Below are 52,848 nucleotides of genomic sequence, written 5' to 3'. Positions count from 1 at the left end.
CGGTGACGGCGTCGATGACGTCCTGGGAGTTGCCGGGGAACACGTTGAGGCTGGTGTCGGGGTGGGTTCGCCGCAGCCGGCTGGCCCACACCGGCAACAGTGCTTCGGAGATGGTGTTGCTGGCTGCCACGCTGACCGTGCGACCCGGTGCGCGCAGGACCAGGACCCCTTCCTCGAGCTCGCGAGCCGCGTCGAGGACGGTGTGGGCCCAGGCCAGGACCAGCTGCCCCTGCCCGGTCGGGGTGACCCCGGTGGTCGAGCGCTGCAGGACCGCGAACCCGAAGAGCGCCTCAGCCGCGGTGATCCGAGCGCTGATGGCCTGCTGGCTCACTCCCAGCTGTCGGGCCGCCGCGCCCATGCTGCCGGTGCCGGCCGCAGCGACCACGGCCGTCAGCTGCTCGAGGGACGGGACATGGGTCAGGTGCGACACGACGCGAGACTACCTCGCCACAACCGCAGTTTGTGACCCCACAGTGGTGAGTGGGGTACCGCGAGGGCGATCTGCCGCTGATGCTGAAGGCATGACGATCTCATCTTTCGCTCCCGCCACAACCGGGCCCGGGCCGTACCGGGCCTGCCGGGCCTACCGGGCCTACCGGGCCGACCGCGCTGCTCGTCCTGCGGTCGCGGCTCTCGCTCCGGCCGGCCCGGTCTGGTTCTCGTCCGTCATGGGCACAGGGATCCTGGCGACGCTGCTGGGCCGCGAGAGCGCCCAGGTGCCGGTGCTGCTGGTGCCGGCGACTCTCCTGCTGGGGGTGGGGTGCCTGCTCCTGCTCGGCCTGACCGCAGGATTCGCCGCGCGGGTGATCCAGGACTGTGACGTCTTCACCGCCACGATCCGCGACTCGGCGGTGGTCCCCACCTGGGGCACGGTCTCGATGGGTGTGCTGGCCGTGGGGGCCGCCGTCCTGACCGTGGTGCCCCAGCTGGGTGCCCGCACGTCGTCGGGGGACCCCGCGGGATGGGTGGTGGTCATCGACGCGGGGTGCTGGGCCCTCGGGACCGCACTGGGGGTCGTGACCGCCTTCGGCTTCGCTGCCGTGCTGGTCAAGCGCGATGTGGGTCACCCCGTTCCGGCGTGGGGGCTGCCCATCGTCCCACCCATGGTCTCGGCGACCACGGGAGCGGCTCTGGTGCCTCACCTCGCCACGTCGGGAGCCCGGCTGGTCCTGCTCGTGGGCGTCGTGGCCTGCTTCTTCCTCTCGCTGTTCCTCGGGGGGCTGGTCTTCGCGATCGCCTACCACCACCACTGGCGCACGCTGGCCCTGCCGGTGCCGGCGTCCTTCTCCTCGTGGATCCCCCTCGGCGTGGTGGGCCAGTCCATGGCCGCGGCGCAGGTCATGGTCGCCCAGAGCGCTCCCCTGCTCACCCCGGCGGCGGCGGCGGCGGCCCGTCAGCTCGCCGACGCCTACGGCTACGTGATGCTCGCGGCGAGCGTCCCCGTCATCGGGTACGCCGTCCGCATGAGCGTGCGGGGGGCTCGCGCCCGGATCGCGTTCGTCCCCGGCTGGTGGGCCCTCACCTTCCCCATCGGGACCCTGGCCCTGGGCACACGCCTACTCGGGGCCTCCACCGCCAACCCGGTCATCAGCGGTCTGGGCGACGCCGCCATCGCCGTCCTGTGCGGTACCTGGCTGCTCTGCGCCGGGGCAACCGTCCGCGCGGTGATCACGAGGGAAGCGGCGGTAGCGGGCTAGAGACCGCCGAGCTCGCCCGCCCGCCGAAGGGCGTTGACGATGCGCTCTCGCTGCTCACGCCGGTGTCTGCCGTTCGCCGGCGAGGGGTGCAGGGCCGCGAGGACCGGGCGAAGGACCGGGCGCGGGTGGAGGGTGAAGTAGCGCATCAGCGCCTCGAGCGGCACGGACCCCAAGGCGACGACTGCGCGCAGCTCGACCATGGCCGTCAACAGCTCGTGGAGCCCCTCACGTGCGTCGTCGAGCTCAGCCCTGCCCGGCGGCCTCCGGGCGGAGGGAGGCGCCGCCTCGTCAGGGGCGTGGGCTCGGGCCCACGGGATGACGTTCCAGCGCAGGTAGTCGGTCCGGGACAGCCCGGACTGCTCACGACAGGACACGAAGAACCGAACCGAGCTGCTGGGCCCGTCTTCGCCACAGACCGCCTCGGCTCCCATCGCTGCCGTGACCGGCGCCGGCTGCTCCATCAGCACGAGCAACCGTGCGCCCAAACCACCGCCGGCAGGGTCAACCGAGGGAACAACCCCCCGCTCCGGGTGCTGCGCGGCCACCATTCGCCAACGGGCCAGTAGCACCTCCACCCCCCGCTCGAGGTCGTCTACGTCACCCATCCGCCCATTCTCACCCCGGGATGCGCCTGAAGCCGCCGCTCTCGACGAGGGCCTTGCGATGTCGTTGGTGCGGTTGCGGATCTACTGCGGCGCCACGTCACCCGGGCTGGAGAGGGGCGGGGCGTCACCCGGTCAGGCACCCTCGCGAGGCGGTCAGGCGGTCAGAGTGGCAAGGGCCGCGGTCAGCCGCTGCGCCGCATCGGTGGCCACGTCGGCGAGGGCGGCGTTACCGGTGAGCTCCACCATGATGCCGGGGTCCATGGCCTCGACGAGCGTGGTGTTGTCGTCCAGGGCCCGGACGGCGACGTTGCAAGGCAGGAGCAGCCCGATGGACGGCTCGGCCTGCACCGCGGCGTACGCGAGCGGGGGGCGGCAGGCGCCGAGGATGACCTGGGCGGGGATGTCGGCGTCGATCTTTGCCTTGAGGGTGGCGGCGAGGTCGATCTCGGTCAGGACGCCGAAGCCCTGCTCGGCCAGGGCGACTCGGGTCGCCTCCAGGGTCGCGGCGAACGGGTGGTGGATGGTGGTGCTCAGGGCGTAGCCCATGGCGTACTCCTTCGGTGGTGGGTGGGGCGGACGGGTCGAGGTGGTGCCGGGACGGCTGAACAGGTCTGGGGCGGGTGGCGGGCCGGCGAGCGCGCGAGTGACCCCCATCCCGCGGGCCTTCACACCGCCAATCCCGCTCGGATGGCGACGTACCCGGCGACGGCAACCAGCAGGGCGGCGAAGGCGCGGGTGAGGCTGGTGCCCGAGATGCGGTCGGCCACCCGCTTGCCCGCGAGGGACCCTGCGATGGCGGCGAGGGTGAAGGGGACCACGACGGCCCACGGTACCGCGCCGCTGCCGAGCCGCTCGATGAAGGCGCCGAGGCTGGTGATGGAGATGACGACCAGTGACGTGCCCACGGCGACGGGCATGGTGAAGCCCATCGCCAGCACCAGGGCCGGGACGATGAGGAAGCCGCCGCCGACGCCGAGGAAGCCGGTGAGGAAGCCGACGACGAGCGCGGTGATGACAATACGAGAGGCAGCCCGCAGCCCCCGGGGGCGTCTGCCGTCCTCGTGCTCGCCGGGTGCGGCGGAGGAGTCGGAGCGGGTGCGCGCGAACATCGCGAGGGCGGCGACGATCATCAGGGCGGCGAAGGCCAGGAGCAGCACCTGGGGGTTGACCAGGCGGTTGACCGCCGAGCCGCCGACGGAGGCGGCGACGCCGAGGACTCCGAAGATCCCCGCGGCCCGCCACTGCACCCGGCCGGCCCGGGCGTGCCCGACCGTGGCGGTGATCGCGGTGATGCCGACGATGATCAACGAGGCGGTCGTGGCCTCCTGCGGTGGCTGACCGAGGGCGTAGACCAGCACGGGCACGGTGAGGATGGAGCCGCCGCCGCCCAGCGCACCGAGGGAGAGACCGATGACGACCCCCCCGAGGATGGCGAGGGCAAGCATCACATCACCCTTCCGGGGCTCTCGCCGTCGGAGACGACGGGCAGTCCGGCGGCCTGCCACGCCTGCCTACCGCCGGTGAGGCTCGTCGCGCGCACCCCGGCTGCCGTCAGCGTGGCGACGGCCCGGGACGACCGCGCGCCGGAGCGGCAGACGGCGATGACCGCGCGTCCGGAGGAGAGGGCAGCGGGGTCGAGGAGGAGAGCCCCGCCGTCGCGAACACGCTGTGCGGCCGTCGTCGGGTCGATCTCGGGCTGGTGGGTGGGGGTCATCGTGGTCTCCGTCGGTTGGGGGTGGTTGGTGGGGCCGGGAGTGCACGGGCAGGCGCCATCCGGTAGCCGGTGGTGCGCGAGAACTCGGCGCTCACGGCGAAGCGGTCACCACGGACGAGGGTGCGGCGCAGCTCGGTCGGGATGCCGCCCAGGCAGCCGATCCGCTCGATGGACAGGGCAGCGGTGTGCGTGTCCACGCCCAGCAGCCGGCGCTCGGCGGCGGTGGGGATGACGGCGCGGACCTGCTCGCGGCCCCCGGTGAGGTGGATGCCGCAGCGGGCGGCAAGCTCGGTGTACAGCGCCGTGTGCGTGAAGTCGGCCTCGAGCAGGGGTCGGGTGAGCGCTGCGGGGAGCCAGGCGTGGTCGTGGGCGAGGGGCTCGTCGCCGGCCATCCGACGCCGCTCGAGGTGGAGCAGGGCAGCCTGGGGCGGCAGGGCGAGCAGGCCGGCGACCTCGGGGTCGGTGACGATCTCGAGAGCGAGCACCTCGCTGCGCTGCGCCAGCCCGGCGGCCTCGACCGAGGCGTAGAGCGAGTAGAGGGCGCCGAGCGGCTGCTGGATCAGTGCCGGGTCGGCGACCGTCGGTGGGCGGCCCCGTGACCCCACCAGCACCCCGTCGGTGCGCAGGCCACTCAGGGCCTGACGGACGGTCTGTCGGCTGACGCCGTACTCGTCGCGCAACGCCATCTCGCCGGGGAAGGCGCGGGGACCGCTGAACTCGCCGGCCTCGACCCGCAGGACGAGGTCGTCCCTGACCTGAGCCCACAGCGGAAGGGGGCTCGTGCGATCGAGTGGCCGCGTGGGCTGAGGGGATACTCCTGGGGGCATAACCCGAGTATAGTCACTTGTACGTACATCCGTATACCAGCCGTCTCCGACCGCTTCTCGCGAAGGAGTGGGCATGTCGCCATGCACGAGTCACCGGGTCGTCGTCATCGGCGGAGGCAACGCCGGCATCGCCGCCACCGCCCAGCTCCAGCGCGCAGGCGTGGAGGACATCGCCGTCATCGAGCCCTCGAACACGCACCACCACCAGCCGCTGTGGACTGTCGTCGACGGCGGTTGCGCGCCGGCTGCGGTTGCGCGCCGTCCCAGGCCGACGTGATGCCGAAGGCCGCCCGCTGGATCCGTGACCGCGCCGAGCAGGTCGACCCCGACCCGCAGGTCGTGACCCCGGGCTCGGGCCAGGAGGTGGGCTAAGACCACCTCGTCGTCGCCCCGGGCATCCAGCTCGACTGGCAACGAATCCCCGGCGTGGCCGCCGCCCTCGAGACTCCGTCCGTCTTCAGCAACTACCGCTTCGACCTCACCGCCCGGACCTGGGAGCGGGTCCGCGATCTGCGGTCCGGGACGGCGGTGTTCACCATGCCGAGCGGCCCGATCAAGTGCGCCGGCGCCCCGCAGAAGATCGCCTACCTCGCGGCCGACTACTGGCGCCAGCAGGGCGTGCTCGACCAGATCCGCGTCGTCCTCGTGCTGCCCACGCGCGGAACGCGTGGTGGGCACCGTGAAGTCGACGCGGCTGGTCGTGTCGGTGGTCGCCTTCGCCGCTCTCGTGGCGTGGCTGGTCGCCAAGTCGACCTGGGAGGGGGCACACCTGCGGGAGCGTTTCCCGGGCTACGACGACTACGCCTCGAGGACAGCGCGATCTTCCCGCGGTCGGTCCGCCGACCTGGGCGGTGAACAGGGACGCGGTGCCGCGGGACGATCGTGGTGCGGGTCAGGCCAGCGTGAGGAAGAGCTTCTCCATCGTGGCCTGGTCCTCGGCGTTGATGCCCTCGGGCGAGGTGAGGCATGTGCGCATCCCCGAGGAGACGATGGCGAACCCGGCGCGATCGAGGGCGCGGTTGACCGCGGCGAGCTGCATGACGACGTCCTTGCAGTCGCGACCCTCCTCGATGAGGCGGATCACGCCACCGAGCTGTCCCTGTGCGCGGCGCAGGCGGTTGATGACCGGGGTCATGTCGTCGTCGTTGAGTGTGACCATGAGGTCTCCTTCAGGTGGTGGGGTTGGGGCTCGAGCGGTGTCCGAGCGTGCCGGGGGTGGGGAGTCAGGCGGTGACAGGCGATCCTTGCGTTGCTTTGGCCACCCGTGCGCGGACGTCCTCCATGTCGAGCGCCCGGACCCCGGCGATGACCTCGTCGAGTCCGGCGGCCGGAAGGGCTCCGGGCTGGCTGAAGACCATGATCTTGTCACGGAAGGCCATCAGGGTGGGGATCGACGTGATGCCCGCGGCCCCGGCGAGGGCCTGCTCCGCCTCGGTGTCGACCTTGCCGAAGACGATGTCGGGGTGCTTCAGCGACGCCGCCTCGTAGACAGGGGCGAACATCCGGCAGGGCCCGCACCAGGAGGCCCAGAAGTCGACGAGGACGATCCCGCCGGCGTTGACCGTCGTCTCGATGGTGGCTGCGGTCAGGTTCTGGGTGCTCACGGAGTGCTCCTTCTGAAGCAGGGACGAGGTGGAGGTGATACCTCCAGGGGCATCAAGGCCACGGCGGAGCCGACTATTCCACCAGACGTCGAGACGCCCACAGCGTCTACCCCATGGGGTACATCCGAGCCTAGTTGCTCGACTTGGTTTATGCCCCCGGGGGTACTACTATCGAAATGTCGCAAGTACCCCCGAGGGTATACGCCACCCACGAGCAGGAGTCCCTACATGACGAACGAGATCACCCCCCAGCCCACCATCGTCCAGATCGAGACGGCGTCGCTCGGTGACCGGTCGTACCTCGTCCACGACGGCGAGGTCGCGGTCGTCGTCGACCCACAGCGCGACATCGACCGCGTGCTCGACCTCGCGGCCGAGCACGGAGTGCGGATCACTAACGTCTTCGAGACGCACATCCACAACGACTACGTCACCGGCGGCCTGGCGCTCGCGCAGGCCACCGGGGCGACGTACCACGTGAATGCCGACGACCCGGTGACCTACGAGCGGCACCCGGTGCGTGGCGGCGACGTCGTCGAGGTCTCGCTGCGGATGCGGATGCGGGTCATCGCGACCCCGGGCCACACCTACACCCACCTGTCCTACGCCCTCGAGACCAGCGACGGTGCGAGCGGCGAGAACGACACCGTGGCCGTCTTTACGGGCGGCTCGCTGCTCTTCGGCGCGACCGGGCGCCCCGACCTGCTCGGACCGGACCACACGGACTCGCTGGTCCGCCATCAGTACGCCTCGGCCCGGCGCCTGGCCCACGAGCTGCCGGCGCACACCCACGTCATGCCCACGCACGGCTTCGGCTCCTTCTGCTCCTCTGGCTCGACCGGCGACGCCACCGAATCGACCATCGGCGACGAGCAGACCCGCAACCCCGTGCTCACCGAGCCGGAGCAGCAATGGATCGACGAGACCCTCGCCGGCCTCGACGAGTACCCCGCCTACTACGCGCACATGGGCCCCGCCAACACCGCCGGCCCGGCACCGGCCGACCTCGGCGCCCCGCACCCGGCCGACAAGGAGACCCTGGCGGACCGCCTCGCCGCCGGTGAGTGGGTCGTCGACCTCCGCACCCGCACCACCTTCGCGGCAGGTCACGTCACGGGCACCCTCAACTTCGGCCTCGACGGGCAGTTCGCCACCTACCTCGGGTGGCTCATCCCCTGGGGCACCCCGCTGACCCTGCTCGGAGACACCCCCGGACAGGTCGCGGAAGCCCAGCGGGAGCTCGTCCGCATCGGCATCGACCACCTCAAGGGAGCCGCTACCGGCACCCCGACCGACTGGACCGACGCGTCACCAGCCTCCTTCCCTCGGGCCGACTTCGCCGACCTCGCGCAGGTGCGCCACCACCGGCCCGTCACCGTCCTCGACGTGCGACGGGCCAGCGAGTACGACGAGTCCCACATCGAGGGAGCCGTCAACCTCCCCTTGCACGAGCTCCTCACCCGGCTGTCCGAGGTCCCCGAAGGGGAGGTCTGGGTGCACTGCGCCAGCGGCTACCGCGCCTCGATCGGCGCCTCGCTGCTCGCCGCCCGCGCCAACGCCACCCACGTCGTCGCCATCGACGACAGCTACGGCGAGCACGCCGCCACCGCCGGCCCGCTCGTCACCACGGCCGACGACGTCGCCGGCTGACCCTCCGACCCCGCACGACCCCACCTTCAGGAGAGAACCACCATGTGTCGTCCCGTCACCTGTAAGACCTGCGGCAAAACCACCTGGGCCGGCTGCGGCCAGCACGTCGACCAGGTCATGGCCGCCGTTCCCCAGAGCAACCGCTGCGCCGGCCACCAGCGCGAGGCCGGCACCAGCGGCGGCTCCAGCAGCTCGTTCTTCAGCCGCATCTTCGGCCGCGGCTGACCGCCCGCACCAGCCCTCGACCCCCGTACCGGCCACTCAACCGGTGGCCGGTGAGACAAGGAACCATGTCCCTCCCGACACCCTCCCCCTCTTTCCCGACATCCACCTCGTTCACTACCCGCGTCGCCCGAGCGACCAGCCTCGACGCAGCCACGGTGCGCGAGTGGATGGAGGCGCCCGACGGACCCCGCATCATCGACGTGCGCACGTCCGCGGAGTTCACCACGGCCCACATCCCCGGGGCCTACAACGTGCCCCTCGACCTGCTCAAGGAACACGCCGACGAGCTGCGCCACCACCTCGACGACGACGTCGTGCTCGTCTGCCGGTCCGGAGCCCGCGCGAGCCAGGCCGAGGACCTGCTCCAGGCCGGGGGTCACTCGAACCTCCACATCCTCCACGGCGGCATGACTGCCTGGGAGGCAGCCAACGGCCCGGTGACCCTCGGAGCCGCCCGGTGGGACCTCGAGCGGCAGGTGCGGTTTGTCGCCGGGGGCATCGTCCTCGCCGGCGTGCTCGTCAGCACCGTCATCCCGAAAGCCAAGTGGGTCTCCGGCAGTATCGGCGCCGGCCTCACCGCCGCCGCCGTCAGCAACAGCTGCCTCATGGGCGCGATGCTCTCCAGACTGCCGTACAACCGGGACGGAGCCCCCGACCTCGACGACGTTGTGCGCGAGCTTGCTGCTGTCTGAGCGTCTGCCTCGCAGGAGCGGCCGGCCCTCAGTGGTCCTGCCGGGGTGAGGGCATAGCCCTGGCACCAGCAGGCGGAACCTCTGACGGAGCTCGGGTAGCCCTGGTCCGTCCGGAACCTCCGGACCGACCAGGGCGGCCCACCACCTCTCCCGGTCACTCACCAACCCGACCGCCCCTCCGGCCACTTTCTCGTCTACGACGGCCAGCAACAGATGACGCCCCACCGCCGCCGGCAGCGTCCCGACCCGCCACAGCGATCCCCGGCGGACGTGGGTCCCATCATCGACCTTCGTACCCCGAAAAGCGCCAAGCCCGAGTTCCCCACACTTTTTTCATCCAGGCCAGTAGAGGGTGTCCCCCCGGGCGCCGGATGCGGCATTCGGTGGTGTGACGATGACGCTGCACAAGCTGTCGGCCGGGTCGGGGTACGAGTACCTGACCCGGCAGGTCGCTGCCCAGGACACGACCGTGACCCGGACCGGGCCCTCGACGCGGGCGGGCCCGGACGCGCTCACAACTACTATTCAGCTCAGGGCGAGGCCCTGGGCCGGTGGGTCGGCTCCGGCCTGGTGGGGATCCGCCGCCTCGCCGTAGGTGACCCGCTCACGGCAGAGCAGATGCGGCACCTGTTCGGCGCGGGGCAGGACCCGCTCACCGGAGAGGCGTTGGGGGCGGCCTACCGCGTCCATGGGGAAAGCGCGGGTGAGCGGGCCGGCTTCGAGGCCGAGGTCACCCGCCGTCCACCTCCTGTGACCCCTGATGCCCGCCTGAGGGCCCCAGGTGGTCACGAGACCGCGACCATCCGCAGCGCCGAGCAAGAGGCCGATCTCACAGGGACCCGTATGGGGCGGAATCGCCCTAGGAAGCCATGTGGCCCCGCCGGGCTCCCACCCGCCGATCCGCCGTCCCACGCGTGGAGTTTGCCCTCGTCAAGTGACACGTATCTAACACGAATCGACGCAGCCGGGTTGCCGAAAAGGCAAAGCTGCAGGTCAGGAGCATGAAGAGAGGGTGGACGTGAAGGGACTCGAACCCCTGACCTCTCGCGTGTGAAGCGAGCGCTCTAACCAGCTGAGCTACACGTCCGGGCGCCCACACTCGGTGGGCGACGGAGCGTCAGAATAGCCGCCCGGTGGGCGCTCGCCCAAATCGCCTCAACCGAGCCCGGGCAGCCCGCGCAGCAGGTCTTCGACAGCATCCGGGAGCAGGCCCGGCACACCGGTGATCGCGAAGAGCCCCCAGAAGATCAGGAGCACCAGGACGAGCGTCGCCAGCCCGATGAGCCCGCGCAACCAGACGGGCTGGCGCCCCATCCAGTGCGTCCACTCGGCCAGGACGCCCTTGCCCCAGCGCAGCAGCCGCTGGGCCCACTCGAACTCGGTGGCCCAGATGCCGACCCCGGCGAACACGATGAGCCAGCCCGGGCCGGGCGCGGGCACAGCGACGAGACCGCCGGCCACGACGACGCCGCCGACCACGGCGACCGCGATGCGGTAGATGCGCGCCGTCACGGGGTTGGCCCGCAGCCGGCGCCGCCACGCCCAGTCGTCGTCCTGCGCGTCGAGGGTGACGTTGTGGTCGCTGGCCTCGGACGCGCGGCGACGGGCGGCAGCCTCGCGCTCGGTCTGCTCGGGCACGGTCCGCTCGTCGGTGGGGTGCTCGGTCACGGGTCGACCTCCAGGGCGGATCGGGTCGCGAAGACCTCGACGAGCCGGGCCGTGACCGGTCCGGGGGCGGGCAGCACGCGGTCGTCGACGGCGTCGATGGGGAAGACGTCCTTGATCGAGCTGGTGAGGAAGACCTCGTCGGCGGTCGTGAGCACCTCGAGCGGCAGAGGCTCCTCCCGCAGGTCGAGACCAGCGTCCCCACCCCACTGCAGCACGAGGGCTCGGGTCACCCCGGCGAGGGGGCCGCACGAGAGAGGTGGCGTGATGACGACACCGGAGGCGCTGTCGGGCACGACGAACACGTTGGAGCCGGTGCCCTCGCAGAGCTCGCCCCGGGTGTTCGCGAGGATGGCCTCCACGGCTCCGAACTGCTTGGCGCGGGCCAGCGCGATGACGTTGTCTGCGTAGGACGTCGTCTTGAGCCCCGCCGTGGCCGCCCGCTCGTTGCGCGTCCACGGCACGACGGCGACCTTGCCGGAGCCCGTGGGCTGCACCTGCTCGACGGTTGTGACGATGTAGGTCAGGCCGCTGTCGTCCCGGTCGGACCCGAGGGGCCCCACTCCCCCCGTGACCGTGAAGCGCAGCCGCCCGAAGGCGATCGGCTCGCGCGCCCCGAGGACGGCCGCGATGCCCTCCAGCACCAGGTCCCGATCCACCGGCGGGAGCCCGAGGCCGGCGACCGACCGGTCGAGCCGCTCCAGGTGGCGAGTGAGGGCGAAGGGTCGCCCCTCGACGAGCTTGGTCGTCTCGAAGACCCCGTCGCCGACCGTGACCCCGTGGTCGACGACGCTCAGCGCCGCCACCCCCGGATCGACCAGCTGGCCATTGACCCACGCCGTCACACCCATGACACCAGCCTGTCAGACCACGTGGCCCACCGCTGGCGGCGACCCGCGCGACCCCGGTGACCCATGACTCCCCCAACGTGCGTCACCGGCGCCCCGTTCCCCGCGACACACCCTGCGTACGACGTGCCGTCGGCGCCGCCTCGCGGGGATGGCTCTCGTGCGCACGACCCGGGGGATCGTCGCGGCGACGGTCCTCACCGCCGCCGCCCTCGCTGCGTGCTCGACCGGCACCGGGACAGCGACCGGCCCCAACCACGGCGGTTGGCCCGCGGACAGCGGGTGGCACGGGCTCCCCGCCGACCATCGCGACACCACCCGTCGAGGTCGACGACGAGCAGCCCGTCCCCGCTTACGGACGACGGGTTGGATGCGCTGCGACCGCTGCTCGGTGCCGCCGACCTGTCGGTCGTCAACCTCGAGACCGCCATCACCGACCGGGGCACACCCCAGCCGAAGCTCTACCACTTCCGCACGTCCCCGCAGACTCTGGTGACGCTGCAGCACGCGGGAGTCGACGTGCTCAGCATGGCCAACAACCATGCTGCTGACGGGTGGCGGTCCTCGCCTCGACGATGAGACGACGACGACGTCGACGTCGGTGGCCACGCCCACCGGGTGCCGGGCCACGGCTGGAGTGGTTCCACCTTCGTGGGCTACGGCCTCGGCAACTTCGTCTGGCGCACCAGTCGGGGCCCGGTCGACGCCTGGAGGGGGGTGCTCACGGTGCGGGTCGACGCCGTCGCCGCGCAGGCGGGCCTAGAGCGGGCGCAGCTCGACGCCGCACAGCCGTGCTCGCGCCTCAGCCCGTCACCGGGCTGAGGCCAGACGCCAGCCCGACCAGCGTGTCGGCCTTGAGCTGGGTCTCGGCCCACTCGCCCTGCGGGTCGGAGCCCCACGTGAGGCCGGCCCCGGTGCCGAAGCAGAGGTCGCGGCCACGCTCGTCGTCCTCCACCCAGAAGGTGCGGATGCCGACCGCCAGCTCGGCCTCGCCTCGGTCGGCGTCGACCCACCCGATCGCGCCGCAGTAGGGGCCCCTGGGCACGGGCTCGAGGTCACGGATCACCCTGAGGGCACTCGACTTCGGCGTCCCCGACACCGAGGCGGGGGGGAACGTGGCGGCCAGGATCTGCGCCCACCCCACCTCGGCGCTCAACCGGCCCGAGACCGTCGACACCAGGTGCACGAGCCCCGGGTGCTCCTGCGGGCGACAGAGGGCCTCGACGTCGACCGAGCCGGGCTCGCACACCCGCGAGAAGTCGTTGCGCACGAGGTCGACGATCATCACGTTCTCGGCGTGGTCCTTGCTCAGCATCGCCTCCGCCACCGTCGCGGTCCCCTTGATGGGCGACGACACCAGACGGCGACCAGCCCGCCGCAGGAAGAGCTCGGGCGAGGCGGAGACGACGTCGAGACCCGCCGACACGACCCGGATGCGCGAGGCGTAGGGGGCGCGGTGGCGGGCGCGCAGGAGGTGGGCGAGGTCGTCGAGGTCGGCCTCCTGCGCCAACGGGTGCCGCAGCACCCGGCAGATGTTGGCCTGGTAAACCTCACCGGCGGCGATCCGCTCGCGCGTCTGCTCGACGGCCCGCACGTAGGCCGCGTGGTCGAGCGACGTCGTCCACTCCCCGTCGAGCGGGGCCCAGGCGGCCCCGCCAGGAGAGGTCGCCTCGGGGACCACCTCCGGTGATGCCTCGTCCACCCGCTCGAAGCGTACCGCGGTGACCTCGCCCTCGAAGGTCGCCACCACGACCCAGAAGCCGGCCTGGTCGAGGCCGCTGACGGCATCGCGTCCGTGCCGGACCTCGACGACTCCGGTGGCGACGCGGTCGCCGAACCTCGCGTGGTCGGGAGCGCCCGGTGGGTGTGTCGGCACCGAAGGAGGATAGGCCCCACCCTGCCTCTGCGTCAGCACGCTGGGCGCCCGTGACGCAGGCGGGCCCGCACCAGGATCTGGTGCGGGCCCGTCGTGGTGCAGCCGCTGTCGCCGCAGCGGGAGCGGCCGGTGATCAGCGGCGGCGGCCGAGGATCCAGCCGAGCAGGACACCGAGAGCCAGGACCCCGACGTGCGGCGCGTACGTGCGCAGCAGGATCGGGATCACCGCCGACCCGAGGTCGAGTGCCTCCGACTCCTGGGCCGGTGCCGCGCGCGGCGCCGGTCGGGGAGCGGGACGCGGCACAGCCGCGGCGGGCGCTGGTGCGGCCACCGTCGCCGGTGCTGCGTCATCAGGCGGTGTCGCTGCACCCCCGGACGTGACGGCCACCGCTGGCGCGGCTGCAGCCTCGGGTGCGACCTCGGGGGCCTCGTCCTCGGAGAACCGTCGCTCGAGACACGCGACGAACTGGCCGAGGAGCTTGTCGGAGACGTCCTGCATGACACCGCGACCGAACTGCGCCGGCTTGCCCGTGACGTTGAGGTCGGTCGTGACGTCGACCGCCGACCCGGTGCCGTCCGGGGCGACGACGATGGTCACCGTCGCCCCGGCCGTGCCGTTGCCGCGCTTGTCCTTCCCCGTCGCCTCGATGACGGCCCGGTGGGTGGCGTCGTCACGCTCGACGAAGATGCCCTTCCCGGCGTAGACGAGTGCGATCGGACCCAGCTTGACCTTGACGGTGCCGGTGAACGAGTCACCGTCGACCCCGGTGACCGCAGCCCCGGGGAAGCAGCCGGCGACGTTCTCGAGGTCCATGAAGGTCGCCCACGTCGTGGCGACGTCGGCTGGGACCGTGAAGTCGTGGTGCAGGTCCACCGGGACGTCAGCCCCCGGCCGCGGCGAGCACCGCACGACGGGTGAGCACGGGCGCCAGGTGCTTGCGGTAGGCGCTGTCGCCGTTGAGGTCCGACGGCGGGTTGGTGCCGTCGGCTGCCGTCGCGACCGCGGCCTTGACCGCGTCCTGCGTCGCCGGCTGACCGACCAGCGCGGCCTCCACGGAGGCGGCCCGCAGCGGGGTCGACCCCATGTTGGTCAGGCCGATCCGGGCTTCGCTGATCGTGCCTCCCTCGATCTTGACCGTCGCCGCCACGGCGACGATCGCCCACTGGTGGGCCACGCGCACGAACTTCTCGTAGTGCGCCCCCCAGCCGGTGTGCTTCGGGATGCGGACCTGCACGAGCAGCTCACCCTCCTGCACCGCCGTCTCGAAGAGGTCGACGAAGAAGTCGGCCGCCGCCACCGTGCGGGTCGCCCCGCCGGGGCCGGCGATGACGAACTCGGCGTCGAGCGCGAGGGCGGCCGCCCCCACGTCACCCGCGGGGTCGGCGTGCACGAGGGCACCCCCGACGGTGCCACGGTGGCGGATCTGGGGGTCGGCGACCTCCGCGACCGTCTTGTGCAGCAGGAGCGCGTGCTCCTTGACCAGGTCGCTCGCGACCACGTCGGAGTGGGTGGCCATCGAGCCGATGACCACGTGGTCGCCGTCCTCGCTGATCTCCCGCAGGGCCGCGATCCGGCCCAGGTCCACGACCTTCTCCGGGGTGTTGAGCCGCAGCCGCAGCACGGGCAGGAGGCTCTGGCCGCCGGCCAGCACCTTGGCGTCGTCACCCGCCTCGGCCAGTGCGGCGAGGGCGTCCTCGACGGACTCCGGAGCCACGTAGTCGAACTTGGAGGGGATCACTCGGCACCGCCTTCGGACGCGTCGAAGTGCGGCATCGCCGCACCCTCGGTGGGATCGGACTGGTTCTTGCCGCCGCTCTGGATGGCCTTCCACACGCGCTCGGGAGTGCACGGCATGGTGATGTCGTCCACGCCGAACTGGCGCACGGCGTCGACCACGGCGTTGACGACGGCGGGCGTCGAGGCGATCGTGCCCGCCTCGCCGACGCCCTTGGTGCCGAGCGTGTTGGTCAGCGACGGCGTCGACGTGTGGTCGATGTCGAAGCTGATCATGTCGGCCGCGGTCGGCACGAGGTAGTCGACGAACGACCCGGACACCAGGGTGCCGGAGTCGTCGTAGACAGCCTCCTCGAAGAGCGCCTGGGCGATGCCCTGGGTGAGCCCGCCGTGGATCTGCCCCGCGACGATGAGCGGGTTGATGACCGTGCCGATGTCGTCGACGCAGACGTACTTGCGCATCTTGACCTCGCCGGTCTCGGTGTCGACCTCGACCGCGCACAGGTGGGTGCCGTGCGGGTAGTTGAAGTTCACCGGGTCGTAGGTCGCGTCGGAGTCGAGCGTCGGCTCCATACCGTCGGGCAGGTTGTGGGCCACGAAGACGGCGCCCGAGATCTCCTGGATCGACAGGCCCTGCTCGGTGCCCTTGACGCTGAACCGTCCGGCGGAGAACTCGATGTCGTCGACCGACGCCTCGAGCAGGTGGGCCGCGACGGGCTTCGCCTTCTCGATGACCTTGTCGGTCGCCTTCACGAGCGCCTCGCCACCGACGACCAGCGAGCGCGAGCCGTAGGTGTCGAGCCCCTTCGGGGCGATCTGGGTGTCGCCGTGCAGCACCTCGACGTCCTCGAAGGGGACGCCCAGCCGGTCGGCGACGATCTGGCTGAAGGCCGTCTCGTGGCCCTGGCCGTGGGCGCTGGCTCCGGTGACGACCTCGACCTTGCCGGTGGCGAGCATGCGCACGCTCGCGCTCTCCCAGCCACCCGCACCGTAGTTGAGCGAGCCCAGCACCCGCGACGGGGCCAGACCACACATCTCGGTGAAGGTCGAGACGCCGATGCCGAGCTGGATGGGGTCGCCCGACTCGCGGCGAGCCTTCTGCTCGGCCCGCAGCCCGTCGTAGTCGAACATCTCCTTGGCCTTGGCGGTGGCCGCCTCGTAGTTGCCGGAGTCGTACTCCAGCCCGGCGACCGTGGTGAACGGGAACTCGTCGTGCTTGATCCAGTTCTTCTCGCGGACCACGAAGGGGTCGACCCCGAGCTCGTTGGCCAGCTCGTCCATCAGCCGCTCGATGGCGAAGGTCGCCTCGGGCCGGCCGGCGCCACGGTAGGCGTCGGTCCAGGCCTTGTTGGAGAACACCGTCTGGCAGGTGAACTGGTAGGCCGGGAACTTGTAGATGGCGTTGAACATGAAGGCGCCGAGCACCGGCACCCCACCGCCGACGACCGCGACGTAGGACCCGAGGTCGGCGAGGAGCTCGACCTTGAGCCCGGTGAGCGTGCCGTCCTTGGTCGCCGCCATCGTGAGCTTCTGCCACTGGTCGCGCCCGTGGTGGGCGGCCATCAACGACTCGGAGCGGGTCTCGGTGTACTTCACCGGCTTGCCGAGGCGGCGCGCGATGCACCAGACCAGCCACTCCTCGGGGGTGACCTGCAGCTTCCCGCCGAAGCCACCACCCACGTCGGGCGCGATGACCCGGATCTTGGACTCCGGCACCCCGGTGGTCGCCGCGAGGGCGAAGCGCACGATGTGCGGCACCTGGGTGGCCGACCACATGGTGATCTGCTCGCCCGTGGGGTCCACCACGCAGGAGCGCGGCTCCATGAAGGCGGGGATGAGGCGCTGCTGGCGGTACTCCCGCTCGATGACCACACCCTCGGCGCGGGCCGTCGCGATGGCCGCGTCGACGTTGCCGCCGGTGCCGGCCTCCTCGGAGTCGAACTTCCAGATGGCGGAGGTGTTGGTGCCGAGGGCGGGGTGGGCGAGCACCTTGTCCTGGGCGTTCTCGCGCAGGTCCAGCGCCGCCGGCAGCTCCTCGTAGTCGACGTCGACCAGCTGGATGGCGTCTCGGGCGGCGGCGGCGGTGCGCGCGACGACCACGGCGACGATCTCTCCGGCGAAGGTCACCCGGTCGCCGACCATCGGCAGGTGGACGGGCGTCTTCTGGTCGGGCGTGATGGCCCAGGCGTTGATGAGCACGCCCTGGCTGTCGCCGAGGTCGGCCGCGGTGTAGACCTGCAGGACGTTCTCGGCCGCCTTGGCCTCGGTCGTGTCGATCCTGGTGATGTTGGCGTGCGCATACGGGCTGCGCACCATGGCCAGGTGGAGCATGCCGTTGAGCGTGATGTTGTCGGTCCACTTGGTGCGGCCGGTGATCAGGCGCTGGTCCTCCTTGCGCGTCCGCGCCTGCCCGACCTCCTTGGCCACGGTGGGCCGGTCGTCGACGACGGTCATCGCGCCACGCTCCCTTCGGCCGAGGCCTGCTGCACGGCCTTGACGATGTTGTGGTAGCCCGTGCAACGGCAGAGGTTGCCCTCGATGCCGACCCGGATCTCGGCCTCGGTGGGCGAGGGGTTCTCGTTGAGCAGGTCGATCGACTGCATGATCATGCCGGGCGTGCAGTAGCCGCACTGCAGGGCATGGCACTCGTGGAAGGCCTTCTGCATCGGGTGCAGCTCGCCGTCCTGCGCCAGACCCTCGATCGTGGTCACCTCGTGACCGTCGACCTGGACGGCGAGCACGTTGCACGACTTCACGCTGCGACCGTCGAGGTGGACGGTGCAGGCGCCGCAGTTGCTCGTGTCGCAGCCGACGACGGTGCCCGTCTTGCCGAGCTGCTCTCTCAGGTAGTGCACGAGCAGCGTGCGCGGCTCGACCTCGTCGGTAAAGCTCTCGCCGTCCACGCGGACAGTGATTCGGGTCATCCTTGACTCTCCTCCATGGGTCTGGTGATGCTGGTCAGATCGTGCTACCTCATGCCGTGTGAGGCAAGGGCTACTCTCCGAAGGGAGAGGGTTCGAGGGTGTTGACCCACCCCGTTGTGGGGTGGTGGATCGGGCCCTCCACGTGGGTGAGCCGTTCACCACGACCACCCCACCGCAGGGCGATGATCTCGGCGGCGATGCTGACGGCCGTCTCCTCGGGCGTGCGGGCCCCGAGGTCGAGCCCGATCGGGCTGGAGAAGCGGCCGAGCTCCTCGTCGCTGAGACCCCGGTCGCGCAGCCGGGCCAGGCGGTCGTCGTGGGTGCGTCGCGACCCCATCGCCCCGATGTAGGCGACCGCCGGCAGACGCAGGGCGACCTCGAGCAGCGGCACGTCGAACTTCGGGTCGTGGGTCAGCACGCAGAGGACGGTGCGCTCGTCGATGCGGCCGGCGTCGACCTCGGCCTGCAGGTAGCGGTGCGGCCACTCGACGACCACCTCGTGGGCCTCGGGGAAGCGGCTCGCGGTGGCGAAGACGGGCCGGGCGTCGCACACCGTCACCTGATATCCCAGGAATCGACCCATGCGCGCGCACCCCGCCGCGAAGTCGATCGCGCCGAAGACCAGCATGCGGGGGGCGGGCGCGTGCACGGAGACGAAGACCCGCAGGCCCTCTCCGCGACGCTCACCGTCCGGCCCGTAGGTCAGCGTCTCGCTGTGGCCCGAGGCCAGCAGACCGAGCGCGTCGTCGAGGACCGCCGCATCGGCGCGCTCGCTGCCCAGCGACGTCGTGGGAGCGACCTCGGGCCGCACGACGAGCTTGCGGCCGACCCACGCGGGGTCGGGGTGGGCGACGACCGTCGCCACGGCGACGGGCCGACCGGCCTCGATGTCGGCCGCGACCTCCCCGAGCTCGGGGTGGCTGCTCGGCGTCACCTTCTCGACGAAGACGTCGAGGATGCCTCCACAGGTCAGACCGACGGCGTAGGCGTCCTCGTCACTGACGCCGTATCGCTGCAGGACAGGGCTCCCCGACGCCACCACCTGCTCGGCGAGCTCGTACACCGCACCCTCGACGCAGCCGCCGGAGACCGAGCCGACGGCCTCGCCACCCGGGCCGACGAGCATCTGGGCACCGGGCTGGCGTGGCGCCGAGCGCCAGGTCGCGACGACCGTCGCCCGGGCGGCCGTGAGTCCCTCGCGCCACCACTGGAGCAGCTCGGGCAGGTCGTCAGCCACGGGTCACCACCTCGGCCAGCTCGTCGAAGGTGTGCAGCGTGTGCCCGGCCACGAAGGCGTGGCAGTGCGGCAGGGACGCGACGATCCCCTGCTGCACGGGCAGGTAGCCGTCCTTGCCCCGGTGGGGGTTGACCCACACGACACGGTGGGCGAGCGACCGCAGCCGGGCCATCTGCGCGGCGAGCAGCTCGACGCCACCGCGCTCCCAGCCGTCGCTGCACACGACGACGACCGCGCCACGCGCCATGCCCCGCTGGCCCCACCGGTCGAGGAAGGCCTTGAGGGCCTCGCCCAGACGGGTGCCACCGGACCAGTCGGGCACGGTCTCGCCGGCGGAGCGCAGCGCGCGCTCGGGGTCGCGCTGGCGCAGGGCCCGCGTGACGTGGGTCAGCCGCGTGCCCATGGTGAAGACCTCGACCGGCGTGCCGCCACCCACCCAGTGGTGGGCCACGCGCAGGAGGGAGTCGGCATAGGTGCTCATCGAGCCGGAGACGTCGACGAGCAGGACGACCCGGCGGGAGCGGGTGCCGCGACGGCGCCAGGCGAGGTCGGCGGGCTCACCGAGGTGGCGCAGCTGGCGGCGCAGCGTGCGCCGGGGGTCGAGGGTGCCGCGGCGCGAGGGGGTGGCCCTCGTCGCGCGGCGCACCGGTCGCGGCCGGTGCAGCGACGCGAACATCGAGGCGAGCAGCGCCTTCTCGTCGACGGTCATCGCGCCGACGTCCCGCTGGCGCAGCACCTCGGTCGAGCTGGCGGTGGCGTGGATCTGCTCGGTGCGGTCCTCACCGCCGTCGTCACCCTCGCCCTCGTCGTCGAGCAGGTCGGCCTGCACCACCGGCGGGGTCTGGGCGGGGGCCGGCGTGCGCGGCTTCTCCTGGCGCGCGGTGAACCAGGCCGAGAAGACCTGGTCGTAGCGCAGGATGTCGTCCGGTCCGCCCGTGAGGGTGGCCCGACCGGCCCAGTAGGTGGCGCGCTCGTCACCCAGCCCGACGGTCGCCACGGCCGCGAGGTACCCGGCTTCCCGGTCGGGCGTCACGGCCAGCCCGGCGGCCCGCAGGGCCCGCGCGAAGCCCAGCAGCAGGGCGTCCGGAGCGGTGGTGAGGACGGCGGTGTCCCCGGTCGTGGTGGTCATCTCAGCCGCCGATGATCCGGTCGAGGCTGGCGCGCACACGGTCGGCGTCCTCGCGGTACTTCACGGCGACCCCCAGCGTGGCGGCCGCGCTCTCGACGTCGAGCTCGCTCGTGCCGAGCATCTGCAGGGCCCGGGCCCAGTCGAGGGTCTCGGCGACACCAGGGGGCTTGACCAGGTCGCCGCCGTCACGCAGCCGCTGCACGACGCCGACGACCTGCTCGGCGAGCCGCTCCCCCACCTCGGGCGCGCGGGAGCGGACGATCTCGAGCTCCCGGGCCAGCCCGGGGTGGTCGATCCAGTGGTAGAGACAGCGGCGCTTGAGCGCGTCGTGCAGCTCGCGGGTGCGGTTGGAGGTGAGGATGACGATCGGCGGGGTGACGGCCTTGACCGTGCCGAGCTCGGGGATGCTCACCTGGTAGGTGGAGAGCACCTCGAGCAGGAACGCCTCGAACTCGTCGTCGGCCCGGTCGACCTCGTCGACCAGCAGCACCACCGGGCTCTCGCGCAGCGCCTGCAGGACCGGGCGGGCCAGCAGGAAGCGCTCGTCGAAGAGCCCCTTCTCGACGTCGTCCCCGCCCACGGCACCGGTCTCGTCGCCACCGAGCCGAGCCGTCGTCTCGAGGGCGCGCAGGTGCAGGATCTGCCGCGGGAAGTCCCAGTCGTAGAGCGCCTGGCTCGCGTCGATGCCCTCGTAGCACTGCAGCCGGATGAGCGGGATGTCGAGCGCCTGGGCCAGGGCCTCGGCCATCGCCGTCTTGCCGGTGCCGGGCTCCCCCTCGAGCAGGAGCGGCCGTTGCAGGCCGAGCGCGAGGAAGCCGATGGTGGCGAGGGCCTCGTCGGCGAGGTAGCCGGTGCGACCGAGCGCATCGGCGAGCTCGGTTGCTGACTGCGGTGACGGCATGGAGCGATCATCACCCACGAGAGATCTCCTTGCTGCGGGGGGGCACGACCTGCGGTGTGTCGCGGTCGTCGCCGGTGGCGAGGTCGCCGCACTCCACGAGCCTCGGAGGGTGTTGCCGCAGGTAGTCACGGGCGCCACGGTCGCCCTCGGCCCCCGCCGCGACCGGCGCCCAGTGGTCGGCGCCCAGGATCACCGGGTGACCGGCCACCCCCGCGTAGGCGGCGCGCGCGAGGGTGGCTCTCGCCGCGCCTGCGGATCCGGCCGGGGTGGAGCCGACCGGGGTGGAGCCGACCGGGGCCACGGAATCGAGCAGGCGGGCGACGACGTCGGGGCCCATGTCGGGCAGGTCGACGAGCGAGACGACGGCGATCTCGGGGCCGCCACCGGCCGAGAAGGAGTGGGAGCCGAGGTGGTGCAGGCCGGCTCGCAGCGAGGCACCCATGCCCTCCTCCCAGTCGGCCGCCACGACGACCGCGACGTCGCCCGCTGACGGGTCGTCGTCGAGCAGCGACTGCGCCCGGTCGTGTGCCGCCCCGAGGACCACGACCAGGCGGGTGCACCCTCCGGCCCGCAGCGCGCCGAGCGAGCGGTGCAGCCACGACGTCCCGTCGGGGTCGTGCACCAGCGCCTTGGGGGTCCCCATCCGGCGCCCGGCACCCGCAGCGAGCAGGAGTCCGACGGCGGAGGTCATCGTCATATCAGATCACGACGAGGGGCCTCTTGGCCCGGCTGCACGACTGGCCCGGGGCCCGGGGGCTCAGAGTCGGTGCAGTCGGGTGCTGTGCAGAACCGGCTCTCCCGCCTCGTCGGAGTCGTCGAGGTCGACGAGCGCGACCACGCGCCAGTCGCGGTAGCCCTCTGGGTCGGCGACGACCTGCTCGAGCGCCCAGCGTCGGTGTCCGTCTTCAGGCACGTCGATCTGCGGCTCGACGAGCTCGGCCACGTCGGTGTGCACCCGCAGCAGCGCCGGGCCGCGGGCGTCGCCGTCGAGGCCGACGTCGTCGTGCTCCTCGAAGTAGTCGCGGGCGGCGTCGGCCCAGTCGTCGGGCGACCAGCCCCCCCGCCGCTGGGTGACGCCCTCGGCGTCGGCCGCGGCGTCGAGGGTCGCGAGGCCGGCCCAGTCGCGGCGGGCGAGCAGCTGCACCCGCTGGAACATGGCGTTGCGCAGCAGCACCCGGAAGGCCCGGGTGTCGGTGCTCAGGCGACGCGGAGGCGGGGCCGGCGCATCGCCGGGACGTCGTACGCCGTCGTCGGGTGCGGTCATCGCCTCCCACTCGTCGACGAGGCTCGAATCGGTCTGGTGCACCACGGCGCCCAGCCAGGCGATGAGGTCGTCGACCTCGTCGGTCTTGACGTGGTCGGGCACGGTCTGGCGCAGGGCGCGGTAGGCGTCGGAGAGGTAGCGCAGCACGACCCCCTCCGACCGGGTCAGGCCGTAGACCCGCACGAAGTCGCCGAAGCCCATCGCGCGCTCGTACATGTCGCGCACCACCGACTTCGGCGTGAGCGCCGTCTCGGGCACCCAGGGGTGGCTGGTGCGGTAGGTCGTGAAGAGCGCCGAGAGCAGCTCCTCCAACGGTTTTGGCCAGGTGACCTCGTCGAGGAGCTCCATCCGCTCGTCGTACTCGATGCCCTCCGACTTCATCTGCGCCACGGCCTCGCCGCGGGCGGCGAACTGCTGCGCCATGAGGATCGGGCGGGGGTCGTCGAGGGTCGCCTCGATCACCGACACCACGTCGAGGGCGTGGGTAGCCTCCTCCGGGTCGAGGACGTCGAGCGCGCCGAGCGCGAAGGCCGACAGCGGCTGGTTGAGCGCGAACCCGAGCTGGAGGTCCTCGACGAGGCGCACGATGCGGCCCCGCGCGTCGGGGGTGTCGAGCTGCTCCACGACACCGGCCGCGAGCAGGGAGCGGTAGATCTGCACGGCCTGACGCACGAGCCGCACCTGGCGCCGCGGGTCCTCGTGGTTGTCACGCAGCAGCTTGCGCATGGCGGCGAGCGGGTCCTCGTCACGGGCGAGCACCCCGAGGATCATCGAGTGGGTGACCCGCATCCGGGAGACGAGGGGCTCGGGCTCGGCGGCGACGAGCCGGTCGAAGGTCTCCTCGGTCCAGCCGACGAAGCCGTCCGGGGCCTGCTTGCGCTGCACCTTGCGACGCTTCTTGGGGTCGTCGCCGGCCTTGGCCAGCGCCTTGTGGTTCTCGATGACGTGCTCGGGGGCCTGCACGACGACCGTGCCGGCGGTGTCGTAGCCGGCGCGACCGGCGCGACCGGCGATCTGGTGGAACTCGCGCGCACGCAGCACCCGCGAGCGCGACCCGTCGTACTTGGTCAGGCCGGTGAGCAGCACGGTGCGGATGGGCACGTTGATGCCGACGCCGAGGGTGTCGGTGCCGCAGATGACCTTGAGCAGGCCGCGCTGCGCCAGCTGCTCGACGAGGCGGCGGTACTTCGGCAGCATGCCCGCGTGGTGGACGCCGATGCCGTGTCGCACGAGCCGCGACAGGGTGCGGCCGAAGCCGGCGGCGAAGCGGAAGCCGCCGATCTGCTCGGCGATCTCGTCGCGCTCCTCGCGGGTGGCGACGGTGACCGACATCAGGGCCTGGGCCCGCTCGAGGGCCGAGGCCTGCGTGAAGTGCACGATGTAGATCGGGGCCTGCCGGGTCTCGAGCAGCTCCTCGATCGTCTCGTGCAGGGGGGTCATGGCCCAGTGGTAGGACAGCGGCACCGGCCGCTCGATGGAGGTGACGACGGCGGTGGGGCGCCCGGTGCGGCGCACCAGGTCCTCCTCGAAGCGCTCGGTCTCGCCGAGGGTCGCCGACATGAGGACGAACTGCGTCTGCGGCAGCTCGAGCAGCGGCACCTGCCAGGCCCAGCCGCGCTCGGGCTCGGAGTAGAAGTGGAACTCGTCCATCACGACCTGGCCGACGTCGGCGTGCCGGCCCTCGCGCAGGGCGACGTTGGCGAGGATCTCGGCCGTGCAGCAGATGATCGGGGCGGACGGGTTGACCGACGCGTCACCGGTGAGCATGCCGACGCGGTCGGCGCCGAAGACGTCGCAGAGGGCGAAGAACTTCTCGGAGACCAAGGCCTTGATGGGGGCGGTGTAGTAGGTGCGTCGGCCGTCGGCGAGGGCCGCGAGGTGGGCGGCGACGGCGACGAGGCTCTTGCCCGACCCGGTGGGGGTCGCGAGGATGACGTTGGCCCCCGAGACGACCTCGATGACGGCCTCGTCCTGCGCGGGGTAGAGCGTCAGGCCCTGCCCGGTCGTCCAGTCGACGAAGGCGTCGTAGACCGCGTCGGGGTCGGCGGGGCCGCCGCCGGCGGGTCGCAGGCTCATGGCGAGCTCGCCGAGCGCCGGCGTCGGCGGGGCGGTGGTGGCGTCAGTCATCAGGGCCTCATCCTCCCGCGAGCAGGGGGTGCGCCGGGACGGCGGCCCCCACAACGGTGCGCAGGTCGCGGGGGCGCACCCCCCGCTCCCGCAGCAACGCGGCACTCAGGGCGAAGCCACTGCCGTAGCCCACCCGGCGGGCCACGGTCTCCACCGTCAGCGACCGGTCGGCGAGCAGGTCGGCCGCGAGGTTGAGCCGCCAGTGGGTGAGGTAGGTCATGGGAGGCTCACCCACGACCTGGGTGAACCGGCGGGCCAGGCCCGAGCGCGACCAGCCGACCGCGCTGGCGAGGGCCTCGAGGGTCCAGTGGTGCTCGGGCTGCTCGTGGATCAGCGAGAGGGCGGGACCGACGGCGGGGTCGGTCTGCGCCCGCCACCAGCCCGGGGCCCGTGTCCCGTCGGCGGCGAACCACTCGCGCACGGTCGACACCGTGAGCAGGTCGAGCAGCCGGTCGAGGACGACCTGGTGGCCGCCGAGCCCAGGGCCCTCGCGCGCGACCTCGCCCGTGAGCAGCGTGGTGAGGCCGAGGCTCCATACGCCGGAGGGCACGACCGCGGTGCGCGGGAGGGCGCGCCGCAGGCGGTCGCCCACCTGCGCCGGGGACTCCTAGACCCCGGTGACGAAGGTATGCGAGCCCTTGGGCGCACCCCACGAGCGCGTCCCGAGGGCCGACAGCCCGTCGAGCGGGCTCCCGTCGGGGGCGGCACACCGCTGGCCCTCGCGGATGACGACGGTGACCGCCGTCCCCAGCTCGTCGGTGAGGACGTAGGGAGCCGGCCCCTGCAGCAGCGCGACGTCACCCACCTCGACCCGCGCCGGCTGCTCACCGTCACGCACGACATGCAGGAGGTGGTCGACCGGAACGACGACCGCGAGCGGGGCGTGGTCCTCGATCGCCCATGGATCGTCCACGCCTGCCCGCGCACGCTGCATCGGAGGTGCGCCATGAGCGCGCTGCTTGTCGGGTATGCCCGATGCTCCTCCGATCAGCACGACCTCACGGCCCAACGCGACGGACTGCTCAGCCTCGGCGTGCAGACCGAGCGGATCTAGACCGTCAGCGTCGTTGTGCGCGTCGCGGTGGGTGAAGGCCTGCACGTCGCCCCCGAAGATCGAGGCGTGCAGACCCTCACGACCTCAACCAGCTCGTTGGCCGTCGTACCCGGTGGCACGAGTCGGGCGTCGGACCACTCCGCGCAACCCCTGGGCCTGGAGCGACGTAGGTGGCGCGCGGATCCGCTCAAGAGCAGCAGGAGCAGCCCGGGGCGCAGCCACACCCGTCTGCGTCCGCGGGGTCTGAGCCGAAGGCCAGAGCGGTCGTCGGTGGGCAGCAGTCTTTGCCCTGCCAGGCGTTGGTTCCCTCGCGAACGGCGACGGCGGCGATCACCAGGGCCGCGATCGGGTCGGCCCAGGACCAGCCGAAGATGGTGTTGACCAGCAGACCTACCAGCAGGACCGCCGACAGGTAGGTGCACAGCAGGGTCTGCTTGGAGTCGGCGACGGCCGAGGCCGAGCCGAGCTGGCGACCGGTACGCCGCTGGGCGTACGACAGGAACGGCATCACGGCCAGTGACACCGCCGCCAGCACGATCCCCGCGGTGGAGTGACGGGCTTCGGCCGTGCCGGTCAGGGCGCGGAGGGCATCGACGGTGACGAAGACGGCAAGGGCGAAGAACGACACCGCGATCACCCGCAGCGCAGTGTGCTCGCGGGCCTCGCGCACCGCGTGGTCACGGGCAGAGAACTGCCAAGTGACGGCGGCGGCCGAGGACACCTCGATCACGGAGTCCAGGCCGAACCCGACCAGCGCGCTGGAGGAGGCGGCCGCGCCGGCGGACAGGGCGATCACCGCCTCGATCACGTTGTAGCTGATGGTCGCGGCGACGAGCATCCGGACCCGTCGGGTCAAGACCGCCCGCCGCACCGGAGAGGGGTCCAGCTCGATCAGTCTCATCGGCAGCAGTCCTTTCCAGCCACCGACGCGGTACAGGCGTCGGCGTCCACCGCCAGGACCACGTCCAGCAGGTCGGTCAGAGCGTGGGTCAGGCGGCTGTCGGCCAGCTCGTACCGCATCCGCCGGCCTTCCGGGACCGCGACGACCAGCCCGCACCCCCGCAGGCACGCCAGGTGGTTGGACAGCGACTGCCGCGACACCCCGATCGCCTCGGCCAGGTCCGCCGGGTAGGCCGGGGCCGTCCGCAACGCCAGCAGCACCTGCGACCGGGTCGGATCCGACAGGGCATGCCCGAACCGGGTCAGCACCTGGCTGTGCGTAGCGATCTCCACTCTCCGACAGTACACGCACGACTGTATTCATCGATCTGTGTACAGCCGGGTGGATCGGCGACCGTCTGGGGGAGGCAACCTGCCGCGCGAGTCGTGTCGGCGGCCTGGCGCAGGGCTGCGTGAAGCGGGGGGGCGAGGACCTCGCACAGCTGGCCCGCTCGATCGGGGGCATAGACGCCGCCCCCGGGTGGTTGAAGAGCCATGACCACCATGCAAGCCGTCTGGAACGGCACCGTCATCGCAGAGTCCGACGACACCGTCGTCGTCGAGAACAACCACTACTTCCCGCGCTCGTCCGTGCGCGACGAGGTGCTGCGCGAGAGCGCGACCACGAGCGTCTGCCCGTGGAAGGGCACCGCGTCGTACTTCTCGCTCGAGCTCGACGGGACGACCAACGCCGACGCGGCGTGGTTCTACCCGGCGCCCAAGGAGAAGGCCGAGTCGATCCGCGACCACGTCGCCTTCTGGAAGGGCGTCACGGTCAGCCCGAAGAGCTGACCGCACGCCCCTCCCCCGCCTCCTAGAGGTAGAACGCCGGCGTGGTCTCCGACCGTACGGAGACCCGTCGGCCGCTGCTCTGCGCCTCCACGCCCGCCTCGCTGGCCAGCGCCGCGAGGTAGCCGTCCCACGCCGACGGCCCGCCGATGCGTCCCGCGCGGGCCGCGTCGACCCAGGCCTGCACCTCGAGGTCGTAGGCCTGGGCGAAGCGGCCGACGTAGCCGGGGTGCTCGGCGACCCGGGCTGCGCCCTGCGACCACAGCGTCAGCCCGGCGGTACGCCCGATCTGCGCGACGCCCTGCTCGAAGACCGCCTCGGTCGTGACCTGGTAGCCGAAGCCCAGGTTGACGCTGATCTCCACCTCGGCGATGACGCCGTTCTCCAGCTCGAGCAGCACCAGCTGCGGCTCGGACACGCCCTGCGGCGCCCGACTGTTGCGGCGGGTGCGCAGCACCTCCACCGACGCGACCGGTGAGCCGGCCAGCCACGGCACGATGTCGAGCTCGTGGACGACGGAGTCGGTGATGAGCATCGACTCGGTGTAGCCGGGTGGGGTCGAGGGGTTGCGGTGGGCGCAGTGCAGAAGCAGCAGGTCGCCCACCTCACCCGACTGCACGAGCTGCCGCAGGGCGACGTACTCCGGGTCGAAGCGGCGCATGAATCCGACCTGGATGCGGGGCCGATGCCCGGCGATCTCGGCCTCGACCACCCGCCTACTCCCCTCGGACGTCGGCGTGAGCGGCTTCTCGCACAGGATCTCCAGACGCGCCTCGAGCGCCGTCAGCACGGCGGCCTCGTGGAAGGGACCGGGCGACGCGACGATGACCGCGTCGAGGTCGTCGTGGGCGATGGCGTCCTCGAGCGTGGCCCGAGCCGACGCTCCGGGCGCGATCGAGGCCACCTGGGCCGCGCGTCCCTGGTCGGGCTCGATGACCGCGGCCACGGTGGCGCCCGCGGTGAGGGTCGAGAGGCGGTGCACGTGGTCGGAGCCCATGATGCCGGCTCCGATGACGCCCACCCGCAGGTCGCTCACAGCCACTGCCGCAGCACGCGACGGTTGGTCTCGGCGTCACGGGCCGGCGCCTGCGGGTCGGCTCCGGCGACGGGGTAGACATCCTGCTCGACGACCAGCCACCCGTCCCAGCCGGTGGCGATCACGTCGTCCATCAGCGCGGTGACGGCGAGGTCACCGTCACCCAGGGGCACGAAGGTGCCGCCCGACCAGACCTCGACCATGCCGCCGCCGCCGCCGACGATCTCGCGCAGGACACCGGTGCGCACGTCCTTGAGGTGCAGGTGGTTGATCCGGTGGCGCCAGCGCTGCCACGACTCGAGCACGTCACCCCCACCGATGAGCAGGTGCCCGGTGTCGAAGGTGAGGTCGACGTCGGTGCGGGCCAGGAAGGTGTCGACCTCGTCGGGAGTCTCGACGAAGGTGCAGGCGTGGTGGTGGAACGTCGGCTCGAGGCCGCGGGCGCGCACCCGGGCGGCAGCGGTCGCGAGGTTGCGGACGAAGCGGTCCCAGCCGGACTCGTCGAGCGAGTGGCCCGCTCCCCCACCGGGGTTGGCCTTGCGCACGGCGTCACCGGAGTCGGCGAGCGTCGGCAGTGGAGCCCGCACCGGATGCCCGTCGACAGCCTCGGAGAAGGCGTCGAGGGCGGTGTCGAGCGTCGGCAGCGCTGCCGCGAAGGCGTCGTCGTCCGAGAAGGGCAGGTCGACCCAGCCGCCGGCGAGCTCGAGCCCGTGCCGCGCAAGCCGTTGCCGCAGCTCGGCTCCCCGTCCGAGGAAGCCGACCGGCCCGAGGTCCACCCCGGCGTAGCCGGTGCGCTCGAGGACCGTCGCGAGCTCGTCGGCGGTGGGGAGGACGAGCGCGTCGTCGTCCGGGGTGAGCTCGAAGACGCCGAAGCTCACCGGGGCTCCGGCTACGGCGATGGTCATGGGGTGCTCCTGGCTGGTCGAGAGGCGCCGGTGGCGGCGACATTGACGCGGTGGGTGGTCGTGAGGCAGCCTAGACCACATTGTTAAGACAAACTAGTCCGTCCAGGAGGACTGATGACCGCCCCCAGCCAGACGATCGAGCCTCATGAGCCGCCCGGGCCGTACGACGTGCTGACCATGGGCCGGGTGGGGGTGGACCTCTACCCGCTCCAGGACGGGGTCGGTCTCGAGGACGTGTCGACGTTCCAGAAGTACCTCGGGGGGAGCGCGGCCAACGTCGCCGTCGCGGCGGCGCAGTACGGCCGACGCACCGCCCTGGTCAGCGGGACCGGTGACGACCCGTTCGGCCGCTACGTGCGGCGCGAGCTCGTGCGGCTCGGCGTGAGCGACCGCTTCGTGCGCGTCGTGGGCGAGCACCTCACGCCGCTGACCTTCTGCGAGATCTTCCCGCCCGACGACTTCCCCCTCTACTTCTACCGCCGCCCCCAGGCCCCCGACCTGTGCCTCACCGGCGACGACGTCGACCCCGAGGCCGTGCGCACCGCACGCATCTTCTGGGCGACGGTCACGGGGCTGAGTGTGGAGCCCAGCCGCAGCGCCCACCACACCGCCTGGGCCGTGCGGGATGGAGCACCCCTGACGGTGCTCGACCTCGACTACCGCCCGATGTTCTGGTCGTCACCGGCCGACGCGTCCGCGCAGGTCGGGCTGGCCCTGGAGCACGTGACCGTGGCCGTCGGCAACCGCGAGGAGTGCGAGGTGGCCGTCGGCGAGACCGAGCCGCTGCGCGCCGCCGACGCGCTGCTCGAGCGCGGTGTCGAGCTGGCCATCGTCAAGCAGGGGCCCAAGGGGGTGCTCGCCCGCACCCGCGACGAGACGGTCGAGGTGGCTCCCTACCCCGTGCAGGTCGTCAACGGCCTCGGGGCCGGCGACGGCTTCGGGGGCGCCCTGTGCCATGGGCTGCTCGAGGGCTGGGGGCTGGAGCGGATCCTGCGCTTCGCCAACGTCGCCGGTGCGATCGTCGCCTCGCGCCGCGAGTGCTCCACGGCGATGCCCACCACCGCCGAGGTCGAGGCCGTCCTGGTCGGCGGACCCGTGTCGTCGGGAGCACCCCTTGACGTCCGCTGAGCTGCGCGCGCTGACCGCCGAGCAGCTCGAGCACCTGCGCGAGACCAGGGCCGGCGACCCGGATGCCGTGGCCGCCGCTCTGTCCGCGCGCCGTCGCCGGCCCCTGCTGCAGGGCGACCGTCGCCTCATGCTCGTGGCCGCCGACCACCCGGCGCGACACGCCCTCGGTGTCGGGGCCGACCCGATGGCGATGGCCGACCGATACCAGCTGCTCGACCGTCTTGCCGTGGCCCTGTCCCGGCCGGGGGTCGACGGCGTGCTCGGCACCCCTGACATCATCGACGACCTGGCCTTGCTGGGGCTGCTCGACGACATGGTCGTGGTCGGGTCGATGAACCGTGGCGGCCTGCGGGGTGCGACCTTCGAGATGGACGACCGCTTCACCGCCTACGACGTCGACGGCGTCGTGCGAGACGGCCTCGACGTGGCGAAGACCCTGGTGCGGGTCAACCTCGAGGACCCGGGCACCGTCGCCACTCTCGAGGCCAACGCGCGGGCCGTCGGCGCGGCCGCCGCCGCGCGGGTGCCCATCCTGCTCGAGCCGTTCATGAGCCGGTGGCAGGATGGGCGCATCGTCAACGACCTGACCCCTGATGCCGTGATCGCCTCTGTCGCCGTGGCCTCCGGCCTGGGCTCCACCTCGGCCTGGACCTGGCTGAAGCTGCCCGTGGTCGACGACATGGAGCGGGTGATGGCGAGCACCACGCTGCCGACCCTGCTGCTCGGCGGCGACCCGGCCGAGCAGGCCGACGAGACCTTCGCCGGCTGGGAGGACGCGCTGGCCCTGCCCGGGGTCCGCGGCCTCGTGGTCGGTCGCACGCTGCTCTACCCCGGCGACGGTGACGTCGCCTCCGCCGTCGACACCGCGGCGGCCCTGGTCCACTCCCCTGATACCACCGCACCCGACCCCCGAGGACGACGATGACCGACACGATTCCCACCGCCACCACCGCCACCAGCACCGCTGGCACCGCCACCACCGGTGCAGACGGCCAGCTGCCGCTGCTCCCCCACTGGGTCGACGGGCGCGAGCTGATCTCGACCTCGAGTCGCACGGCACCGGTCTACGACCCGGCGCTCGGGGTGGCCACCAAGCGGGTCCCGCTGGCCGACGACGCCGAGATCGCTGCCGCCATCGCCTCGGCCGCAGCCGCCTTCCCCGGCTGGCGCGACACCTCGCTGGCCAAGCGCCAGACCATCGTCTTCCGCTTCCGCGAGCTGCTCGACGCCCGCAAGTCAGAGCTCGCCGAGATCATCACCAGCGAGCACGGCAAGGTGCTCTCCGACGCCCTGGGCGAGATCTCGCGTGGCCAGGAGGTCGTCGAGTTCGCCACCGGCCTCGCCCACCACCTCAAGGGCGAGTACTCCGAGCAGGTCTCCACCGGCATCGACGTCTACTCCACCCGCCAGCCGCTCGGCGTCGTCGGCGTGATCTCGCCGTTCAACTTCCCCGCCATGGTGCCGATGTGGTTCTTCCCCGTCGCGATCGCGGCTGGCAACAGCGTCGTGCTCAAGCCGTCCGAGAAGGACCCGAGCGCAGCCAACTGGCTCGGCGCCCTGTGGAAGGAAGCCGGTCTGCCCGACGGCGTCTTCACCGTGCTGCACGGCGACAAGCAGGCCGTCGACGGCCTGCTCACCAGCCCGGACGTGCGGGCCATCTCCTTCGTCGGCTCCACGCCGATCGCCCGCTACGTCTACGAGACCGGCACCGCCCACGGCAAGCGCGTCCAGGCCCTCGGCGGCGCGAAGAACCACATGCTCGTGCTGCCCGACGCCGACCTCGACCTGGCCGCCGACTCGGCCATCAACGCCGGCTTCGGCTCGGCGGGCGAGCGCTGCATGGCCATCTCGGTCGTCGTGGCCGTCGACCCGGTCGGTGACGACCTCGTCGCCAAGATCACCGAGCGCATGGCCGGGCTCACGGTCGGCGACGGTCGGCGCGCCTGCGACATGGGCCCGCTCGTCACGCAGGCCCACCGCGACAAGGTCGCCTCCTACATCGACGTCGCCGACGCGGACGGCGCCACCGTCGTCGTCGACGGCCGCGGCATCGAGGTCGACGGCGACGCCGCCGGGTTCTGGCTCGGCCCGACCCTGCTGGACCACGTGCCGACGACCTCGCGCGCCTACACCGAGGAGATCTTCGGTCCGGTGCTGTCGGTGGTGCGGGTCGCGAGCTACGAGGAGGGGGTCGACCTGGTCAACTCGGGCGCCTTCGGCAACGGCACGGCCATCTTCACCAACGACGGTGGGGCGGCCCGCCGCTTCCAGAACGAGGTGCAGGTCGGCATGATCGGCATCAACGTGCCGATCCCTGTGCCCGTCGCCACCTTCTCCTTCGGTGGCTGGAGGGACTCGCTCTTCGGCGACACCAAGGCCCACGGCGCCGAGGGCGTGCGCTTCTACACGCAGGTCAAGGCGATCACGAGTCGCTGGCTCGACCCCAGCCACGCCGGCATCAACCTCGGCTTCCCCCAGAACTGAGGTCTGCGTGACGAGTTCACCGTCGAGCCCGCCGACCAACGCCTGGTTCCATCGCCGTGGCAGCCTGGTCGACGGCCCTTGGGAGAGCGTGGTCGACTCCTCGCTCGAGGGCTGGCAGCACACCGGTCTTCGGGTCGCCCAGCTCTCGTCGAGCACGGTGCTCGACCTACCGGCCGGTGACGTCGAGCGACTCGTCGTGCCCCTGTCCGGGTCGTATGCCGTGGAGCACACCAGCGGCGACGGCGCGTCCCAGCGGGTCGAGCTGGAGGGTCGGGCCGGGGTGTTCGACGGACCGAGCGACGTGCTCTACCTCGGGGTCGGCACCGCGGCGACGGTGACCGGCAGCGGGCGGGTCGCCGTCGCCGAGGCACCGGCCCACACGGCGTACCCGACCCGGCACGTGCGCCGCGACGAGGTACCGGTCGAGCTGCGAGGAGCGGGCCGCTCCAGCCGCCAGGTGCACAACTTCGGCACGCCGGCGACCCTCGACGCCAGTCGCTTCATCGTCTGCGAGGTCATCACCCCGGCCGAGAACTGGTCGTCCTACCCGCCGCACAAGCACGACACGCTGGTGCCGGGGCAGGAGTCGCGGCTGGAGGAGATCTACTACTTCGAGGCGGCCGTCACCCGGGGCGTGAGCGCCCCGCCGCAGGCCGACCCGCACGGGTGGATGCGCACCTACGGCTCGTCGGCCGGGCCGATCGACACCCTCACCGAGGTGCGCACCGGCGATGTCGCGCTCGTGCCCCACGGCTGGCACGGCCCCTGCGCCGCGGTGCCCGGCTACGACCTCTACTACCTCAACGTGATGGCCGGACCCGACCCCGAGCGGGTCTGGCAGATCAGCGACGACCCGGCCCACGGCTGGGTCCGGGCCACGTGGGACGGCCAGGAGCCCGACCCGCGCCTGCCCTACCTGCCCTCCCCCGCCACCACCCCCGACGAGAGCTGAGTGATGACCCCACGGACCCGCAGGATGACGGTGGGCCAGGCCCTCGTCGAGTTCCTCGCCCACCAGTGGAGCGTCGACGGCGGCCACCGGGAGCGCACGGTGGCCGGCACCTTCGGCATCTTCGGACACGGCAACGTCGCCGGGGTGGGACAGGCCCTCAAGCAGCTGTCGGTCGACCAGCCGGGGCTGATGCCTTATCACCAGGCCCGCAACGAGCAGGCCATGGTGCACCAGTCGGTCGCCTACTCCCGGATGCGCCGACGCCTCGGCACCTTCGCCAGCACCGCGTCGGTGGGCCCCGGGTCGACCAACATGGTCACCGGCGCCGCCCTCGCCACGTCGAACCGGCTGCCCGCGCTGATCCTGCCCAGCGACACCTTCGCGACCCGGGTCGCCGACCCGGTGCTGCAGGCGGTCGAGCTGCCCCACGACACCGGCATCACGGTCAACGACGCCTTCCGCCCGGTGTCGCGCTACTTCGACCGGGTGCAGCGGCCCGAGCAGCTCTTCTCGATCGCCCTGGCTGCGATGCGGGTGCTCACCGACCCGGTCGAGACCGGGGCCGTCACCATCTCGCTGCCCGAGGACGTGCAGGCTGAGGCGCTGGACGTGCCGGTCGAGTTCCTGCAGGACCGCGAGTGGGTGCTGCGCCGGCCGCTGCCCGAGCGGGCCGCGCTGGCTCGTGCCCTCGAGACGATCCGGGCTGCCCGACGCCCGCTGGTCGTGGCCGGCGGAGGCGTCATCTACTCCGGCGCCGAAGCGGCCCTGGCCCGCTTCGCCGAGAGCACCGGCGTGCCCGTGGCCACCACCCAGGCCGGCGGCGGGTCGCTGCCGTGGGACCATCCGCAGTATCTCGGCGGCGTCGGCGCGACCGGCTCGAGCGCGGGCAACCGGCTGGCGGCACAGGCCGACGTGGTCATCGGCATCGGCACCCGCTACAGCGACTTCACGACCGCCAGCCGCAGCGCCTTCCAGCACCCGGGCGTCGCCTTCGTCAACGTCAACGTCGCCTCGTTCGACGCCTACAAGCACGGTACGCAGGTACCGGTCGTCGCCGACGCCCGTGAGGCGCTCGACGCGCTCGGTGAGGCGCTGCAGGGGTGGCACGTCGAGTCGTCCTACAGCGTGCTCGTCGCGGCGGAGAAGCACTCCTGGGACGCGATGGTGGACGAGGCACTCGCCCCGACGGGCACGAGCCTGCTCGGCCAGCCCGAGATCATCGGCGCCGTGCAGTCCGCGAGCGACCCGACCGACGTCGTCATCCAGGCGGCGGGCTCCCTGCCGGGCGACCTGCACAAGCTGTGGCGGGTGCGCGACCCGCTGGGCTATCACGTCGAGTACGCGTTCTCCTGCATGGGTTACGAGATCGCCGCCGGCCTCGGGGTCCGGCGCGCGGCGCCCGACCGCGACGCGATCGTCATGGTCGGTGACGGGTCCTACCTCATGCTCCACACCGAGCTGCTCACCGCGGTCGCCGAGCGGATCAAGGTGATCGTGGTGCTGGTGCAGAACCACGGCTACGCCTCGATCGGGCACCTGTCCGAGACCATCGGGAGCCAGCGGTTCGGCACCCGCTACCGCTACCTCGACGAGGCGAGCGGAGGCTTCGAGGCCGGCGAGGTGCTGCCGGTCGACCTGGCGATGAACGCGCGCAGCTACGGCATCGACGTCATCGAGATCGAGCCGGGGCCGGGCGCGCGCGCGCAGCTGGTCGCCGCGGTGACGACGGCGAAGGCCTCCGGCGGGCCGACGCTCATCCACGTCACCAGCGACCCCCTGGTCTACGCCCCCGATGGCGAGGGGTGGTGGGACGTGCCGGTCGCCGAGGTGTCGACGCTCGGGTCGACGGCTGCCGCCCGGGAGGCCTACGAGCAGCAGCGGCAGGTGCAGCGACCCCTGCTGGGGTGAGCCCGACCCGGGTCGAGCCGGGGCACCTGGTCGTCAGCGGCTGACGAGGGTGACCTCGAAGGAGTAGCGGTCGGCGAGGTAGAGGTGCTGACCGAACTCCACGGCCCGACCGACGGCGTCGAACCCGGTGCGGTCGGCCGTCAGCAGCGCTGTGCCCGCGCGGACCCCGAGCAGGCGGCCCTCGGCGGCGGTGGCGGTGCGGGCACTGATCCGCTGGCGCGCCACCCGCACCGCGACCCCCCGCTCCTGCAGCAGGTCGTAGAGGCTGCGCTGCTCGAGGGCCTCGACGTCGAGGTCAGCGAGGTCGGGCGCCATGACGTTGTCGAGCAGGGCGATGGGAGCGCCCTCGGCGAGACGGATGCGGCGCAGGTGCAGCACCGGGGTGGCGACGGGCACGCCGAGGCCGACCGACTGGACGTCGTTGGCGGCGACCACCTCGTGCCCCAGCAGCGTGGTGCTCGGGTGCCGCCCCATCCGCTCGAGGTCGGCGTGCAGGCTGGTCAGCTCGGCCCCCCGCATCACGCGTCCGTGCACCACGGTGGTGCCGACGCCGGGCCGCCGCACGAGCAGACCCTTGTCGACGAGGTCCTGGATCGCCCGCCTCACCGTCGGCCTCGAGATGCGCAGCCGGTCGCTGAGCGAGACCTCGTTCTCCAGCCGAGCACCTGCCGGCAGCAGCTCGTCGCGGATCGCCTGCTCGAGCACGCTGGCCACCTGCTGGTAGACCGGCAGCGGCCCCGACCGGTCGATCCCCTGCCAGACCGAGGCCGGCAGCTCCCACTGCGCCTGGGTCATCGGTGCACCTGCCTCACGCGCGAAACCTACCAGCGGGCACGGGTGCAGGCTGATCAGCTCGTGACGTCCTTCCCGGCGAAGCGGGCCCAGGCGAGCAGGCCGAAGACCACGACGTAGGCGCCGGCGACGAGCAGGCCCTGGCGCACGGTGTCCCAGAAGGGGGGATCACGCAGCAGGTCGGCGAAGGCGGTCCAGTTGTGGACCAGGAGGTAGGGGTGCAGCCATTCCAGCTGCGGCACCGAGTCGAGGATGAAGGACAGCGTGGAGAAGATCGTCACCTCCACCGTCGCGGCGATGGGCTGCTCGGTGAGGGTGGAGACGAAGAGCCCGACGGCGGCGAGCCCCGTGAGGCAGCACGCGAGGTAGAGCATGACGAGCAGCAGCCGCCAGCAGGCGTCCCCGAAGCCGATCTGCGTGCCGGAGAGAGTCGTGAGGGGGCCCGTCCCGAAGAGCGCGATGCCGATGACCGCACCCGTGAGGCCCACGACCAGCACGCCTTCGAAGGCACCGATCGCGAGCGACAGCAGCTTGACCACCAGGAGTCGGGCCCGGCTGACCGGCACGGTGAGCAGGTAGCGCAGCGTGCCGAGGTTGGCCTCCCCGGCGATGGCGTCGCCCGCGAGGACGGCGACGGCGAGCGGCAGGAAGAGAGGCAGCTCGAGGGTCAGGGCGGCGAAGGCGACGAAGAGACCGTTGGCGGTGACCGACGAGAGGAAGTCGGGACCGCGGCCGCTCGAAGGGGCCGACGTCACCTTCACGGCGACGGCGAGCACGATGGGCACCGCCGCGAGCACGAGCAGCCCCATCTGGTTGCGACGGCGCCCGGCAATGAGGCCGAGCTCGGAGCGCAGCAGACGGGCCGCGGGACGGCGGGAAGTGGTCGTGGGGTCAGCCGCTGACATCGAAGCCCTCCCCGGTGAGCTGGACGAAGAGGTCCTCGAGGCTGGGTCGCTCGACCGTGAAGGCCCGCACCCCGACCCCGTCGTGGACCAGGGCCGCCACCACCGTCTCGGGGGCCAGGTCCCCCAGTGGCGCCCTGACCTCGTCAGCGACGGTGACGACATCGGTCAGGCCGAGACCGACCAGGACCCGGTGAGCCTCCTGCGGCTGGCCGGTGGCGACGCGAGCCACCACGGCGACGGACCCGCGCACCTGCGCAGCCGTGCCCTGGGCCACGAGACGCCCGGCGCTCATCACCCCGAGGTGGGTGCTGATCTGCTCGACCTCGGCGAGCAGGTGGCTCGAGACCAGCACGGTCGTGCCCTCGGCGGCGAGCGACCCGACGAGGTGGCGCACCTCGCGCGTCCCCTGCGGGTCGAGACCGTTGGTGGGCTCGTCGAGCACGAGCAGGTCGCGCGGCACGAGCAGCGCTCCCGCGAGGGCCAGCCGCTGGCGCATGCCGAGCGAGTAGTTGCGGTAGCGCTTGCCCGCAGCCGCGAGCAGGCCGACCCGGTCGAGCGCGGCGTCGACCCGGACCCGGGTGGTGCGGGGGTCGGCGCGCAGGTCGGCTGCGTCGAGACGCCTGAGGTTGGCGCGTCCCGACAGGTAGGGATGGAAGGCCGGGCCCTCGACGAGGCAGCCCACCCGGGCCAGGGCGGCTCCGGCATCCCGGGTCATGTCGTGGCCGAGCAGGGTGCGTGACCCGGCGGTCGGCGACACCAGCCCGAGCAGCATGCGGATCGTGGTGGTCTTACCCGAGCCGTTGGGACCGAGGAAGCCGTAGACCGCTCCGCTGGGCACGACGAGGTCGAGGCCGTCGACCGCGGTCTGGGCGCCGAAGCGCTTGGTCAGACCCGTCGTGCTGACCGCGAGCTCACCCGTCGTGACGGGTGAGGGGCTCACGAGGCTGCGAGGGCGGCATACAGCTGGGCGGGGGGCACGGCGCCGACGGCGACCCGGCCGTCGTCGGTGAGCACGGCGGAGAACAGCCGCCCGTCGAGCAGGCGCCCGGTGCCCCAAGCGCCGGAGACGCGAGGCAGAGCCGAGAGGAGGCTCTGCGCCGCGCCGTCGCTCGGGGTGCCGCTCGGCGTGACGCCCGTGGTCTGCGGGAGCCGGGCGACGAGCACCGAGCTCCAGCCGGTGCCGACGACCCGGGGCGAGGCCTTGCGCTCGGCTGCCGTGGCGACCGCCTTCGACGCGGCGGAAGGAGCCGTTGGGAAGGGCCGCTGGGTCACCGTCGTGCCGGGGGGCGGGGTGAAGGTGAAGGTCGAGGCCGGCGGCACCGCGAAGTCGACCGAGGTGTAGGCGACGTCGATGGCGGGCGTGCTGGCGCCGGTCGCGAACACCTGGGTGCGCAGGAGCACCTTGGTCTCGCTGTCAAGGGCCACGCGCACCTGGCCGACCCTCGTCGTGGTGTCGCGGGGGGTGAGCACGAGCTCGTAGGCGGAGCGTCCGGCCACGGTCGCGAGCCCCGTGGTCGTCACCTGCGTGGTCGGGCTGATGGTCGCGAGCGCACGGCTGGCCGCCTCCGCGGGAGTGCGGGGGGCGTCGGTCGGCAGGGCCCGGGGAGCCTGGCCCGCCTGCTCCGCAGGCAGGGTCGTGTGCATGGCGCTCTGGTCCTTGCTCGACCACAGCCAGACGTCGCGGCCGTTGCGCACGACGTCGGTCTCGCCCATGCCACCCATCAGGGCGACCCGCTGCGTGGTGGCGCCGCCGACCCACACCCGCCAGGTGTGGGTGCCGCTGACGATCGAGGTGAGCGAGGCGTCGCCGCTCGCTCCCCCTGCGCTCGAGAGACCCGGCAGCTGCGGCAGGCCGAGGTCGGCGGTGCTGCTCACGACGCCGGAGAGCCCGCGCACCTGACCCGACACGGCGGACGCCTGCGCGTCGACGAGCAGCTGCTGCGCGGTGAGCGTGGGCAGACCACCGTCGGCGGAGGCGGTGACCCGGCTGAGGCCCACCCCGGCCGCGAGCAGGGCGACGGCGGCCGCAGGTGCGGCCCAGCGGAGGGAGGAGCGATCGGTCAGGAGAGGTCTCACCCGTCTATTGTGACCCCGTGCCCTGTGCGGCGCCTCCCCCCGTGGTCGCACATCGGCTGTCAGACGGGACGGGCCCACGGACGCCGCCACCTCGGCCTCAGCGGTCAGAGGGAGGCCGAGACGGGGGTCATCGGACTCGCCTGCGATGCCTCGGTGTCGACGGGTGAGGCAGGTCGGGGGGCCCGGCCGAGGCCCAGCGCGTCCGGTGCTGCCGGCCGACAGAGGTAGTAGCCCTGCGCGAGGTCGCAGCCGTACTCCGCGAGCTTGGCCAACGTCCGTGCGTCCTCCACGCCCTCGGCGACGATCGACAGGCCGAGGTTGTGGCCCAGCTCGATGACGCTGTGGACGATCATGTCGTCGCTGCCGCCCTCGGCCATGGTCATGACGAAGGACTTGTCGATCTTGAGCTCGCTGACCGGCAGCGTCTTGAGCTGGCCGAGACTGGTGTAGCCGGCGCCGAAGTCGTCGATCGAGATACGCACCCCGAGGGCGGACAGCTCCTCGAGCAGCCGCTGGGCGCGGACGGGCTCGGTCATCAGGGCCGACTCGGTGACTTCGAGCACGAGCAGGTCGGCAGCGACGCCGTGTCGGGCGAGGAGCTCCTCGACGACCGCTGGCAGGTGCTCGTCGAGCAGGTTCCGAGCCGAGAGGTTCACCGAGACCGTCACGGACTGCCCCGCGTCGGACCACCGGCGCGACTGAGCCAGGGCCAGGTCCAGGACCCGTCGGCTCAGGGCTCCGATGAGGCCGGTGTGCTCAGCCATGGGGATGAAGTCGTCGGGGAAGACCAGGCCCCGCTCCGGATGCTGCCAGCGGACTAACGCCTCGAAACCGATGACGTCACCGGTGTCCAGGCCGATCTTGGGCTGGTAGTGCAGCACCAGCTCGTCGTTCTCCAGCGCCCGTCGCAGGTCACCCAGCAGGGACAGCTTCTCCGGGGTGTGGCCGTCGAGGTCGGGGTCGTAGATCGACACGCCGGCGCTTTGGGCCTTCGCGACGTACATGGCGATGTCGGCGTGCTGCAGCAGGATGCTGGCGTCATCGCCGTGCTCGCCGGAGACGACCACCCCCACGCTCGCCTCGACGTCGAGGTCGACTCCGAGGACGTGGAACGGGGTCTGGAGGGCTGCCTGGAGCTTCGTGGCGATCGCGACGGCGTCCTCGACCGTGCGGATGTCCGGCAGGAGTACCGCGAACTCGTCACCACCCAGTCGGGCCACGGTGTCCACCTCGCGCAGTGCGGCAGTCAGACGCGGCCCGATCTGCGCCAGGAGCTCGTCGCCGTAGTGGTGGCCGAAGGTGTCGTTGACCTCCTTGAACCGGTCGAGGTCGATGAGCAGCATCCCGGTCCTCGTGCCGCTGCGTGCGTCGGAGCGCAGCGCCTGGCCGAAGCGGTCGGCCAGCAGGGTCCGGTTGGGCAGCTTGGTGAGAGCGTCGTGCAACGAGTCGTGCACCGCCTGCGCCCGCTCGGCACCGAGCAACCGTTGGTGCCCACGGGTCACCTTCGCGAGGGCAGCAACCAGCAGGAGGCCGAGGAGGAACACCATGGGGGTGAAGAGCCGGGTCACCATCTCCAGACGCTGCAGGGCACCCATCTGGTGCAGCGACTCCACGTGCATCTTCTGGGCCGCATCGAGGACGGATGCCTCGATGGTCCCGAAGGACGGGTCGACCTCGTCGGTGTCGACCCGGTTGGCGGCAGCGGTGTCGGCGCGGTCGGTCGCGCTGAACAGCCGCACGATCGCCGCGAGGTACTTCGTGTGCAGCGCCAGGACACCGTCGACGAGTGAGCGGTCGTGGTCGCTGCCGTCCCGACGGACGCTCTCCAGTGCGGCGACGAAGCGAGCGGCGGCCGCGTCGTACTTCAGCTGCACGTCCGGGCCGGGCTCCAGACGGTACTTGCGCTCCAGGGACTCCTCGGCGCCGACGGCGCTGGCCGCCTCGGAGTAGTCGTCCGAGAGCAGGCTCGCGCTGACCGCCCGGTCGACGGCTGCACTCGTCGCCTGAGACGACCACACGGCGAAGGCGCTGACGGCGAGCAGGACCACCACCAGCGCGATGCTGGCGAGTCTGCTGCGCCGGCCCACACGGACCTCAGCGTGCTCGGCGCTGGGCACCGCCACCTGCTGGGGACTTCCACTCGTCGTCATCGCGTTCCTCATCGTCGTTTCCCCTCGCGCGACAGCAGCCGCACCTGCGGTATCGGCAAGAAGATGCCGGGCCTTCGTGGAACGCTCCATCGCAGAGGACTACCGTGGGCGCACGCCGGGAGGCGCGGCAGAACCGGGTGGGCTGCGTGGGCCTCCACCCTGCCCCGAAAGGTTGCGCCATGCCTGGAGAACCCTCCGTCGACCACGTCCCGAAGAAGCGGCTCGACGACGCTGAGCACCTGCGCGTGCTGGGATACGACGACTCGTTCAGACGCTCGATGTCCCTGTGGGCGAACTTCGCCCTCGGCTTCACCTATCTCTCACCGCTGGTGGGCGTCTACTCCCTCTTTGCGCTCGCCCTGAGCACCGGTGGCCCGCCGTCGATCTTCTGGCTCGCCATCGTCGGGTCCGGGCAGCTGCTGGTGTCACTGGTCTTCGGCGAAGTGGTGTCCCAGTATCCGATCGCCGGCGGCATCTACCCGTGGACGAGACGCCTGTGGGGAAAGCGCTACGCCTGGATGGCCGCCTGGGTTTATGTCTGGGCGATGCTCGTCACCATCACGGCGGTCGCCGAGTTCGGGACCGGTTTCCTCGCCAGCCTGCTTGGCGTCGAGGTCACGGACACCACCACCCTCGGGCTCTCCGTCGTCTTCCTCGTCGTCGCCTTCGCGCTGAACTTCTCGGGGACGACCACGCTCGCGCGCGTCGCCCGGATCGGCCTGGCGGCCGAGCTCATCGGTGTGATCGGCCTCGGTCTCTACCTGCTGGCGTTCGAGCGCAAGCAGGGCTTCGGCGTGTTCGTCGACTCCATGGGGGTCCAGGGCGACGGCAGCTACGCCGCCGCGTTCCTCGGCGCAGCCCTGGCCGGCCTCTTCCTGTTCTACGGGTTCGAGGCGTGCGGCGACGTGGCGGAGGAGGTCGAGGACCCGGCCCGTCGCATACCGACCGCGATGATCATGACCATCCTCGTCGGTGGGGTGTCGGCGCTGTTCTCGTTCGGCGGCTACGTGATGGCGGCCCCCGACCTGCAGGCCGTCGTCAGCGGGACGGACGGTGATCCCATCCCGGCGATCCTCGAGTCGTCACTCGGCACGGTGGGGGCGAAGATCTTCCTCGTGGTCGCCCTGACGGCCTTCCTGTCCTGCGTGCTCAGCCTGCAAGCCGCTGCCAGTCGCCTGCTCTTCTCCTTCGCGCGGGATGGCATGCTGCCGGGCCACGCGTGGCTGGCCCAGGTCAGCCACCGGACCGCGGTGCCCGTCAATGCGCTGATCGTGGCCTGCGCCATCCCACTCGTGCTCTGCCTGCTGATCTACGTCGGCGGCAGCTCTCTCCTCACCAAGATCACGGCCTTCGCCGTGATCGGCATCTACGTCGCCTTCCAGGCGGTCGTGCTGGCGGCGCTCCGCCAGCGCATCAAGGGGTGGAAACCTGCGGGACCCTTCAGCCTGGGCAGGGCTGGCGTCGTCGTGAACGTCGTCGCGCTCGCCTACGGGGTCTTCGCGATCGTCCTGCTGGCGCGGCCGGGGACCACGGGAGTGTTCCTCGACGACTGGATCGTGCTGGTCGGGCTCGCGGTCGTGGTGGGCAGCGGCCTGCTTTACCTGTTCATCGCTCACCCGCACAGCTCGTCGCACGCACCCGAGGGTGACGCCATCGAGATCGCCCGGCTGATCCGAGAGCACCCCAGCACGCGGTGAGTCCGGTCCGCGGCGCTGGTCGAGCGATGACCGCTGGCTCCAGGCTGGATGTTCGGCAACCTGCTTGGCGTGCTCGTCGCCGGCGGTGTTGCAGGTGATGTCGACGGTGACGCTCTCGTGGTGGACTCGATGACGTCGAGCGCGGCGACCTCCGAGCTGGCGGCCGCCGCAGCCGCCGCCAGCTCGGAGGTCGCGGTGAACCCGACGGGGGCTGAGACCCCGCATGGTGATGGCATGGCCTGGGGTCGGCCGCGTCAATTGCTCTGTCCTCTCGGGTGAAGACCGGCAGACCCCTGTGCGGATCTGACGTTCGGTGCAGCCTCACGTGACTGCGGTTGGGCGGTATAGGCGCCGTCAGTGAGCCCGAACGGGCGCCGCACTCTCGCGGGCTCGTCGGACCGTGCCGCCGAGCCCGAAGCCGGCCAGCAAGCCCTCGTAGGTCTTGGGTGGTGGGGCGGCGAACTCCTCGACCGTGCTGGTGCGCAGGCCCAGCGTCACGAGTCCTTGGACGGTGACCGTCGCTGCGGCGACGCCGTCAACGACCGGGACGCCGATCGCCTCCGAGATGTGCGCGCACAGGTCCGCCATCCCGGCGCAGCCCAGGACGATGACGTCGGACTCGTCGCGCTCGAGGGCCTCACGGCAGGCCCGCGTGATGCGCTCACGGGCATCGGGTGACGTCTCGAGCTCGAGCACCGGGATCTCGCACGCGTACACGCCGCGACAGGCGGTGGAGACGCCGTAGGTCTCGGCGAGGTCCCACGCCCGGCCGCGAGTGCGACCCAGCGTGGTGACGACGCTGAAGGAACGTCCGAGGTAGGTCGCAGTGCGCATCGCCGCCTCGGCGATGCCGACCACCGGGCCACGGGCCAGCTCGCGTGCCGCCTCCATGCCCGGGTCACCGAAGCACGCGATCACGTAGCCGTCGGCGCCCTCCGCCTCGCCCCTGGCGACTTCGGCGAGGATGCCGGGGACGGCCAGGGCCTCGTCGTAGTGGCTCTCGATCGAGACCGGGCCCATCGTGGGGGAGACCGCTTCGATGACCACGTCCGCTCCGGCGACGGATCGGGCGCTCTCCCCGATCAGCTTCGTCATCGACCAGGTCGTGTTGGGGTTGATCACCCGGATCCGCATCATCAGCCAACCACCACGTCGTCGCCGCTGCGCAGGTCCATCATCGTGTCGATTCCGGCACGGCGGGCGAGCACGTAGTAGACAACGAGCCCGAGACCGCAGCCGATGAACCAGCTGTAGTCGTTGGCCCGGTTCATACCGGGGACGAAGACACAGGCGATCGCGATGACGGCGGCGATGGCGGTGGCGGCGACCGCGGCCGGGTTGAATCCCCGGGTGTAGTGGTAGATACCTGACTCGTCCATGGTGAACAGGTCGTCGATGGCGACCTTCTGCTTGTGGATGAGGTAGTAGTGACAGATAAGGACCCCGAACAGCGGTCCGATGAACGCACCGAGTGTGTCGAGCGTGTAGTGGATGGTGTCCGGGTTCTTGTAGAGGTTCCACGGCGTGATGAGCACCGACCCGACGGCCGCGATCATGCCACCGGTGCGCCAGCTGATCTTCTGCGGGTTGACGTGGGAGAAGTCGAACGCGGGGGAGACGAAGTTCGCGACGATGTTGATGCCGATGGTCGCCGTAGCGAAGGTCAGCGCGGCCAGGACGATGGCGAACGTGCTGTCCATCTTGCCCACGGTCTTGACCGGGTCGGTGATCAGCTCGCCGTAGACCGGGAGGGTGGCGGCAGCCGTCAGGACGGTCAGGACCGAGAACATCGTGAAGTTGACCGGTAGGCCCCAGAAGTTGCCCTTCTTGACGGCCTCGAAGCTCTCGCTGTAACGCGAGAAGTCACCGAAGTTCAGCATCGGCCCGGAGAAGTACGACACGACCAGTGCGGTGGCGGCGAACATGGTGGAGATCACCGCGGTCCCGGTCAGGTGCTTGCTCGACAGGTCGAGGTTGATTTGGAACTTGGCCTGGACGAGCAGGTAGCCGCACAGGAGGATCATGACGACGTAGACCGCCGGCCCGCAGAAGTCGATGAACTTGCGGATCGTGTCCATGCCGGTCCAGAAGACGGCTGCCTGCAGCACCCAGAGGATCGCGAAGGTGACGTAGCCGAGGGCCGAGAGACCGAGGAACCCGTGCTGGGCCACGTCGCCGTAGGAGGCGGCCGACGGCCACAGGCGCACCACGAGGATGTCCAGTGCGGCGGACGCCAGATAGGTCTGGATGCCGTACCAGGCCACCGCGATGAGGCCGCGGATGATCGCCGGGATGTTGGCTCCGACGACTCCGAAGACGGACCGACAGATCACCGGGAAAGGGACGCCGGTTCGCTGGCTGGGCTTGGCCACCAGATTGGTGAAGAAGAGCACGATCGAGATCCCGGCGATGAGGCAGATGAAGACCTGCCAGCTGGTCAGTCCGAGGGCAAAGAGGCTGCCGGCCGTGACGTACCCGCCGACACTGTGCACGTCCGACATCCAGAAGGCGAAGATGTTGTACCAGGTCCAGTTCTGGTCCCGAAGTGGTGCGAGGTCGTCGTTCGTGAGCCGGGGGTGGTAACCCGGCTTGATGACGCCGACGCCGGCCGGGTGCTCCGCGCTGGGGGGAGCTGGTGCGTCTATGATCGTATCGCTCATGGTGGGCACTCCTTCGTTGATCGGGCTGTGCCTGGTGGCACCCCCGAGCTGTGGCCCGACGCTAGTCCCGAAGTGGTTTTTGAGAATAGACCCGTGCGCGTATATCCGAGATATATGACCCCACCTGCATGAATAAATGGGCCCTGTTCGGCCCGGATCCACCGACGCTGATTCCGCAGCGGGTGCTGACTCTGCCGGCTGCTGATCCTCACTGCCTGGGACGAACACGTGGTGGAGCCCCCGGTCTGTCCGGCTCTTCCACTCCGCCCAGGGCCAGCTCGTCGGTAGGTGCAGCGTGAGTCGGCGGGCCGACGACGCGACCCGGGCGGGTACCGCGATCAGATGGGTCCGCAGGTGGTCCGCCGGGCTTTGGCGTGGCGGGTCGAGGCGGCCACCCCGGAGACGCGCAGGAGGTTGAACGCGACGCAGGCCAGCGCCAGCCAGGCCGCGCTCGCGTCGAACTTCCGCGGCGGGGCGTGGGCGAGGGCCCCGGTCTACAGCTCGGCATTCGACCTGCTCGACGACGGCGTGGTCGCGGTGGGTCTCGTCCGCGGCGATAGCGGTTGATTCGACTTGGGTGACGAAGCTGTGGTGGCGCCAGCTGGCGGACAGCTCTTGACCTGTAGCGGAAGCGGCCTTGTTGAGGCGTTGGACGCGGCGGACCACGAGCCGGCAGGGCAGGTGCTGGGCCTTCCGGGCGGGCGCGAACGCGGCGAAGTGCGTCTCGGCGACCTGCGCTTCGGAGATCCACCGATTCTCGTCCTCGTCCCAGATCGCCCGCGGGTACTGGTCGTGATCCATGCCCCGTCGGGGATGACCGCGATCGCCCGCGCCACGCCGGAATTCATCCGCACGGTGACCGAGAACCACGCCTTGGCCTTGAGGGCGGCGGTGGTGGTCAGGTCGCGACGGTAGTACCCGGAGTCGGCGCGGACCATCACCTGCCCGCCCGCCCCGGCCCGGCGGGCGGTCGCCACGGCGTCCCCGGCCAGCTTCACGCCCTGCCCGAAGATCGTGTTGCCCTTACGCAGCCGGGAGCCGGCGATGAGCGGGGCGCGCGTCGGCGACGCCTACTGGCGCGTTCAGACCCTTCACACCGGAGCATTCGTACGCGACGCCCTGCCTCTGGTACCCGTGGACCTCACGGATCGTGTCGTCGATGTCCACGGACGCCATCGCCTCGGTCCCGGACAGCAGCCGCGCCACTACGCCCGTCAGCCCAGCCAACACCCGGGAGGAGTCCGCGTCGAGCTGCTTCACCTGCCCGAACTCGAACGCCCGCAGAACGTCCCAACCGTCGACGGCGCCCGCGCCCCGTGACGACCTTGCTCAGTCCGCCCTGGCGCAGGACGTCGAGGTCGTCGATGCTGTCAGCGCCCGCGATCATCCTCACGACCACACACCCCGCCTTGGTTGCCGCGTTCGGCGACGGCACGTTAACCGCTCCTGAAGCGACTGCTGCAACCCGGCCTGCTGCGTCAAACCGCAGCACCGGGACCAGCCCCGCCGCACCGATCAGGTTGGGGTCATCGAACTTCGTGCTGATCGTGTGGAGTGCTTGCATCTCTCGGATGCCCCTTAGTGCCGTTTCACTCGGACTGTCGAAGACCCAATTCCTCCGCCCCACAAGGGCATTCGCGTATCACGACCCGCCGCTGCTGCTAGATCATCGGAGGATCAGGGTTCAGGCATCGTCGACGGCTCGCTCGAGCCGCTTGTAGTGCTTGCGGGAGCGTCGCACCAGCTCGTCCGCGTCGCGCGCGACGAACGCCGCCAGCATGGCGGAGTGGTCCGCGTACATGCGCTCCCGGTCGACGGTGGACACCGCAGCCATGGGTTGGGCAGGATCAGTGACGTTCCACGCCAGCTCGAACATGTGGAGCAGGCGCTGCATACCAGACGGCTTGAGGAGAGCGAGATGGAACCGTCGGCTGTCACGGTGATACGCCCGGTAGTCCTCGGCCACGAGCTCAGCGGCCAGCGCCTCGTGGATCGCCACGGCGGCAGCGTCGTCGGCGGCATTCGCCCTGGCGACGGCAGACCGCAGGCCTGCAGCCTCGAGGACCTCACGGATCACGTAGAACTCGCGGAGCTCGTCACGAGTGAGCTGGGCGACGCGGTAACCGCCACGGGGCACATGGTCGACCAGCCCCTCACCGATCAAGGTCTTCAATGACTCGCGCACCGGGATGACACTCACCGCAAAGAACTGCGCGACCGCTTCGAGCGGAATGGACGTGCCTGGCGGTGCGTCTCCAGTCAGGATCACCCGACGCAGTTCTTGAAGGATCTCCTGCTGCCCGCAGGGTTGTCCGGGACTGACGGATACCAGCCGTTCAATGAGCCCGGACTGCGACGATGCTCCGGCCACGGCAACCTCCTCGACTCGGCGTGCCGACACACCTTGGCACTTAGTGGGTCACCCTCGCACGTTTCTCTCACCGAGGAGGGACGTTCCCGATCACCACCATGTTCAGCGGTGCCCGGGCACCCCGTTTGCCCCCGGCGTCGGCTCTCAGGCACAGGCACCTCCTGCGACCGCTCCTGTTGGACGGCTGCAGATTGTTATGTCCAGCAGGCACAATCACTGACCGATCCAGTGCATCGACGACGTCAACGACACCCAACAGGGGCCTCAAGGTCACGATGCTGTTCGTCGTGTGGATGACCTTGCGCGGGGCCGGGCCGAACGCGAGGAACGGGGTGAACCGGTCCCAGGCGTTCTCCCAGGTCGCGACCGCGGCGGGGTACTTCCTGCCCCAGGTCGAGTCGCCGAAGGCGGCCATCGCCATACGTGCGGCGTCCTCGTCGGGGGCGGTGTAGATCGGGCGCAGCATCGCGGCGACGGCATTCCTGTCGGCGTAGGCCACGAACCGCATGGACGCCCGGATCAGGTGCACGACACACGTCTGGACCATCACCCTCGGCCAGTCGCCTCGATCGCTTCGGGGAACCCGTTCAGGCCGTCGCAGCACACGATGAGGACGTCCAGGTCGACCCCGACCGCCATGTGCGCGGACCGGTTGGACACGTGCGCGCCGTCGCGGATCTTCACCACCAACGCGTCGGGGTAGATCACGGGTAGAACGCCTCGAGGGGGCGGGACTGCCCTCGGTGACCTCGTCCGCGACGGCGTGGCGTCGGTAGACATGGGTGGACAGGTACAGCAGGACGTGGTGCCGTCTGGCGGACAGGCTCGCTGTGCTCCTGGTCGCACACGAAGGTGTGTGTCACCCCTGGGACCGCCGAGCACAGACGACCTGAACGTCGGTGGGGACGTCGTGACCCTCGGCGCCGCGGGAGGTGGCAGCGGCCACGAGAAACTGCCCGGAGGCGGCCACATAACTGCCCGGTAGCGGCCACGAGAAGTGCCCGCTGACGGTCACGGGATCTGCCCGACACGAGTTCGTTGGCCTCACCGCATACAGCGGTTGAGGCCCCTCCTGGGGTGCGGTGGCGGTGCTGATGCGCCTGCCGCCCCCCAGGAGGGACACCATGAAGTCTGCCGAGGAGATCATGAACATGTTGGAAGCCTTCGACCTGACCGGGTCGTTGCGGGACGCCGGGGAGTTGTCCGGGGTCTCGCACCACACCGTCGCGAGGTACGTCGCCGCCCGCGAATCGGGCGTCCTGTCCGATCGTCCCGCTGCGAGACCGCAGCTGATCGACGAGTTCCTGCCCAAGATCGAGGAGTGGATCGAGCGGTCCAAGGGCAAGCTCCGCGCGGATCGAGCCCACGAGAAGCTCGCAGCCCTCGGGTACACCGGGTCCGAGCGCACGACCCGACGCGCGGTCGCGGCGGTGAAGAAGGACTACCGCCTCGGTCGTGTCCGCGTCCACCGTCCGTGGGTGACGGAGCCGGGGATGTGGCTGCAGTACGACTTCGGTGACGGCCCGGTCATCGACGGGGTGAAGACCACGTTGTTCATCGCGTGGTTGGCGTGGTCGCGGTTCCGGGTGGTCCTGCCGATCCGGGACAAGACGATGCCGTCGGTGATGGCCGCGCTCGACGTGACGCTGCGCCGGCTCGGTGGCGCCCCGACGTACGTGTTGACGGACAACGAGAAGACCGTCACGACCGAGCATGTCGCCGGGGTGCCGGTGCGCAACCCGGGGATCGTCGCCTTCGCTCGGCACTACGGTCTCACCATTCACACCTGCGTCCCGGCTGACCCGGCGTCGAAGGGTGGGTCGGAGTCGTCGGTGAAGATCGCCAAGGCTGACCTGGTCCCGAAGGACACGAACCTGCGCGAGCAGTACGCCTCGTTCGCGCAGCTCGAGGCCGCGTGCGAGGAGTTCTGTGACCACGTCAACACGAGGGTCCACCGGGTCACCCGCCGGGTCCCGGTGGAGATGCTCGCCGAGGAACACGCCCGGCTTCACCCCATCCCGCTCGTCCCGCACACGGTCGCGTTTGGGGTGACCCGGACCGTGCCGCCGAGCACCCCGATGGTCTCGTTCGAGGGTGGGCAGTACTCCGTCCCGGCCCGGCTGCTCGGTCAAACGGTGTGGGTCCGCGTCCACGGCAAAGGCGCTGACGAGGTGATCGTGCTCGTGCACGTCGGCCCGACCGGGCCGGTCGAAGTCGCCCGCCACGCCCGTGCTACCCCGGGCAGCCCGAAGATCAACGATGACCACTTCCCCCACACCCCCGTGGGGGCGCTGGGGCGGAAACCGTTGGCCCGGAACGCTGCTGAGGTTGAGTTCCTGACCATCGGTGACGGTGCCCGGCTGTGGCTGAGCGAGGCCGCGGCCGCGGGCACGACGAAGATCCGGGTCAAGATGGCCCAGGCCGTGACGTTGGCGAAGCTGTTCGACACCAAGGACGTCGACTGGGCGCTGGGCCACGCCGCGGTTCACGCCCGGTTCGCCGAGGCCGACCTCGCGTCCATCCTCGATCACCACCAACACGTCACGCGGAACGCGGCGGTCAGCCGTGCCGGAGAAGACGGGTCCCTGACCCAGGGCACCTCCAGCTGGGCCGCCCTCGGCGCTGCCACGACTTCGACCTTGACCTCGGGCCCGGAGACGGCGTCGTCGTCGGCGCTGTGTAACGACCGTGCTGTCACGGTCAACGACCCTCGACCGGAGGTGACCTCGTGAGCTCGGCGACGAAGACGACCGCAGCCCCGGCCCTGGGTGTCCCGGCCCCACCGCCGCTGCCCGACGACCTCGAGGCGCTGCTGCGGCGGTTACGCCTGCCGCACATCCGGCGCCACGCCCCTGAAGTCGTCGCGACCGCGAAGGCCCAACGGTGGGAACCCGTCGAGGTCCTGCGGGCCCTGCTCGGCGAGGAAGCCGCCGGCAGGGAACGGTCCGCCCTCGCGACCCGCCGCAGCACCGCCGGGTTCCCCACGGGCAAGACGTTCGACGCGTGGGACCCGCAGGCCTCCTCGATCCCCGCGCCGACCCAGCAGGCCCTGCGGACCTTGGAGTGGGTCCACCGGCGGGAGAACCTCGTCGTGTGCGGCCCCTCGGGCACCGGCAAGACGTTCCTGCTCGAGGCCCTGGGCCAGCAAGCCGTCGAGCAAGGCCTGAAGGTCGCCTGGTTCACCCTCGAAGACCTCGGCATCCTGCTACGCCGCCACCGCGCCGACGACACCGTCACCCGCGCCATCGCCCGCGTCCTGCGAGCAGATCTCGTCGTGGTCGACGACATTGGCCTGCTCCCCGTGGCCCACGACGCCGCCGAGGGCCTATACCGCCTCGTCGATGCCGCGTACGAGAAGCGGTCCATCGCGATCAGCTCGAACCTGCACCCCGCCTCGTTCGACGAGCTGATGCCCAAGACCCTCGCAACCGCGACCGTCGACCGGCTCCTGCACCACGCCCACATCTGTCAGACCACCGGCGACAGCGTCCGCCTGACCCAAGCCCTCGCCGGCGCGGGGGTGAGCCCCTTGACCTGACCCACCCCCTGAGGCCGAGGGTGGCCAGCACTGGGCAGATCCCATGGCCACCACCGGGCAGTTCTCGTGACCGTCACCGGGCAGGTCTCACGACCGCCTCTGGGCAGATCTCAATGGCCCTTGACAGGAGGAGTCGACAATCTTGCACGTATCTTGCACGCGCCGCCTAGAGACCCGCCTTGGTCACACCGTACGTCGCCTGGTCGAGCGTGTAACCGTCGCCAGCCGAGGACGTTAGCTGCTTGATCAGGCCCGCCCGTGAGAAGGACGTCAGGCCGAGGTAGTTTTTGGCGGCTTTGGCAGCCTGATCGTTCCAGTTGACCTCCACGTGATCGGCCGCGTAGGTCGCGTCTTGGACCGAGTAACCGTCGCCGGCCGAGGAGGACAACTGCTTGATCAGGCCCGCACGAGAGAAGGCCGTGAGGTTGAGGTAGTTCTCGGCTGCCTTCACAGCGTTCCCCTGACCAGCTGTCAACGCGGGAGCAGCGGGCTTTGGCGTTGCTGCGGGAGTCTTGGCTGCAGCGGCCTTAGTTGATGGAGCGGCTGAGGCCGACGCTGCCGGGGTTGCCGCTGTCGTCGGCGCGCTCCCGCCGCCGGTGGTGGCGGCGCGGCCGATGATGAGAATGAGCAGGACTGCCAGCCCAGTCAGGATCTTGTGCCTCGAGAACCAGTTGCGTTGTGCCTTGGCTCTGGCCTTCTCGGCGGCCTTGTCTGCCTTGGCCTCGCGCTTGCTCAAGGAGTCGT

Annotated in this window: 56 protein-coding genes, 1 tRNA gene and 3 pseudogenes; 21 read left to right on the top strand and 39 right to left on the bottom strand. The window is 71.2% G+C overall.

The features are described 5' to 3' along the window. The coding region (locus tag V3N99_22095) for a LysR family transcriptional regulator (protein MEO3939409.1) at positions 1-430 on the bottom strand (430 nt) is incomplete at its 3' end. A gap of 91 nt (positions 431-521) precedes the next feature. Between V3N99_22095 and V3N99_22090 the strand changes: the two genes are divergently transcribed. After that, positions 522-1,697, top strand: a complete 1,176-nt coding sequence (locus V3N99_22090) for a TDT family transporter (GenBank protein ID MEO3939408.1) — start codon at positions 522-524, stop codon at positions 1,695-1,697. Here V3N99_22090 and V3N99_22085 read toward each other — a convergent pair. The 5 genes from V3N99_22085 to V3N99_22065 all read right to left on the bottom strand — a co-directional run bounded on the left by V3N99_22085 (position 1,694) and on the right by V3N99_22065 (position 4,843). Beyond that, a complete protein-coding gene (locus V3N99_22085; GenBank protein ID MEO3939407.1) occupies positions 1,694-2,302 on the bottom strand; it encodes a uracil-DNA glycosylase family protein in 609 nt (202 codons plus the stop codon). The genes V3N99_22090 and V3N99_22085 overlap by 4 nt on opposite strands. A 153-nt stretch (positions 2,303-2,455) precedes the next feature. Then, a complete protein-coding gene (locus V3N99_22080; protein ID MEO3939406.1) occupies positions 2,456-2,956 on the bottom strand; it encodes a DUF302 domain-containing protein in 501 nt (166 codons plus the stop codon). 11 nt (positions 2,957-2,967) lie between these two features. Continuing rightward, positions 2,968-3,747, bottom strand: coding sequence for a sulfite exporter TauE/SafE family protein (locus V3N99_22075; protein ID MEO3939405.1), 780 nt, complete (start codon positions 3,745-3,747; stop codon positions 2,968-2,970). Continuing rightward, the gene (locus V3N99_22070) at positions 3,747-4,016 is read right to left on the bottom strand and encodes a rhodanese-like domain-containing protein (GenBank protein ID MEO3939404.1); all 270 of its coding nucleotides are present in this window, start codon (positions 4,014-4,016) and stop codon (positions 3,747-3,749) included. Before V3N99_22070 ends, V3N99_22075 begins: the two co-directional genes overlap by 1 nt. Beyond that, a complete protein-coding gene (locus V3N99_22065) occupies positions 4,013-4,843 on the bottom strand; it encodes a GntR family transcriptional regulator (protein ID MEO3939403.1) in 831 nt (276 codons plus the stop codon). Before V3N99_22065 ends, V3N99_22070 begins: the two co-directional genes overlap by 4 nt. Positions 4,844-4,916: 73 nt before the next feature. On the opposite strand from V3N99_22065, the gene V3N99_22060 reads away from it, so the two are divergent. Both V3N99_22060 and V3N99_22055 read left to right on the top strand, forming a co-directional pair. Further along, positions 4,917-5,120 (top strand): FAD-binding protein, encoded by a 204-nt coding sequence (locus tag V3N99_22060; protein ID MEO3939402.1) that lies wholly within the window; start codon positions 4,917-4,919, stop codon positions 5,118-5,120. A 149-nt stretch (positions 5,121-5,269) separates the two neighbouring features. Next, positions 5,270-5,698: a hypothetical protein gene (locus V3N99_22055; protein ID MEO3939401.1), complete on the top strand. Its 429-nt coding sequence runs from the start codon at positions 5,270-5,272 to the stop codon at positions 5,696-5,698. A 37-nt stretch (positions 5,699-5,735) separates the two neighbouring features. Here V3N99_22055 and V3N99_22050 read toward each other — a convergent pair whose 3' ends face one another. Together V3N99_22050 and V3N99_22045 are read right to left on the bottom strand one after the other, a co-directional pair. Then, positions 5,736-6,002, bottom strand: a complete 267-nt coding sequence (locus V3N99_22050) for a metal-sensitive transcriptional regulator (protein ID MEO3939400.1) — start codon at positions 6,000-6,002, stop codon at positions 5,736-5,738. Between the two features lie 64 nt (positions 6,003-6,066). Next, on the bottom strand, positions 6,067-6,447 hold the full coding sequence (locus tag V3N99_22045; GenBank protein ID MEO3939399.1) for a thioredoxin family protein: 381 nt from the start codon (positions 6,445-6,447) through the stop codon (positions 6,067-6,069). A gap of 228 nt (positions 6,448-6,675) precedes the next feature. On the opposite strand from V3N99_22045, the gene V3N99_22040 reads away from it, so the two are divergent. The 3 genes from V3N99_22040 to V3N99_22030 all read left to right on the top strand — a co-directional run bounded on the left by V3N99_22040 (position 6,676) and on the right by V3N99_22030 (position 9,014). Further along, complete coding sequence (locus tag V3N99_22040; GenBank protein ID MEO3939398.1) at positions 6,676-8,097, top strand: MBL fold metallo-hydrolase; 1,422 nt, start codon at positions 6,676-6,678, stop codon at positions 8,095-8,097. Positions 8,098-8,139: 42 nt separating this feature from the next. Next, positions 8,140-8,322, top strand: a complete 183-nt coding sequence (locus tag V3N99_22035; GenBank protein ID MEO3939397.1) for a hypothetical protein — start codon at positions 8,140-8,142, stop codon at positions 8,320-8,322. Positions 8,323-8,387: 65 nt separating this feature from the next. Further along, complete coding sequence (locus tag V3N99_22030; protein ID MEO3939396.1) at positions 8,388-9,014, top strand: rhodanese-like domain-containing protein; 627 nt, start codon at positions 8,388-8,390, stop codon at positions 9,012-9,014. 525 nt (positions 9,015-9,539) lie between these two features. On the opposite strand, the gene V3N99_22025 is transcribed toward V3N99_22030, so the two are convergent. The 4 genes from V3N99_22025 to V3N99_22010 form a co-directional block, all read right to left on the bottom strand. After that, on the bottom strand, positions 9,540-9,704 hold the full coding sequence (locus V3N99_22025) for a hypothetical protein (protein ID MEO3939395.1): 165 nt from the start codon (positions 9,702-9,704) through the stop codon (positions 9,540-9,542). A 323-nt stretch (positions 9,705-10,027) separates the two neighbouring features. After that, a tRNA-Val gene (locus V3N99_22020) sits at positions 10,028-10,101 on the bottom strand. Between the two features lie 68 nt (positions 10,102-10,169). Next, positions 10,170-10,682: a TIGR02611 family protein gene (locus V3N99_22015; protein ID MEO3939394.1), complete on the bottom strand. Its 513-nt coding sequence runs from the start codon at positions 10,680-10,682 to the stop codon at positions 10,170-10,172. Beyond that, a complete protein-coding gene (locus V3N99_22010; GenBank protein MEO3939393.1) occupies positions 10,679-11,530 on the bottom strand; it encodes an aminotransferase class IV in 852 nt (283 codons plus the stop codon). The genes V3N99_22015 and V3N99_22010 overlap by 4 nt, the downstream gene beginning before the upstream one ends. A gap of 363 nt (positions 11,531-11,893) precedes the next feature. Between V3N99_22010 and V3N99_22005 the strand changes: the two genes are divergently transcribed. Further along, positions 11,894-12,106 (top strand): CapA family protein, encoded by a 213-nt coding sequence (locus V3N99_22005; GenBank protein ID MEO3939392.1) that lies wholly within the window; start codon positions 11,894-11,896, stop codon positions 12,104-12,106. Positions 12,107-12,145: 39 nt separating this feature from the next. Next, on the top strand, positions 12,146-12,349 hold the full coding sequence (locus V3N99_22000) for a hypothetical protein (protein ID MEO3939391.1): 204 nt from the start codon (positions 12,146-12,148) through the stop codon (positions 12,347-12,349). On the opposite strand, the gene V3N99_21995 is transcribed toward V3N99_22000, so the two are convergent. The 12 genes and pseudogenes from V3N99_21995 to V3N99_21940 all read right to left on the bottom strand — a co-directional run bounded on the left by V3N99_21995 (position 12,330) and on the right by V3N99_21940 (position 25,654). After that, positions 12,330-13,403, bottom strand: coding sequence for a chorismate-binding protein (locus V3N99_21995; protein MEO3939390.1), 1,074 nt, complete (start codon positions 13,401-13,403; stop codon positions 12,330-12,332). The genes V3N99_22000 and V3N99_21995 overlap by 20 nt on opposite strands. A gap of 133 nt (positions 13,404-13,536) precedes the next feature. Then, the gene (locus V3N99_21990) at positions 13,537-14,277 is read right to left on the bottom strand and encodes an SRPBCC family protein (protein MEO3939389.1); all 741 of its coding nucleotides are present in this window, start codon (positions 14,275-14,277) and stop codon (positions 13,537-13,539) included. Between the two features lie 7 nt (positions 14,278-14,284). Then, positions 14,285-15,142 carry a xanthine dehydrogenase family protein subunit M gene (locus V3N99_21985; GenBank protein ID MEO3939388.1) on the bottom strand — a complete coding sequence of 286 codons (858 nt, stop codon included), beginning with the start codon at positions 15,140-15,142 and terminating at the stop codon, positions 14,285-14,287. Beyond that, entirely contained in the window at positions 15,139-17,592 is a 2,454-nt protein-coding gene (locus tag V3N99_21980; protein MEO3939387.1) for a xanthine dehydrogenase family protein molybdopterin-binding subunit, read from the bottom strand. The genes V3N99_21985 and V3N99_21980 overlap by 4 nt, the downstream gene beginning before the upstream one ends. After that, a complete protein-coding gene (locus tag V3N99_21975) occupies positions 17,589-18,062 on the bottom strand; it encodes a (2Fe-2S)-binding protein (GenBank protein MEO3939386.1) in 474 nt (157 codons plus the stop codon). Before V3N99_21975 ends, V3N99_21980 begins: the two co-directional genes overlap by 4 nt. A gap of 70 nt (positions 18,063-18,132) precedes the next feature. Beyond that, positions 18,133-19,299: an XdhC/CoxI family protein gene (locus V3N99_21970; protein MEO3939385.1), complete on the bottom strand. Its 1,167-nt coding sequence runs from the start codon at positions 19,297-19,299 to the stop codon at positions 18,133-18,135. Beyond that, positions 19,292-20,428, bottom strand: a complete 1,137-nt coding sequence (locus tag V3N99_21965) for a VWA domain-containing protein (protein ID MEO3939384.1) — start codon at positions 20,426-20,428, stop codon at positions 19,292-19,294. Before V3N99_21965 ends, V3N99_21970 begins: the two co-directional genes overlap by 8 nt. A gap of 1 nt (position 20,429) precedes the next feature. Next, a complete protein-coding gene (locus V3N99_21960) occupies positions 20,430-21,329 on the bottom strand; it encodes a MoxR family ATPase (protein ID MEO3939383.1) in 900 nt (299 codons plus the stop codon). Between the two features lie 10 nt (positions 21,330-21,339). After that, positions 21,340-22,020: a nucleotidyltransferase family protein gene (locus V3N99_21955; protein MEO3939382.1), complete on the bottom strand. Its 681-nt coding sequence runs from the start codon at positions 22,018-22,020 to the stop codon at positions 21,340-21,342. Positions 22,021-22,086: 66 nt separating this feature from the next. Further along, the gene (locus V3N99_21950) at positions 22,087-24,669 is read right to left on the bottom strand and encodes a DUF3516 domain-containing protein (GenBank protein ID MEO3939381.1); all 2,583 of its coding nucleotides are present in this window, start codon (positions 24,667-24,669) and stop codon (positions 22,087-22,089) included. Positions 24,670-24,727: 58 nt separating this feature from the next. Further along, entirely contained in the window at positions 24,728-25,141 is a 414-nt protein-coding gene (locus tag V3N99_21945) for an AraC family transcriptional regulator (GenBank protein ID MEO3939380.1), read from the bottom strand. Beyond that, positions 25,136-25,654, bottom strand: a pseudogene (locus V3N99_21940) (cupin domain-containing protein). Before V3N99_21940 ends, V3N99_21945 begins: the two are co-directional and overlap by 6 nt. 12 nt (positions 25,655-25,666) lie before the next feature. On the opposite strand from V3N99_21940, the pseudogene V3N99_21935 reads away from it, so the two are divergent. Then, a pseudogene (locus V3N99_21935) lies at positions 25,667-25,771 on the top strand (recombinase family protein). Between the two features lie 190 nt (positions 25,772-25,961). Here the strand turns inward: V3N99_21935 and V3N99_21930 are convergent. Then, the gene (locus V3N99_21930) at positions 25,962-26,675 is read right to left on the bottom strand and encodes a cation transporter (protein MEO3939379.1); all 714 of its coding nucleotides are present in this window, start codon (positions 26,673-26,675) and stop codon (positions 25,962-25,964) included. Further along, positions 26,672-27,007 carry a metalloregulator ArsR/SmtB family transcription factor gene (locus tag V3N99_21925; protein ID MEO3939378.1) on the bottom strand — a complete coding sequence of 112 codons (336 nt, stop codon included), beginning with the start codon at positions 27,005-27,007 and terminating at the stop codon, positions 26,672-26,674. Before V3N99_21925 ends, V3N99_21930 begins: the two co-directional genes overlap by 4 nt. 201 nt (positions 27,008-27,208) lie before the next feature. On the opposite strand from V3N99_21925, the gene V3N99_21920 reads away from it, so the two are divergent. Beyond that, complete coding sequence (locus tag V3N99_21920; GenBank protein ID MEO3939377.1) at positions 27,209-27,505, top strand: DUF427 domain-containing protein; 297 nt, start codon at positions 27,209-27,211, stop codon at positions 27,503-27,505. 22 nt (positions 27,506-27,527) lie between these two features. Here the strand turns inward: V3N99_21920 and V3N99_21915 are convergent, their stop codons facing one another. Together V3N99_21915 and V3N99_21910 are read right to left on the bottom strand one after the other, a co-directional pair. Continuing rightward, a complete protein-coding gene (locus tag V3N99_21915; GenBank protein MEO3939376.1) occupies positions 27,528-28,544 on the bottom strand; it encodes a Gfo/Idh/MocA family oxidoreductase in 1,017 nt (338 codons plus the stop codon). After that, positions 28,535-29,443: a TIM barrel protein gene (locus tag V3N99_21910; GenBank protein MEO3939375.1), complete on the bottom strand. Its 909-nt coding sequence runs from the start codon at positions 29,441-29,443 to the stop codon at positions 28,535-28,537. The genes V3N99_21915 and V3N99_21910 overlap by 10 nt, the downstream gene beginning before the upstream one ends. A gap of 114 nt (positions 29,444-29,557) precedes the next feature. Between V3N99_21910 and iolC the strand changes: the two genes are divergently transcribed. The 5 genes from iolC to iolD are packed head-to-tail and all read left to right on the top strand — an operon-like array spanning position 29,558 to position 35,915. After that, positions 29,558-30,571, top strand: a complete 1,014-nt coding sequence (gene iolC, locus V3N99_21905) for a 5-dehydro-2-deoxygluconokinase (protein MEO3939374.1) — start codon at positions 29,558-29,560, stop codon at positions 30,569-30,571. Next, the gene (locus V3N99_21900) at positions 30,558-31,496 is read left to right on the top strand and encodes a deoxyribose-phosphate aldolase (protein ID MEO3939373.1); all 939 of its coding nucleotides are present in this window, start codon (positions 30,558-30,560) and stop codon (positions 31,494-31,496) included. The genes iolC and V3N99_21900 overlap by 14 nt, the downstream gene beginning before the upstream one ends. Beyond that, on the top strand, positions 31,493-33,055 hold the full coding sequence (locus tag V3N99_21895; GenBank protein ID MEO3939372.1) for a CoA-acylating methylmalonate-semialdehyde dehydrogenase: 1,563 nt from the start codon (positions 31,493-31,495) through the stop codon (positions 33,053-33,055). The genes V3N99_21900 and V3N99_21895 overlap by 4 nt, the downstream gene beginning before the upstream one ends. A gap of 7 nt (positions 33,056-33,062) precedes the next feature. Further along, the gene (gene iolB / locus V3N99_21890) at positions 33,063-34,007 is read left to right on the top strand and encodes a 5-deoxy-glucuronate isomerase (GenBank protein ID MEO3939371.1); all 945 of its coding nucleotides are present in this window, start codon (positions 33,063-33,065) and stop codon (positions 34,005-34,007) included. A gap of 3 nt (positions 34,008-34,010) precedes the next feature. Further along, the gene (iolD, locus tag V3N99_21885) at positions 34,011-35,915 is read left to right on the top strand and encodes a 3D-(3,5/4)-trihydroxycyclohexane-1,2-dione acylhydrolase (decyclizing) (GenBank protein ID MEO3939370.1); all 1,905 of its coding nucleotides are present in this window, start codon (positions 34,011-34,013) and stop codon (positions 35,913-35,915) included. A gap of 33 nt (positions 35,916-35,948) precedes the next feature. Here the strand turns inward: iolD and V3N99_21880 are convergent, their stop codons facing one another. From V3N99_21880 to V3N99_21860, 5 genes are all read right to left on the bottom strand, one after another. After that, complete coding sequence (locus tag V3N99_21880) at positions 35,949-36,710, bottom strand: GntR family transcriptional regulator (protein ID MEO3939369.1); 762 nt, start codon at positions 36,708-36,710, stop codon at positions 35,949-35,951. Positions 36,711-36,763: 53 nt separating this feature from the next. Next, positions 36,764-37,612 (bottom strand): ABC transporter permease, encoded by an 849-nt coding sequence (locus tag V3N99_21875; GenBank protein MEO3939368.1) that lies wholly within the window; start codon positions 37,610-37,612, stop codon positions 36,764-36,766. Then, positions 37,599-38,552, bottom strand: coding sequence for an ABC transporter ATP-binding protein (locus V3N99_21870; GenBank protein ID MEO3939367.1), 954 nt, complete (start codon positions 38,550-38,552; stop codon positions 37,599-37,601). The genes V3N99_21875 and V3N99_21870 overlap by 14 nt, the downstream gene beginning before the upstream one ends. Then, the gene (locus V3N99_21865) at positions 38,549-39,688 is read right to left on the bottom strand and encodes a sigma-E factor regulatory protein RseB domain-containing protein (GenBank protein MEO3939366.1); all 1,140 of its coding nucleotides are present in this window, start codon (positions 39,686-39,688) and stop codon (positions 38,549-38,551) included. The genes V3N99_21870 and V3N99_21865 overlap by 4 nt, the downstream gene beginning before the upstream one ends. Positions 39,689-39,792: 104 nt before the next feature. Next, on the bottom strand, positions 39,793-41,838 hold the full coding sequence (locus tag V3N99_21860) for a bifunctional diguanylate cyclase/phosphodiesterase (GenBank protein MEO3939365.1): 2,046 nt from the start codon (positions 41,836-41,838) through the stop codon (positions 39,793-39,795). 179 nt (positions 41,839-42,017) lie between these two features. Here V3N99_21860 and V3N99_21855 point away from each other — a divergent pair, with 179 nt between their 5' ends. Continuing rightward, on the top strand, positions 42,018-43,535 hold the full coding sequence (locus V3N99_21855) for an amino acid permease (protein MEO3939364.1): 1,518 nt from the start codon (positions 42,018-42,020) through the stop codon (positions 43,533-43,535). Positions 43,536-43,583: 48 nt separating this feature from the next. Then, on the top strand, positions 43,584-43,814 hold the full coding sequence (locus V3N99_21850) for a hypothetical protein (GenBank protein ID MEO3939363.1): 231 nt from the start codon (positions 43,584-43,586) through the stop codon (positions 43,812-43,814). 75 nt (positions 43,815-43,889) lie between these two features. Here V3N99_21850 and V3N99_21845 read toward each other — a convergent pair whose 3' ends face one another. Then, the gene (locus V3N99_21845; GenBank protein MEO3939362.1) at positions 43,890-44,672 is read right to left on the bottom strand and encodes an aspartate/glutamate racemase family protein; all 783 of its coding nucleotides are present in this window, start codon (positions 44,670-44,672) and stop codon (positions 43,890-43,892) included. Further along, positions 44,672-46,195, bottom strand: a complete 1,524-nt coding sequence (locus tag V3N99_21840; GenBank protein MEO3939361.1) for an NCS1 family nucleobase:cation symporter-1 — start codon at positions 46,193-46,195, stop codon at positions 44,672-44,674. The genes V3N99_21845 and V3N99_21840 overlap by 1 nt, the downstream gene beginning before the upstream one ends. A 342-nt stretch (positions 46,196-46,537) precedes the next feature. Here V3N99_21840 and V3N99_21835 point away from each other — a divergent pair, with 342 nt between their 5' ends. After that, complete coding sequence (locus V3N99_21835; protein ID MEO3939360.1) at positions 46,538-46,762, top strand: hypothetical protein; 225 nt, start codon at positions 46,538-46,540, stop codon at positions 46,760-46,762. A gap of 81 nt (positions 46,763-46,843) precedes the next feature. Then, positions 46,844-47,110: a hypothetical protein gene (locus tag V3N99_21830; GenBank protein ID MEO3939359.1), complete on the top strand. Its 267-nt coding sequence runs from the start codon at positions 46,844-46,846 to the stop codon at positions 47,108-47,110. A 108-nt stretch (positions 47,111-47,218) separates the two neighbouring features. Here the strand turns inward: V3N99_21830 and V3N99_21825 are convergent, their stop codons facing one another. The 3 genes and pseudogenes from V3N99_21825 to V3N99_21815 form a co-directional block, all read right to left on the bottom strand. Then, a complete protein-coding gene (locus tag V3N99_21825; GenBank protein ID MEO3939358.1) occupies positions 47,219-47,455 on the bottom strand; it encodes a hypothetical protein in 237 nt (78 codons plus the stop codon). A gap of 424 nt (positions 47,456-47,879) precedes the next feature. After that, entirely contained in the window at positions 47,880-48,566 is a 687-nt protein-coding gene (locus V3N99_21820; GenBank protein MEO3939357.1) for a GntR family transcriptional regulator, read from the bottom strand. A gap of 265 nt (positions 48,567-48,831) precedes the next feature. Continuing rightward, positions 48,832-49,283: pseudogene (locus tag V3N99_21815) on the bottom strand (transposase). A 407-nt stretch (positions 49,284-49,690) separates the two neighbouring features. Here V3N99_21815 and istA point away from each other — a divergent pair. Together istA and istB are read left to right on the top strand one after the other, a co-directional pair. After that, positions 49,691-51,298 carry an IS21 family transposase gene (gene istA, locus V3N99_21810; protein ID MEO3939356.1) on the top strand — a complete coding sequence of 536 codons (1,608 nt, stop codon included), beginning with the start codon at positions 49,691-49,693 and terminating at the stop codon, positions 51,296-51,298. Beyond that, positions 51,295-52,104 (top strand): IS21-like element helper ATPase IstB, encoded by an 810-nt coding sequence (gene istB, locus V3N99_21805; GenBank protein ID MEO3939355.1) that lies wholly within the window; start codon positions 51,295-51,297, stop codon positions 52,102-52,104. The genes istA and istB overlap by 4 nt, the downstream gene beginning before the upstream one ends. Positions 52,105-52,270: 166 nt before the next feature. Here istB and V3N99_21800 read toward each other — a convergent pair whose 3' ends face one another. After that, on the bottom strand, positions 52,271-52,840 hold the full coding sequence (locus tag V3N99_21800) for an Ltp family lipoprotein (GenBank protein MEO3939354.1): 570 nt from the start codon (positions 52,838-52,840) through the stop codon (positions 52,271-52,273). Between the last annotated feature and the right edge of the window lie 8 nt (positions 52,841-52,848).

Source organism: Dermatophilaceae bacterium Soc4.6, assembly GCA_039889245.1.
Taxonomy (GTDB): domain Bacteria; phylum Actinomycetota; class Actinomycetes; order Actinomycetales; family Dermatophilaceae; genus Lapillicoccus.
This window is presented reverse-complemented; position numbering and strand designations above follow the sequence as displayed.

Bases quoted from the DNA above. Each gene is read 5' to 3' on its own strand.
- iolD (MEO3939370.1), top strand. From the start codon at position 34,011: ATGACCCCACGGACCCGCAGGATGACGGTGGGCCAGGCCCTCGTCGAG.
- istA (MEO3939356.1), top strand. From the start codon at position 49,691: ATGAAGTCTGCCGAGGAGATCATGAACATGTTGGAAGCCTTCGACCTG.
- V3N99_22075 (MEO3939405.1), bottom strand. From the start codon at position 3,747: ATGCTTGCCCTCGCCATCCTCGGGGGGGTCGTCATCGGTCTCTCCCTC.
- V3N99_22010 (MEO3939393.1), bottom strand. From the start codon at position 11,530: ATGGGTGTGACGGCGTGGGTCAATGGCCAGCTGGTCGATCCGGGGGTG.
- V3N99_22050 (MEO3939400.1), bottom strand. From the start codon at position 6,002: ATGGTCACACTCAACGACGACGACATGACCCCGGTCATCAACCGCCTG.
- V3N99_21840 (MEO3939361.1), bottom strand. From the start codon at position 46,195: ATGAGCGATACGATCATAGACGCACCAGCTCCCCCCAGCGCGGAGCAC.
- V3N99_22040 (MEO3939398.1), top strand. From the start codon at position 6,676: ATGACGAACGAGATCACCCCCCAGCCCACCATCGTCCAGATCGAGACG.
- V3N99_21950 (MEO3939381.1), bottom strand. From the start codon at position 24,669: ATGAGCCTGCGACCCGCCGGCGGCGGCCCCGCCGACCCCGACGCGGTC.
- V3N99_21895 (MEO3939372.1), top strand. From the start codon at position 31,493: ATGACCGACACGATTCCCACCGCCACCACCGCCACCAGCACCGCTGGC.
- V3N99_22035 (MEO3939397.1), top strand. From the start codon at position 8,140: ATGTGTCGTCCCGTCACCTGTAAGACCTGCGGCAAAACCACCTGGGCC.
- V3N99_22065 (MEO3939403.1), bottom strand. From the start codon at position 4,843: ATGCCCCCAGGAGTATCCCCTCAGCCCACGCGGCCACTCGATCGCACG.
- V3N99_22025 (MEO3939395.1), bottom strand. From the start codon at position 9,704: ATGGACGCGGTAGGCCGCCCCCAACGCCTCTCCGGTGAGCGGGTCCTG.
- V3N99_21845 (MEO3939362.1), bottom strand. From the start codon at position 44,672: ATGATGCGGATCCGGGTGATCAACCCCAACACGACCTGGTCGATGACG.
- V3N99_21965 (MEO3939384.1), bottom strand. From the start codon at position 20,428: ATGACCACCACGACCGGGGACACCGCCGTCCTCACCACCGCTCCGGAC.
- iolC (MEO3939374.1), top strand. From the start codon at position 29,558: ATGACCGCCCCCAGCCAGACGATCGAGCCTCATGAGCCGCCCGGGCCG.
- V3N99_21855 (MEO3939364.1), top strand. From the start codon at position 42,018: ATGCCTGGAGAACCCTCCGTCGACCACGTCCCGAAGAAGCGGCTCGAC.
- V3N99_22070 (MEO3939404.1), bottom strand. From the start codon at position 4,016: ATGACCCCCACCCACCAGCCCGAGATCGACCCGACGACGGCCGCACAG.
- V3N99_21835 (MEO3939360.1), top strand. From the start codon at position 46,538: ATGGGTCCGCAGGTGGTCCGCCGGGCTTTGGCGTGGCGGGTCGAGGCG.
- V3N99_22030 (MEO3939396.1), top strand. From the start codon at position 8,388: ATGTCCCTCCCGACACCCTCCCCCTCTTTCCCGACATCCACCTCGTTC.
- V3N99_21930 (MEO3939379.1), bottom strand. From the start codon at position 26,675: ATGAGACTGATCGAGCTGGACCCCTCTCCGGTGCGGCGGGCGGTCTTG.
- V3N99_22080 (MEO3939406.1), bottom strand. From the start codon at position 2,956: ATGGGGGTCACTCGCGCGCTCGCCGGCCCGCCACCCGCCCCAGACCTG.
- V3N99_22060 (MEO3939402.1), top strand. From the start codon at position 4,917: ATGTCGCCATGCACGAGTCACCGGGTCGTCGTCATCGGCGGAGGCAAC.
- V3N99_21860 (MEO3939365.1), bottom strand. From the start codon at position 41,838: ATGACGACGAGTGGAAGTCCCCAGCAGGTGGCGGTGCCCAGCGCCGAG.
- V3N99_21875 (MEO3939368.1), bottom strand. From the start codon at position 37,612: ATGTCAGCGGCTGACCCCACGACCACTTCCCGCCGTCCCGCGGCCCGT.
- V3N99_21920 (MEO3939377.1), top strand. From the start codon at position 27,209: ATGACCACCATGCAAGCCGTCTGGAACGGCACCGTCATCGCAGAGTCC.
- V3N99_21880 (MEO3939369.1), bottom strand. From the start codon at position 36,710: ATGACCCAGGCGCAGTGGGAGCTGCCGGCCTCGGTCTGGCAGGGGATC.
- V3N99_21980 (MEO3939387.1), bottom strand. From the start codon at position 17,592: ATGACCGTCGTCGACGACCGGCCCACCGTGGCCAAGGAGGTCGGGCAG.
- V3N99_22090 (MEO3939408.1), top strand. From the start codon at position 522: ATGACGATCTCATCTTTCGCTCCCGCCACAACCGGGCCCGGGCCGTAC.
- V3N99_21955 (MEO3939382.1), bottom strand. From the start codon at position 22,020: ATGACCTCCGCCGTCGGACTCCTGCTCGCTGCGGGTGCCGGGCGCCGG.
- V3N99_21975 (MEO3939386.1), bottom strand. From the start codon at position 18,062: ATGACCCGAATCACTGTCCGCGTGGACGGCGAGAGCTTTACCGACGAG.
- V3N99_21850 (MEO3939363.1), top strand. From the start codon at position 43,584: ATGTTCGGCAACCTGCTTGGCGTGCTCGTCGCCGGCGGTGTTGCAGGT.
- V3N99_21960 (MEO3939383.1), bottom strand. From the start codon at position 21,329: ATGCCGTCACCGCAGTCAGCAACCGAGCTCGCCGATGCGCTCGGTCGC.
- V3N99_21910 (MEO3939375.1), bottom strand. From the start codon at position 29,443: ATGACCATCGCCGTAGCCGGAGCCCCGGTGAGCTTCGGCGTCTTCGAG.
- V3N99_22085 (MEO3939407.1), bottom strand. From the start codon at position 2,302: ATGGGTGACGTAGACGACCTCGAGCGGGGGGTGGAGGTGCTACTGGCC.